59 protein-coding genes and 1 tRNA gene (1 of these 60 running past the window's edge) are annotated in these 56467 nt (G+C 53.1%); 30 read left to right on the top strand and 30 right to left on the bottom strand.

What is annotated here, in order from left to right:
• From KY494_RS20515 to KY494_RS20480, 8 genes are all read right to left on the bottom strand, one after another.
• Nucleotides 1–423, bottom strand: partial view of a TauD/TfdA family dioxygenase gene (locus KY494_RS20515; protein ID WP_219888045.1) — the start only. Its footprint begins 462 nt before the window's first position; the window shows 423 of its 885 coding nt (coding positions 1–423); its start codon is at nt 421–423; its stop codon lies beyond the left edge, outside the window.
• Nucleotides 424–539: 116 nt separating this feature from the next.
• Nucleotides 540–1211, bottom strand: coding sequence for a carbonate dehydratase (gene can / locus KY494_RS20510; RefSeq protein WP_071075293.1), 672 nt, complete (start codon nt 1209–1211; stop codon nt 540–542).
• 136 nt (nt 1212–1347) lie between these two features.
• On the bottom strand, nt 1348–2481 hold the full coding sequence (dnaJ, locus tag KY494_RS20505; RefSeq protein ID WP_034745985.1) for a molecular chaperone DnaJ: 1134 nt from the start codon (nt 2479–2481) through the stop codon (nt 1348–1350).
• Between the two features lie 160 nt (nt 2482–2641).
• Nucleotides 2642–4585, bottom strand: coding sequence for a molecular chaperone DnaK (gene dnaK / locus KY494_RS20500; RefSeq protein ID WP_219132542.1), 1944 nt, complete (start codon nt 4583–4585; stop codon nt 2642–2644).
• Nucleotides 4586–4676: 91 nt separating this feature from the next.
• Nucleotides 4677–5198, bottom strand: coding sequence for a nucleotide exchange factor GrpE (gene grpE, locus KY494_RS20495; RefSeq protein ID WP_071075290.1), 522 nt, complete (start codon nt 5196–5198; stop codon nt 4677–4679).
• 346 nt (nt 5199–5544) lie between these two features.
• A complete protein-coding gene (gene hemH, locus KY494_RS20490) occupies nt 5545–6654 on the bottom strand; it encodes a ferrochelatase (protein ID WP_219888044.1) in 1110 nt (369 codons plus the stop codon).
• A gap of 214 nt (nt 6655–6868) precedes the next feature.
• A complete protein-coding gene (gene recN / locus KY494_RS20485) occupies nt 6869–8536 on the bottom strand; it encodes a DNA repair protein RecN (RefSeq protein ID WP_219888043.1) in 1668 nt (555 codons plus the stop codon).
• Between the two features lie 47 nt (nt 8537–8583).
• Nucleotides 8584–9555, bottom strand: coding sequence for an NAD kinase (locus KY494_RS20480; protein WP_232730743.1), 972 nt, complete (start codon nt 9553–9555; stop codon nt 8584–8586).
• A gap of 256 nt (nt 9556–9811) precedes the next feature.
• Between KY494_RS20480 and KY494_RS20475 the strand changes: the two genes are divergently transcribed.
• From KY494_RS20475 to gloA, 3 genes are all read left to right on the top strand, one after another.
• Nucleotides 9812–10078 (top strand): hypothetical protein, encoded by a 267-nt coding sequence (locus KY494_RS20475; protein WP_219888042.1) that lies wholly within the window; start codon nt 9812–9814, stop codon nt 10076–10078.
• A gap of 145 nt (nt 10079–10223) precedes the next feature.
• Nucleotides 10224–10646 (top strand): OsmC family protein, encoded by a 423-nt coding sequence (locus KY494_RS20470; RefSeq protein ID WP_099761956.1) that lies wholly within the window; start codon nt 10224–10226, stop codon nt 10644–10646.
• Nucleotides 10647–10770: 124 nt separating this feature from the next.
• Nucleotides 10771–11178 (top strand): lactoylglutathione lyase, encoded by a 408-nt coding sequence (gloA, locus tag KY494_RS20465; protein ID WP_010401713.1) that lies wholly within the window; start codon nt 10771–10773, stop codon nt 11176–11178.
• Nucleotides 11179–11182: 4 nt separating this feature from the next.
• Here gloA and KY494_RS20460 read toward each other — a convergent pair whose 3' ends face one another.
• On the bottom strand, nt 11183–12088 hold the full coding sequence (locus tag KY494_RS20460) for a LysR substrate-binding domain-containing protein (protein WP_219888041.1): 906 nt from the start codon (nt 12086–12088) through the stop codon (nt 11183–11185).
• Between the two features lie 93 nt (nt 12089–12181).
• On the opposite strand from KY494_RS20460, the gene KY494_RS20455 reads away from it, so the two are divergent.
• Nucleotides 12182–12649, top strand: coding sequence for a DMT family transporter (locus tag KY494_RS20455; protein WP_219888040.1), 468 nt, complete (start codon nt 12182–12184; stop codon nt 12647–12649).
• Between the two features lie 69 nt (nt 12650–12718).
• Here the strand turns inward: KY494_RS20455 and KY494_RS20450 are convergent, their stop codons facing one another.
• The 4 genes from KY494_RS20450 to KY494_RS20435 all read right to left on the bottom strand — a co-directional run bounded on the left by KY494_RS20450 (nt 12719) and on the right by KY494_RS20435 (nt 15990).
• A complete protein-coding gene (locus KY494_RS20450; protein WP_219888039.1) occupies nt 12719–14041 on the bottom strand; it encodes a TolC family outer membrane protein in 1323 nt (440 codons plus the stop codon).
• Nucleotides 14042–14182: 141 nt separating this feature from the next.
• Nucleotides 14183–14506: a rhodanese-like domain-containing protein gene (locus KY494_RS20445; protein WP_219888038.1), complete on the bottom strand. Its 324-nt coding sequence runs from the start codon at nt 14504–14506 to the stop codon at nt 14183–14185.
• 13 nt (nt 14507–14519) lie between these two features.
• Nucleotides 14520–15170 (bottom strand): protein-L-isoaspartate O-methyltransferase, encoded by a 651-nt coding sequence (locus KY494_RS20440; RefSeq protein WP_219888037.1) that lies wholly within the window; start codon nt 15168–15170, stop codon nt 14520–14522.
• Between the two features lie 169 nt (nt 15171–15339).
• Complete coding sequence (locus KY494_RS20435; protein ID WP_219132533.1) at nt 15340–15990, bottom strand: TetR/AcrR family transcriptional regulator; 651 nt, start codon at nt 15988–15990, stop codon at nt 15340–15342.
• A gap of 337 nt (nt 15991–16327) precedes the next feature.
• Here KY494_RS20435 and KY494_RS20430 point away from each other — a divergent pair, with 337 nt between their 5' ends.
• Both KY494_RS20430 and KY494_RS20425 read left to right on the top strand, forming a co-directional pair.
• Complete coding sequence (locus KY494_RS20430; RefSeq protein WP_219888036.1) at nt 16328–17197, top strand: head GIN domain-containing protein; 870 nt, start codon at nt 16328–16330, stop codon at nt 17195–17197.
• A gap of 71 nt (nt 17198–17268) precedes the next feature.
• On the top strand, nt 17269–17541 hold the full coding sequence (locus tag KY494_RS20425) for a YkgJ family cysteine cluster protein (RefSeq protein ID WP_219888035.1): 273 nt from the start codon (nt 17269–17271) through the stop codon (nt 17539–17541).
• 14 nt (nt 17542–17555) lie between these two features.
• On the opposite strand, the gene KY494_RS20420 is transcribed toward KY494_RS20425, so the two are convergent.
• Nucleotides 17556–17804, bottom strand: coding sequence for a hypothetical protein (locus KY494_RS20420; protein WP_219888034.1), 249 nt, complete (start codon nt 17802–17804; stop codon nt 17556–17558).
• Between the two features lie 146 nt (nt 17805–17950).
• Here KY494_RS20420 and KY494_RS20415 point away from each other — a divergent pair, with 146 nt between their 5' ends.
• The 7 genes from KY494_RS20415 (at nt 17951) to KY494_RS20385 (ending at nt 25675) form a co-directional block, all read left to right on the top strand.
• Nucleotides 17951–18721: a DeoR/GlpR family DNA-binding transcription regulator gene (locus KY494_RS20415; protein ID WP_219888033.1), complete on the top strand. Its 771-nt coding sequence runs from the start codon at nt 17951–17953 to the stop codon at nt 18719–18721.
• A 32-nt stretch (nt 18722–18753) separates the two neighbouring features.
• Nucleotides 18754–19902, top strand: coding sequence for an MFS transporter (locus tag KY494_RS20410; RefSeq protein WP_219888032.1), 1149 nt, complete (start codon nt 18754–18756; stop codon nt 19900–19902).
• A gap of 155 nt (nt 19903–20057) precedes the next feature.
• Complete coding sequence (locus KY494_RS20405) at nt 20058–20903, top strand: undecaprenyl-diphosphate phosphatase (protein ID WP_219888031.1); 846 nt, start codon at nt 20058–20060, stop codon at nt 20901–20903.
• A 6-nt stretch (nt 20904–20909) separates the two neighbouring features.
• The gene (gene recQ, locus KY494_RS20400) at nt 20910–22733 is read left to right on the top strand and encodes a DNA helicase RecQ (RefSeq protein ID WP_219132524.1); all 1824 of its coding nucleotides are present in this window, start codon (nt 20910–20912) and stop codon (nt 22731–22733) included.
• Nucleotides 22730–23215, top strand: a complete 486-nt coding sequence (locus tag KY494_RS20395) for a hypothetical protein (protein WP_219888030.1) — start codon at nt 22730–22732, stop codon at nt 23213–23215. Before recQ ends, KY494_RS20395 begins: the two co-directional genes overlap by 4 nt.
• A 44-nt stretch (nt 23216–23259) precedes the next feature.
• Nucleotides 23260–24240 carry a LysR family transcriptional regulator gene (locus KY494_RS20390; protein WP_219888029.1) on the top strand — a complete coding sequence of 327 codons (981 nt, stop codon included), beginning with the start codon at nt 23260–23262 and terminating at the stop codon, nt 24238–24240.
• Between the two features lie 148 nt (nt 24241–24388).
• Nucleotides 24389–25675 (top strand): Glu/Leu/Phe/Val dehydrogenase, encoded by a 1287-nt coding sequence (locus KY494_RS20385; protein WP_071075270.1) that lies wholly within the window; start codon nt 24389–24391, stop codon nt 25673–25675.
• A 144-nt stretch (nt 25676–25819) separates the two neighbouring features.
• On the opposite strand, the gene galE is transcribed toward KY494_RS20385, so the two are convergent.
• The 4 genes from galE to KY494_RS20365 all read right to left on the bottom strand — a co-directional run bounded on the left by galE (nt 25820) and on the right by KY494_RS20365 (nt 28598).
• Nucleotides 25820–26839 carry a UDP-glucose 4-epimerase GalE gene (gene galE / locus KY494_RS20380; protein WP_219888028.1) on the bottom strand — a complete coding sequence of 340 codons (1020 nt, stop codon included), beginning with the start codon at nt 26837–26839 and terminating at the stop codon, nt 25820–25822.
• Nucleotides 26840–26981: 142 nt separating this feature from the next.
• Nucleotides 26982–27662, bottom strand: a complete 681-nt coding sequence (gene trmB / locus KY494_RS20375) for a tRNA (guanosine(46)-N7)-methyltransferase TrmB (RefSeq protein WP_219891672.1) — start codon at nt 27660–27662, stop codon at nt 26982–26984.
• Between the two features lie 92 nt (nt 27663–27754).
• Nucleotides 27755–27828, bottom strand: a tRNA-Gly gene (locus KY494_RS20370).
• A 266-nt stretch (nt 27829–28094) separates the two neighbouring features.
• Entirely contained in the window at nt 28095–28598 is a 504-nt protein-coding gene (locus KY494_RS20365; RefSeq protein WP_219888027.1) for a hypothetical protein, read from the bottom strand.
• A 203-nt stretch (nt 28599–28801) separates the two neighbouring features.
• Between KY494_RS20365 and KY494_RS20360 the strand changes: the two genes are divergently transcribed.
• The gene (locus tag KY494_RS20360; RefSeq protein WP_219887543.1) at nt 28802–29797 is read left to right on the top strand and encodes an IS481 family transposase; all 996 of its coding nucleotides are present in this window, start codon (nt 28802–28804) and stop codon (nt 29795–29797) included.
• Here KY494_RS20360 and KY494_RS20355 read toward each other — a convergent pair.
• Together KY494_RS20355 and KY494_RS20350 are read right to left on the bottom strand one after the other, a co-directional pair.
• Complete coding sequence (locus KY494_RS20355) at nt 29760–30230, bottom strand: hypothetical protein (RefSeq protein WP_219888026.1); 471 nt, start codon at nt 30228–30230, stop codon at nt 29760–29762. The two genes, KY494_RS20360 and KY494_RS20355, sit on opposite strands and share 38 nt — an antisense overlap.
• 10 nt (nt 30231–30240) lie before the next feature.
• A complete protein-coding gene (locus KY494_RS20350; RefSeq protein ID WP_219888025.1) occupies nt 30241–31236 on the bottom strand; it encodes a DGQHR domain-containing protein in 996 nt (331 codons plus the stop codon).
• Between the two features lie 506 nt (nt 31237–31742).
• On the opposite strand from KY494_RS20350, the gene KY494_RS20345 reads away from it, so the two are divergent.
• The gene (locus KY494_RS20345) at nt 31743–32030 is read left to right on the top strand and encodes an H-NS family nucleoid-associated regulatory protein (RefSeq protein ID WP_219888024.1); all 288 of its coding nucleotides are present in this window, start codon (nt 31743–31745) and stop codon (nt 32028–32030) included.
• Nucleotides 32031–32191: 161 nt separating this feature from the next.
• Here KY494_RS20345 and KY494_RS20340 read toward each other — a convergent pair whose 3' ends face one another.
• From KY494_RS20340 to KY494_RS20325, 4 genes are all read right to left on the bottom strand, one after another.
• A complete protein-coding gene (locus tag KY494_RS20340) occupies nt 32192–32947 on the bottom strand; it encodes a hypothetical protein (RefSeq protein ID WP_219888023.1) in 756 nt (251 codons plus the stop codon).
• Between the two features lie 417 nt (nt 32948–33364).
• A complete protein-coding gene (locus KY494_RS20335; protein ID WP_219888022.1) occupies nt 33365–33658 on the bottom strand; it encodes a hypothetical protein in 294 nt (97 codons plus the stop codon).
• Nucleotides 33659–33769: 111 nt separating this feature from the next.
• Nucleotides 33770–34003, bottom strand: a complete 234-nt coding sequence (locus KY494_RS20330) for a hypothetical protein (RefSeq protein ID WP_219888021.1) — start codon at nt 34001–34003, stop codon at nt 33770–33772.
• A 110-nt stretch (nt 34004–34113) separates the two neighbouring features.
• Nucleotides 34114–34554 carry a hypothetical protein gene (locus KY494_RS20325; protein WP_219888020.1) on the bottom strand — a complete coding sequence of 147 codons (441 nt, stop codon included), beginning with the start codon at nt 34552–34554 and terminating at the stop codon, nt 34114–34116.
• A gap of 150 nt (nt 34555–34704) precedes the next feature.
• Between KY494_RS20325 and KY494_RS20320 the strand changes: the two genes are divergently transcribed.
• Entirely contained in the window at nt 34705–35049 is a 345-nt protein-coding gene (locus KY494_RS20320; protein ID WP_219888019.1) for a hypothetical protein, read from the top strand.
• A 443-nt stretch (nt 35050–35492) separates the two neighbouring features.
• On the top strand, nt 35493–35783 hold the full coding sequence (locus KY494_RS20315) for a hypothetical protein (RefSeq protein ID WP_152615119.1): 291 nt from the start codon (nt 35493–35495) through the stop codon (nt 35781–35783).
• Between the two features lie 111 nt (nt 35784–35894).
• Here the strand turns inward: KY494_RS20315 and KY494_RS29840 are convergent, their stop codons facing one another.
• The 3 genes from KY494_RS29840 to KY494_RS20300 all read right to left on the bottom strand — a co-directional run bounded on the left by KY494_RS29840 (nt 35895) and on the right by KY494_RS20300 (nt 38881).
• Nucleotides 35895–36290, bottom strand: coding sequence for a hypothetical protein (locus tag KY494_RS29840; protein ID WP_258194349.1), 396 nt, complete (start codon nt 36288–36290; stop codon nt 35895–35897).
• 229 nt (nt 36291–36519) lie between these two features.
• Nucleotides 36520–37659, bottom strand: a complete 1140-nt coding sequence (locus tag KY494_RS20305; RefSeq protein WP_219888018.1) for a site-specific integrase — start codon at nt 37657–37659, stop codon at nt 36520–36522.
• A gap of 448 nt (nt 37660–38107) precedes the next feature.
• Nucleotides 38108–38881, bottom strand: coding sequence for a hypothetical protein (locus tag KY494_RS20300; protein WP_219888017.1), 774 nt, complete (start codon nt 38879–38881; stop codon nt 38108–38110).
• 154 nt (nt 38882–39035) lie between these two features.
• On the opposite strand from KY494_RS20300, the gene KY494_RS20295 reads away from it, so the two are divergent.
• From KY494_RS20295 to KY494_RS20275, 5 genes are all read left to right on the top strand, one after another.
• Nucleotides 39036–39740, top strand: a complete 705-nt coding sequence (locus KY494_RS20295; protein WP_219888016.1) for a hypothetical protein — start codon at nt 39036–39038, stop codon at nt 39738–39740.
• Nucleotides 39741–39841: 101 nt separating this feature from the next.
• Nucleotides 39842–40537 (top strand): hypothetical protein, encoded by a 696-nt coding sequence (locus tag KY494_RS20290; protein WP_219888015.1) that lies wholly within the window; start codon nt 39842–39844, stop codon nt 40535–40537.
• A 167-nt stretch (nt 40538–40704) separates the two neighbouring features.
• Nucleotides 40705–41313 (top strand): hypothetical protein, encoded by a 609-nt coding sequence (locus tag KY494_RS20285; RefSeq protein WP_219888014.1) that lies wholly within the window; start codon nt 40705–40707, stop codon nt 41311–41313.
• A 48-nt stretch (nt 41314–41361) separates the two neighbouring features.
• On the top strand, nt 41362–44190 hold the full coding sequence (locus KY494_RS20280) for a plasmid replication protein, CyRepA1 family (protein ID WP_219888013.1): 2829 nt from the start codon (nt 41362–41364) through the stop codon (nt 44188–44190).
• Between the two features lie 825 nt (nt 44191–45015).
• Nucleotides 45016–45360, top strand: coding sequence for a hypothetical protein (locus KY494_RS20275; protein ID WP_375143491.1), 345 nt, complete (start codon nt 45016–45018; stop codon nt 45358–45360).
• Nucleotides 45361–45735: 375 nt separating this feature from the next.
• Here KY494_RS20275 and KY494_RS20270 read toward each other — a convergent pair whose 3' ends face one another.
• On the bottom strand, nt 45736–45948 hold the full coding sequence (locus tag KY494_RS20270) for a hypothetical protein (protein WP_219888012.1): 213 nt from the start codon (nt 45946–45948) through the stop codon (nt 45736–45738).
• 346 nt (nt 45949–46294) lie between these two features.
• Between KY494_RS20270 and KY494_RS20265 the strand changes: the two genes are divergently transcribed.
• From KY494_RS20265 to KY494_RS29835, 6 genes are all read left to right on the top strand, one after another.
• Nucleotides 46295–46660, top strand: a complete 366-nt coding sequence (locus KY494_RS20265; protein ID WP_219888011.1) for a hypothetical protein — start codon at nt 46295–46297, stop codon at nt 46658–46660.
• A gap of 144 nt (nt 46661–46804) precedes the next feature.
• A complete protein-coding gene (locus KY494_RS20260) occupies nt 46805–47785 on the top strand; it encodes a TraB/GumN family protein (RefSeq protein WP_219888010.1) in 981 nt (326 codons plus the stop codon).
• A 146-nt stretch (nt 47786–47931) separates the two neighbouring features.
• The gene (locus KY494_RS20255; protein ID WP_219888009.1) at nt 47932–49266 is read left to right on the top strand and encodes an HlyD family secretion protein; all 1335 of its coding nucleotides are present in this window, start codon (nt 47932–47934) and stop codon (nt 49264–49266) included.
• 176 nt (nt 49267–49442) lie between these two features.
• Nucleotides 49443–51551, top strand: coding sequence for a peptidase domain-containing ABC transporter (locus KY494_RS20250; RefSeq protein ID WP_219888008.1), 2109 nt, complete (start codon nt 49443–49445; stop codon nt 51549–51551).
• A gap of 247 nt (nt 51552–51798) precedes the next feature.
• Nucleotides 51799–52086 (top strand): hypothetical protein, encoded by a 288-nt coding sequence (locus KY494_RS20245; RefSeq protein ID WP_219888007.1) that lies wholly within the window; start codon nt 51799–51801, stop codon nt 52084–52086.
• Nucleotides 52087–53235: 1149 nt separating this feature from the next.
• Nucleotides 53236–53523 carry a hypothetical protein gene (locus tag KY494_RS29835; protein WP_375143490.1) on the top strand — a complete coding sequence of 96 codons (288 nt, stop codon included), beginning with the start codon at nt 53236–53238 and terminating at the stop codon, nt 53521–53523.
• A 26-nt stretch (nt 53524–53549) separates the two neighbouring features.
• Here KY494_RS29835 and KY494_RS20235 read toward each other — a convergent pair whose 3' ends face one another.
• Together KY494_RS20235 and KY494_RS20230 are read right to left on the bottom strand one after the other, a co-directional pair.
• The gene (locus tag KY494_RS20235; RefSeq protein WP_219888006.1) at nt 53550–54464 is read right to left on the bottom strand and encodes a GIY-YIG nuclease family protein; all 915 of its coding nucleotides are present in this window, start codon (nt 54462–54464) and stop codon (nt 53550–53552) included.
• Nucleotides 54465–54573: 109 nt separating this feature from the next.
• Entirely contained in the window at nt 54574–54987 is a 414-nt protein-coding gene (locus tag KY494_RS20230; protein WP_219888005.1) for a DUF1249 domain-containing protein, read from the bottom strand.
• 370 nt (nt 54988–55357) lie between these two features.
• On the opposite strand from KY494_RS20230, the gene KY494_RS20225 reads away from it, so the two are divergent.
• Entirely contained in the window at nt 55358–55564 is a 207-nt protein-coding gene (locus tag KY494_RS20225; RefSeq protein ID WP_219888004.1) for a DUF3892 domain-containing protein, read from the top strand.
• Between the two features lie 208 nt (nt 55565–55772).
• Nucleotides 55773–56231 (top strand): hypothetical protein, encoded by a 459-nt coding sequence (locus KY494_RS20220; protein ID WP_219888003.1) that lies wholly within the window; start codon nt 55773–55775, stop codon nt 56229–56231.
• Nucleotides 56232–56467 lie beyond the last annotated feature (236 nt).

Raw genomic sequence — 56467 nt, 5'->3', positions numbered from 1 at the left:
ATCGCCGCCCTCGTCCGGCAGCTCTTGCGCGTGCAACATGGAACCGAGGCTGGGCACTTCCTTGTACGACAAATCGGAATGCCAGAAATGGCCCGCGTCGCCGAGGCCGATGGGCTGGCCGTTTTCGACGATGTTCGAGATGATCAGCACTTCCGGCTGCGTTGGCAACTGGAACTGGCGCAGCACGTGGATTTGCAACGGGCCGAAACGGCGGCTGAAATCGACCTGCTGTTGCGGCGTGATGTGCTGCTCGCGGAACACCAGCACGTGATGGTCGAGGTGGGCGTGGTGCAAGCGCTGGAAGTCGCCCAGCGACAGCGGCTGGGCCAGGTCCAGTCCCAGCACTTGCGCGCCGAGCGGCGCATCGAACGTCTCGATACGGAAATGGCTGGTGGAGTACTTGGGTTTCAGGACGGCCGACATGGGAATTCGCCAAGAGTCTGGGGAAGTCCACTGTATGCCTGCTGGCCCGTCCCGCCAACGAAGCATTTCTGATATGGATATGCGCGGCGTGTTAGCGCCGCGCCAGCATTGCTTGCTTACGCCGTTGCTTCGTAGCGGGCCAGGCGCGTCGCCATGCGCGGCGCCAGCTCGTGGCCGGCCGTGACCGTCACTTCCAGATCGTTCAGCAAGCCATCCTTCAAGCCATAGACCCAGCCATGGACGCTGAGTTCCTGGCCCCGTTCCCACGCATCTTGCACGATGGTGGTCTGGCATACGTTCAAGACCTGCTCGACCACGTTGAGTTCGCACAGGCGGTCGCCGCGCTGGCGGCTGGTCAGCACGTCGCCCAGGTAGCGTTCGTGCTTCTGGCCCACGTCCTGCACGTGGCGCAACCAGTTGTCGACCAGGCCGATGCGCGTGCCCGTCATGGCCGCATGCACGCCCTTGCAGCCGTAATGGCCGACGATGATGACATGTTTGACTTTCAGCACGTCCACGGCAAATTGCAGGACGGACAGGCAATTCAGGTCGGAATGCACGACCACGTTGGCAATATTGCGGTGCACAAACACGTCGCCAGGCGCCATGCCCAGCAGTTCGTTGGCGGGCACGCGGCTGTCGGAGCAGCCGATCCACAGGTATTCGGGCGACGTTTGCGCTTCCAGGTTCTTGAAGAAGTTCGGGTCTTTCGCCACCATCGAGTCGGCCCAGCGGCGGTTACGCTGCAGCAGTTCCGCCAGGGCCATGCCATTTTTCGGTTCGGTCATATCGCTCCCATTGTGTAAGTACGACTGCATTGGCGGCAGATCGCGCCCATAGGCCGGCGATGTGCGCACATTATTCAGTCGTAGTGAAAAAAACGCCGGGATGTTGAAGCATCCCGGCGCATGGTATTACGTGTGCTTACTCAAAAAAGTCCTTGACCTTGTCTTTCCAGGTCTTGCTTTGCGGACTGTGCTTGGCACCGCCCTCGGTGGTCGACTTTTCAAAGTCGCGCAGCAGGTCTTTCTGTTTTTCCGTCAGTTTGACCGGTGTTTCGATCGCCACGTGGCAGAACAGATCGCCCGCGTAACCGGAGCGCACGCCCTTGATGCCCTTGCCTTTCAGGCGGAAGGTCTTGCCCGACTGGGTGCCTTCCGGGATCGTGAACGACACTTTGCCGTTCAGGGTAGGCACTTCGATTTCACCGCCCAGGGCCGCCTTGGTGAACGAGATCGGCATTTCGCAATGCAGGTCGTCGCCTTCGCGCTGGAACACGGCGTGCGGCTTGATGTGGATTTCCACATACAGGTCGCCCGACGGACCGCCATTCGTGCCCGGTTCGCCGTTGCCGGACGAACGGATACGCATGCCGTTGTCGATACCGACTGGTATCTTGACTTCCAGGGTCTTGTTGCGCTTGATGCGACCGGCGCCGCCGCATGGCGTGCACGGGTCGGTGATGACCTTGCCGCTGCCATGACATTTCGGACACGTTTGCTGGATGCTGAAGAAACCTTGCTGCATGCGCACCTGGCCGTGGCCACCGCAAGTACCGCAAGTGGTCGGCGAGGTACCCGGCTTGGCGCCGCTGCCGTGGCACGTGTCGCACTTGTCCCAGCTCGGCACGCGGATGGTCGTGTCGAAGCCGTGCGCAGCTTGCTCCAGTGTAATTTCCAGGTTGTAGCGCAAGTCGGCGCCACGGTACACCTGTGGCCCCGCATTGCGGCTGCGCCCACCGCCACCGCCAAAGATGTCGCCGAAGATATCGCCGAAGCTGTCGGCAAAGCCGCCAGCACCGCCGCCGAAGCCGCCACCGCCGCCCATGTTCGGGTCCACGCCGGCGTGACCATAACGGTCATACGCATCGCGCTTTTCCGGATTGGTCAGCATCTCGTAGGCTTCTTTGACTTCCTTAAACTTTTCTTCCGATTCCTTGCTATCCGGATTGCGGTCCGGATGGTATTTCATCGCCAGTTTACGGTAAGACTTTTTGATCTCTTCTTCCGAAGCATTTTTTGCGACACCGAGTGTCTCGTAAAAATCACGCTTTGCCATGTTGTCGGCACCTTGCAGTCTATCTACTGATGTAAAAATTACACGAAAAAGCCGAGTCGAGTGCTGCACTGGGCAACGACTCGGCTCGGCCGGTCTTCGCGGCTAATTCCGCGATGTAGCGTTCAGCCCGGCTGCCCCCAGTTCATGGGAGCGCAAGACATTACTTGCTGTCTTTGACTTCTTTGAAGTCAGCGTCAACAACGTCGTCTTGCTTGGCGCCTGCGTCCGATGCGCCAGCAGCTTGCTGTGCACCTTCCGCGCCGCCGGCAGCTTGCTGCGCTTGCATGTCGGCATACATTTTTTCGCCCAGTTTCTGCGATGCGCTCGACAGTGCTTCCACCTTGGTGTCGATCTCAGCCTTGTCGCCCGCCTTGATGCTTGCTTCCAGGTCGGTGATCGCCGCTTCGATCTTATCTTTCTCGCCCGCGTCGAGCTTGTCGCCGTATTCGGTCAAGGATTTCCGGGTCGAGTGTACCAGAGCATCGGCCTGGTTGCGCGACTCGGCCAATTCTTTGACCTTCTTGTCTTCTTCCGCGTTCAACTCGGCGTCTTTCACCATCTTCTGGATTTCAGCCTCGGTCAAGCCGGAATTGGCCTTGATCGTGATCTTGTTTTCCTTGCCGGTGGCCTTGTCTTTCGCGCCGACATGCAAGATGCCGTTGGCGTCGATGTCGAAGGTCACTTCAATCTGCGGCGTACCGCGCGACGATGGTGGAATACCTTCCAGATTGAATTCACCCAGGCCTTTGTTGCCGGCGGCGATTTCGCGCTCACCCTGGAAGACCTTGATGGTCACCGCAGGCTGATTGTCGTCGGCCGTCGAGAATACCTGGCTGAACTTGGTCGGAATCGTCGTGTTTTTGTGGATCATCTTGGTCATCACGCCGCCCAGGGTTTCGATACCCAGGGACAGAGGGGTGACGTCCAGCAACAGCAAATCTTTGCGTTCGCCCGACAGGACCGAACCTTGAATCGCTGCGCCCACTGCCACGGCTTCGTCCGGATTCACGTCTTTGCGTGGATCTTTGCCGAAGAATTCCTTCACTTTTTCCTGTACCTTCGGCATACGCGTCATGCCGCCGACCAGGATGATGTCATCGATGTCCGACACTTTCACGCCAGCATCTTTGATGGCGATGCGGCATGGTTCCATCGTCGCGATGATCAGTTCTTCCACCAGCGACTCCAGCTTGGCGCGGGTCATCTTCAGGTTCAGGTGGACCGGTGCGCCGTTCGCCATGGCGATGTACGGCTCGTTGATCTCGGTTTGTTGCGACGACGACAATTCGATCTTCGCGCGCTCGGCGGAAGCCTTGATGCGCTGCAGAGCGATCGGATCTTTTTTCAGATCGATGCCGTTGATCTTCTTGAACTCGTCGATGATGTAATCGATGATGCGTTGGTCGAAGTCTTCGCCACCCAGGAAGGTGTCGCCGTTGGTCGACAGCACTTCAAATTGTTTCTCGCCATCAACATCTGCGATTTCGATGATCGACACGTCGAACGTACCACCACCCAAGTCATACACGGCGATTTTACGGTCGCCTTTTTCGGTCTTGTCCAGGCCGAACGCCAGCGCTGCCGCGGTTGGCTCGTTGATGATGCGCTTGACGTCCAGACCAGCGATACGGCCGGCATCCTTGGTCGCTTGACGCTGCGAGTCGTTGAAGTACGCAGGCACGGTGATGACGGCTTCGGTGACTTCTTCACCGAGGTAGTCTTCTGCCGTTTTCTTCATCTTGCGCAGCACTTCAGCCGAAATTTGTGGCGGCGCCAGTTTTTTGTCGCGTACGCCGATCCATGCATCGCCGTTGTCGGCTTTCATGATTTGGTACGGCATCAGCGCGATGTCTTTCTGGACTTCTTTTTCGTCAAACTTGCGACCGATCAAACGCTTGACTGCGTACAGCGTGTTTTTCGGATTGGTCACAGCCTGACGTTTCGCCGGCGCGCCGACGAGAATTTCGCCATCTTCTTGATAAGCAATAATCGACGGCGTCGTGCGTGCGCCTTCAGCGTTTTCGATTACCTTTGGTTGACCGTTTTCCATGATGGAAACGCAGGAATTCGTGGTTCCCAGATCGATACCGATAATTCTACCCATGATTTTTTTCCTTTTATTTGCTAGATTTCAGATGGTTCTTATATGTGGCAAAGCGGCATGGTTTCAAGGCTTGCTTGATGCCGCACTCTGATTATTTTGCTTGCGCGGTCGTGACAATGGCTGGACGCAGCAGGCGGTCCGCAATCATATAGCCCTTTTGCAGGACTGACACGATGGTATTGGCTTCCTGCTCCGCTGGCACCACGGCAACGGCCTGGTGTTTCATCGGATCGAGCTTTTCACCCTGCACCGGCAACACTTCCACCAGGCGGTTGCGCTCGAACGCGGCATTCAATTGCTTCAGGGTCATCTCGACGCCTTCTTTCAGCGATTCGATGGTCGGTGCTTCCACCGTCAGCGCCGTTTCCAGGCTGTCTTTCACCGGCACCATGGCTTCGGCAAAGCTTTCCACTGCGAATTTATGCGCTTTAGCAACATCTTCCTGCGCGCGGCGGCGAATATTTTCGCCATCAGCCTTGGCGCGCATGAAGGCATCGTGCATCTCTGCAAGACGCGCTTCGGTACTCGCCAGCTGCTCTTCCAAAGTAGGCTCTGCGGGAGCCGCGGCGTCCGCTTGCGGATTAGGTACAGCTTGGTTTTCCTGATCTTGCATCTGAAAAGCTCCTACAATCAATGACTTAAATGAGTTAGTCTAACTATCTTTACAACACTAACGGGCAGATGGGGCTATATCCTATTGTTTCAAGGGGTATGCATGGCAAAACCAGAATTACAGCGATCCATGTTACAGCTTATTACAAAACACTACCCATTTCGGCCAGCGATCCGTGCGCGCGCCCCCTTGATTTTCCAGGCTTCCCACGGCAAAGCGGGCATTCTACCAGCCCCGCCGCCGCCATCGCCACTGGCGGCGTTGCTATCTGGATAGTACTTTTGTCGCGCCAGACATGACAAAGCCGCGCAAGCGCGGCTCATAACTGTCAAAAAATTAACATTTGTTAATTCGCCGCGCCCAGGGCCAGCGCCGCCTCGCGCGCCCTTTCGCCCGTTTTCTTGTCCGCTTCGCGCTGCGGCGCCGTCTTCATCGTCGGCCAGCCAATCATGTGCTGTTCGGCAATTTCCGCCATGCCCGCGATCCAGGCTGGCGTTTCGTTCAGGCAAGCGATGTAATGAAACTGCTGGCCGCCAGCCGCCTCGAAATCGTGCTTCGCTTCCATGGCGATCTCTTCCAGCGTTTCCAGGCAATCGCTGGTAAAACCCGGACACAGCAGGTCGACGCGCTTGACACCCTGTTGCGCCAGCGCCACCAAGGTGGGCGCCGTGTACGGCTGCAGCCATTCGGCCTTGCCGAAGCGCGACTGGAAGGTCACCAAATATTGATCCTTTGTCAATTTTAACTTTTCCGCCAGCAGCCGCGCCGTTTTCAGGCATTGGCAGTGGTAGGGGTCGCCCAGCAGCAAGGTGCGCTTGGGCACGCCATGAAAACTCATCACCAGTTTTTCCGGACGGCCATGCGCTTCCCATTGGTTCAGCACGGAATCGCGCAGGGCGTCGATATACGTGTCGTGCTCGTGATACTGCTTAATAAAACGCAATTCCGGCACATTGCGCACGGTGGCGTAATGGGCAAACACGGCGTCGTAGATGGAACCCGTCGTCGTGCCCGAGTATTGCGGATACGCAGGCAAGATGGCGATGCGCTCGCAGCCTTCGCTTTTCAGCCTGGCCAGCACTTCGGGCAGGGAAGGCGAACCATAGCGCATGGCCATGGCCACCGTCACGCCGTCGTGGCCCCGCTCGGCCAGCGCGCCGGCCAGCAGTTTCGCCTGCTTTTGCGTATGCACTTTCAGGGGCGAGCCCTCGCGCGTCCAGATCGATGCATATTTCTTGGCCGACTGACCCGAGCGGAACGGCAAGATGATCAGGTTCAAAATGAACCACCAGACCAGGCGGGGAATCTCGACCACGCGCGGGTCGGACAAAAATTGCTTCAGGTAGCGCCGCACGGCCGACGAGGTCGGCGCATCGGGCGTGCCCAGGTTAACCAGCACCACGGCGCTGCGGTCGATGCTGCCATGCGTGTACGGCGGTTCTGTTTGAAATGACATGAAAGCTCTTCGAAGGCGTTGGATGGATTAGGCAGTTATTATAGTTGCATTAACTGCTGGGGTCAGACCCTCAATGCCGCTAACGTCAAGCTCAGCGCGAATACCTCCAAGAGTCAGCCCCCCAAGGAACGATGGCTGTTGACACGATTAGCCCACAAGCAAAGGCTGGGGTCAGACCCAGCGGGTCTGACCCCGGTCTGCCCACAGCCACGAATTAAATCGCCAGCAATTCGCGTGCATGCTTGCGCGTGGTGGCCGTGATTTCCAGGCCGCCCAGCATGCGCGCCACTTCTTCCACGCGGGCCTTGGCATCGAGCATGTCGATGCGCGACGCCGTCTTGCCGTTGTCCAGGGTGCTTTTTGCAACCTGGAAATGCTGGTTCGCCTGGCTGGCCACTTGCGGCAAATGGGTCACGCACAGCACTTGGCGTCCCTGCCCCAGGCGTTTCAGCAGCCGCCCCACCACTTCGGCGACGGCGCCGCCGATGCCGCTGTCGACCTCGTCGAAGATCAGGGTCGGCGTGGTGGTGGCGTGCGAGGTGATGACGGAAATGGCCAGCGCGATGCGCGCCAGTTCGCCGCCGGACGCCACCTTGGCCAAGGAGCGGGGCGCCGTGCCCGCATGGCCGGCGACGAGGAATTCCACCTGCTCGAGGCCGTGCGCGGCCGGTGCGCACGGGTGCAGGGCGATCTCGAAGCTGCCGCCCGTCATGCTCAGTTCCTGCATGGCACGCGTGACGGCGTGCCCCAGTTCCACTGCCGCCGCCTGGCGCGTGGCCGACAGGCGACCCGCCACGACGCGATATTCCGCTTCGATCTTCGCCTCCTGACGCAGCAAGCCTTCGATATCGGAAGCGTCGGCCAGGTGCTGCAGCTTTTCCGACAGCTTGGCGTGTTCCTCGGGTAGCTCTTCGGGCGTGACGCGAAATTTGCGGGCCGTGCTGTGCATCGCTTCCATGCGCGCATCGAGCTGGTGCAGGCGCTCCGGGTCCAGTTCCACGCGGTCCAGATAATTGTTCAGCGCGTACACGGATTCCTGCAGCTGGATGCGCGACGATTCGATCAGGTCGACGATCGGCTGCAATTCCGCATCGACGGACACCAGCTTGCCCAGCTTCTGGTTCAGGGCCGACAGTTGCGACACGATCGGATGGTCTTCCGACTCGGAAATGAGGGACAGCGCTTCCTGCGCCCCTTCCAGCAGGCTGGCCGCATGTGACAGGCGGCTGTGCTCGTTCGTGATCTCCGTCCACTCGCCGGGCTTGGCCGCCAGTTTTTCCAGTTCGCCCACTTGCCATTCCAGGCGTTCGCGCTCGTACAGCACGTTGGCGGCGTTGGTTTCGAATTCTTCGCGCTGGCGCACGAGGGCGCGCCAGCGCTTGTGCAGCGCCGCCACCTGCCGCGCATCGTGCTCCACGCCCGCTTCGCGCGCCGTCGCCTGGCCGTCGAGCAGGGCGCGCTGCGCCTCGCTTTTCAGCAGCGACTGGTGCGCGTGCTGGCCGTGGATATCGACCAGCATGTCGCCCAGTTCGCGCAACTGCGCGGCCGTGGCGGGAATGCCGTTGATATACGCCTTCGAGCGGCCCGCATTGTCGATCACGCGGCGCAGCAGGGCGCCGCCATCGTCGTTGGCGAATTCATTGGCCACCAGCCAGGCCTGCGCCACCTCGCTGACGGAAAAATCGGCCGTGATGTCGGCCTTGGCCGCGCCTTCGCGCACCACGCTGGCGTCGCCGCGCCCGCCCAAGGCCAGGGTCAGCGCATCGATGAGGATAGACTTGCCGGCGCCCGTCTCACCCGTCAGCACGCTGAAGCCGGCGGAAAATTCCAGTTCAATGGTATCGACAATGACAAAATCGCGAATGGACAGTGTATGGAGCATGGCTTCTGTGGTTAGGCGGCGCACCGCGGGTTGACGTGGATAAAATGTTAGCTGAGCTTGCCCTCGCCCGACGGGTACTCATTCCAGTGCAATTTTTCACGCAGGGTGTTGTAGTAACTCCACCCTTCCGGATGCAGGAAGGTAATCGTGTGCGGCGAACGGCGGATGAGGATGCGGTCTTGCTGCACCAGGCTGGCAAAGGTCTGCATGTCGAAATTGACGCTGATATCGCGCCCGCGCACGATTTCCACGACGATCTGGCTGGAATCGGGCAAGACGATGGGGCGGTTCGACAGCGCATGCGGAGCGATCGGCACGAGCACGATGCCGCCCAGGGTCGGATGCAGCAAGGGGCCGCCGGCCGACAGCGAGTACGCGGTCGAGCCCGTGGGCGTGGAAATGATCAGGCCATCCGAACGCTGGTTGTACATGAAGTGGCCGTCGACTTCGACACGCAATTCGGCCATGCCGGCACCGCCCCCGCGCGAGACGACGACATCGTTGACGGCCATGCCCACGTGAATCGACTCGCCGTCGCGCAGCACGCTGCCTTCGAGCAAGGTGCGGCGTTCGGCCTTGAAGCGGCCGCCGAGAATTTGCGCCAGCACGGGCAGCATGCGCTCGAGCGGGATATCGGTCATGAAACCCAGGCGTCCTTGATTGATACCGATCAAGGGAACGTCGAATGGCGCCAGCTGGCGCGCAATGCCCAGCATGGTGCCGTCGCCGCCCATGACGATGGCGCAATCGGCGGCGGCGCCGATCTCGGCCGGCGACATGGCGCGCACGCCGGGAAACGCCAGGTTCAGATGCGCGGCCGTCTCCGCCTCGAAGACCACCGTGTGGCCCAGCACTTGCAGGAAATCGACGATGCTTTTCACGGGCTCGGCAATGCCATCCGTATTCTGGCGCACGACCAGGGCGATGGTCTTGGCGCCCAGGTTAAAGCGCTCGCCCGGGGCTGGCAAGGTCGCGGCTGGCTGTTCGGCGCGTTGTTCGGCGTGTGTATCGACGGGCATATGAGTCTCGGTAGTGAATTCGGTGGCAAACCGCCCCAGGCTGTCGCGTCGCACGCCGGCATCGCATGATACTGTATATATGCACAGTATAGTGCGGCTGCCGTGTGCCCGCAAGGGGCGTTCTTGGTGTTGCACGCAGTGTAGCGCAGAAAAAGAATCGTCCATGCGTGCGCCAGCGCTCCCTGCATGGACAAATTCGCTTGCAGACGGCCTGGCGCGGCAGGACACTGGTTGCACTTTATTGTCAGGAGGCCATATGGTTAGCCAGCATAGCGAACGCAAGATCAATACCGATGCAAAGGTCCAGAATGACGGTGTCGACCGTCTGCCGCATGAGCGCGACGAATCGCCCGATGCGCAGAACGTGCATCCGCGCAAGATCATGCAACAGGCGGCCAGCGACCTGGAACAGGGCCTGGTCGACACGGACCGCCACGCCCAGCCCGGCGTGGAAAAAGTCAAGCCGGCCGCGCCGCAACAGGCCCGCCCCGACGCGCATCTGGAACCAAAGAAGGCGCGCTGAGTCGAACTGTCAGGCACCGCGACTTTGCCGACTCCGCGCCGTGTATGCCTTGGCGCCACGCATTCGCCCCCTGTGTGACGCAACGAACGGAAGCGCAAGGGCATGGCGCGCATGATGGACCTTCGAACCACGCAAGGAGTACATAATGAAAAAAACAGGATCAGCCGTCTGGAGTGGCGGCCTTAAAGATGGCAAAGGTTTCATTTCCACCGAAAGCGGCGCGCTCGACAATGTGGCATATGGTTTCAACACGCGCTTCGAAGACGGTCCCGGCAGCAATCCGGAAGAACTGATCGGCGCCGCCCACGCCGCCTGCTTCACCATGGCCTTGTCCGGCCAGCTGGGCGAGGCGGGCTTGCGCGCCACGGCCCTGAAAACCACGGCCGATGTCAGCCTGGAAAAAATCGATGGCAGCTATGCCATCACGGCCGTGCACCTGACCCTGGTGGCCACCATTCCCGGCGCCACCGACGCAGCGTTCCAGGATGTGGCACTGCGCGCCAAGCTCGGTTGCCCCGTGTCCAAATTGCTGGCCACGGAAATCACCCTGGACGCCCGTCTGGAGTAAATCCAGAGGCACCAAGGTCACCGTCTGCGGCTGTCCTGCACCAGGGCAGCCGGGGCGGTCTCGGCAAGAAAGCCATAAACCGCATAAAATCCTGCCATTCCCCTATCACCATCAAGGATTCACGATGCGTATTTTGCACACCATGTTACGGGTCGGCGACCTGCAGCGCTCCATCGATTTTTACACCAAGGTCCTGGGCATGAAGTTGCTGCGCACCAGCGACAATCCCGAATACCAGTACACGCTGGCCTTCGTCGGCTATGGTTCGAACCCCGACCACGCGGAACTGGAACTGACGTATAACTATGGCACCACCAGCTACGAGCTGGGCACGGCGTATGGCCACATCGCCATCTCGGCCGACGACATCGTCGCCGCCTGCGACGCGGCACGCGCGAATGGCGGCAACGTCACGCGCGAACCGGGCCCCGTCAAGGGCGGCAATACCGTCATCGCCTTCATCACCGATCCGGACGGCTACAAGATCGAATTGATCGAGCGCAAGTTCGACGGCCAGGGCGGCGGCCTGTAAGTCCTCAGCCTGGCCCGGCGGCCGTTGCAACGGCCGCGCGCAGCCAGGCGATGCCCGCATCACCGTCCGTGCGGCGGTGCCGTATCGCTTCAAACGCAAACGGCGCGATGGCAAACGGCGCAGAATGCTGCGCCAGCCCTTGCGCCGCGCTGCCGTGCAAGGCGCGCCGCGCCACCGTCAAAATCATGTCCGTCCCCATCACGACATCGGGTGCGACCGTCCAGTACGGCACGCGCACGGCGATGCGGCGCGCCTGGCCCAGCTGAGCCAGCGCCGCGTCCACTTCGGCCGCCATGCCCCCCTCGCTGGATGCCACCAGCACGTGCGGGCGCGCCAGGTATGCCTCCAGACTCAGCGCTTCGCCCGGCGCCAGGCTGGCCGGGTCCAGCGCGCACACGAATGTTTCCTCGAATAGGGTTTCTCTATGTAAATGCTCGGGCAGTTGCGGGAACACGCCCAGCGCCAGGTCGATCTCGCCATCCTGCACGCCAGCGATCACGGCAGGACGGCTGGCGTAGCTGACGGCCACGTCGATGCCGGGCGCTTCCACGCGCAAGCGGCGCAACAAGCGCGGCAAGAGCAACGCCGCGCCGTAATCCGACATCGCCAGACGAAACACGCGCTGCGCCGTGGCCGCCTCGAAAACGGCGCCACCCAGCACGGAGCGCACGCTTTGCAGCGCTTCGGCCAGCGGCCGCGCCAATTCCAGTGCGCGCGCCGTGGGCTGGAAGCCGCCCTTGCCGCGCAGCAGCAGCGGATCGTCCAGCAAATGGCGCAAGCGCGCCAGCGCATGGCTGACGGCAGGCTGACTCATGTGCAGGCGTTCGGCCGCGCGCGACAAATGGCGCTCGCTGAGCAGCGCTTCCAGGATCACCAGCAAGTTCAGATCGACGGCGCGCAGATTATTCATTTGGTGCATAGTTGGATGACAAATTACGAATTGGATTTAATCATCACAGCATAATACGATGACGCCATCAACTCAACACGCATGGAGTCCTACATGAACGGATGGATCACCCTGTTTGCCCCGCTGGCCATGCTGGCCGGCGCCGTCGTCCCCTTCCAGGCGGGCGCGAATGCCGCACTGGGCCGCAACCTGGGCCACCCGTTGTGGGCCACGCTCGCCTCGCTGGCCGTCAGCGCCATGCTCGCTTCACTGGTGATGCTGCTCTGGAGAGTGCCGGCGCCCGATTTTCACCTCGCCGTGCGCGGGCCCGGCTGGTCCTGGCTGGGCGGCGCGGCCGGCATGTTTTATATTACGGCCGCGCTGATGCTGGCGCCGCGCATGGGCTCCGGCCCCTTCATGGCGGCCGTCATCGGCGGACAAATGCTGGCCGCGCTGGCCATCGACCGCTACGGCTTGCTGGGTTTTGCCGTCAAGCATATTTCTCCGCTGCACTGGGCCGGCGCGGGCCTGGTGGTGGCCGGTGTTGTACTCACACAGATCGCCAACAGCCGCGCCGTGTGACAACACCTCAAGACGAAAAAAAACCAGCGCCGTCACCGGTGCTGGTTTTCATTCAAAGCAAGAGCGCGCTTACTTGTCGAGCAAGGCGTTGACGGGCATCAAATCCGTTTCCTTCAGGGTGCCGGCCGCCGCCTTCAGGCGCAAGCCGTTCATGATGGTGTCGTAGCGCGCTTTCGACAGGTCTTTTTGCGTCGAGAACAATTGTTTCTGTGCATTCAACACGTCGATATTGATGCGCACGCCCACCTGGTAACCGAGCTGGTTCGACTCCAGCGCCGATTTGCTCGACACTTCCGCCGCTTCCAGCGCCTTGACTTGCGCCAGGCCGCTATTGACGCCCAGGAAAGCCTGGCGCGCGCCCTGCGATGCCGTGCGGCGTGCCGTTTCCAGGTCGTTGCGGGCCTTGTTTTCCAGCGCAATCGATTCGCGCACCTTGCTGGTAACGGCAAAGCCGCTGAAAATCGGGATGCTCCACTGCACGCCGATGGCGTTGTTGTTGGAATTGCCGTTACCGCCGCCCGTCGTATAGGTATGGCCCGCGTTGGCGATCAGGTCCAGCGTCGGATAGTGGCCGGCGCGGTTGCGGCCGATGTCGCGCTTGGCCGATTCCACGTTGAACTGGGCCGTGACGACGCCGTAGTTCTGCTCTTCCGCCGAGCTCACCCACGGCTCGATGGCGGCCGGTTCCGGCGCGCTGAGGACGACGCCCGTACGCATCGGCGCCAGCGATGCCGGGGCCTCGCCGATGATGGTTTGCAGCGCGCTGCGCTTGTTGGCCAGGTCATTGATGGCGGCAAATTCCTGCGCCACCACCAGGTCGTAGGCCGCCTGCGCTTCATGCGTGTCGGTAATCGTTTGCGTGCCGACTTCGAAGTTGCGCTTGGCCGATGCCAGCTGCTCCGTCGTGGCGACCTTTTGCGCCTGCGTCGCGCCCAGGTTGTCTTGCGCGCTGAGCACGTCGAAATACGCCTGCGCCACACGCGTGATCAGGTCTTGCTGCACCTGTGCAAATTGCGCTTCGGCTATCGCCTGCGCCAGTTTGCTTTGCTGATACGTTTCCCAGCGGTCCCAGCGGAACAGCGGCTGCGCCAGGGTCAGATTGTAGCTATTCGTGTGCACCTTGACCGTGGGCATGGAGATCGTGCTGGTGATCGGCTCGATGTTATTGCGCGTATTGCTGCCCGAGGCGGACACTTGCGGCAGCAAGCCTGCCAGCCCCTGCGGAACCCGCTCCATCCCGGCCGACAGGGCCGCGCGCGCACTGGCGTACTGCGCGTCATTGGCCAGCGCCTGCTGGTACACCTGGATGAGATCGGCCGCCTGCGCTTGCAGCGAGCATGTCATCGAGACAAAGGCGCTGGTCATCAGCACGGCGATAAGGGGTTTCCGCATTGCATTTCTCCGTTGGAGTCGTCAAAAGTTGATGGAATCAAAAATCTGCTACCGCATGCCTTGCGCCCGCCGGATCAGCGGGGTACAGGCCTCCGCAGGCATGCAGGAAAACATGCCTGGGTGCATCTACTGCGAATTAACTTAGTATTTCGGCATCGCGCTGTCGACTTGCAGCACCCAGGCATGCACACCGCCCGTCAAATTACTGATCTTGCCAAAACCATTGCGCTCCAGGAAGGCCGCCACCTGCATGCTGCGCATGCCGTGATGGCAGATGCAGACGATCTCGGCGTCTTCATCGAGGTCATCGATGCGCGCAGGAATCGAGTTCATCTGCATCAGGGTGGCCCCGTCGAGGTGGCACAGATCGAACTCCCACTGTTCCCGCACGTCCAGCAAAACAGGACGCGGGCGGGAAGGGTCAGCCAGCCAGGCGGCCAGCTGCGGTGCACTCAAATGCTCCATCGAATCGGTCGCCTCAGAACTGGAAATGCGACGGTGCCACCGCTTGCAGCGGCGTGACATTGGTTTCAAACAGCTTGCGCGTGTCATAAGCCTTGTCCGAGCTGCGCGTGATCAGGTGCGCCGACATGATCGGCGCTTCGCCGATGATGGCCAGGATGCGGCCGCCGACTTTGACTTGTTGCAACAGTGCTTCCGGCAACACGGCCAGGGAGCCGGACACGACGATCACGTCGTACGGCGCACCCTTGCTCCAGCCTTGGGCGCCGTCGCCCAGTTCCACGGTGACGTTCGTCACGCCGTTGGCGGCCAGGTTCTGCTCGGCCAGGGTTTTCAATTGGGGAACGATTTCCACGCTCGTCACATGGCGTGCCTTGTGCGCCAGCAAAGCGGCCATATAGCCGCTACCGGCGCCGATCTCCAGCACATTTTCATGCTTCTTGACGGCTACGTCTTGCAAAATGCGCGCTTCCAGCTTTGGCGTCAACATGCATTCGCCGCCGCCCAGTGGAATTTCCGTATCGACGAAGGCCAGGTTTTTATAGGCGGCCGGCACGAAATCTTCACGCTTGACCACGTTCAACAGCTCCAGCACGTCGAGATCCAGTACGTCCCATGGACGGATCTGCTGTTCGATCATATTGAAGCGGGCTTGTTCGATATTCATCTTTGGACTCGGTAAGTGAAGTAATAATCCGCCATTTTATCGTTGAACTGGCTGAAAGCACATGTTAACCATAAAGGCGGGGAATGGAGGAAATTTGCGACGATCTGCAGATTTGGGGGGGCGAACCTTGGAAAAGGGGCAACTGAACGGTGGAAGCAGGCTCAGCGCATCAGCTTTTTCCAGGCGCCTCCACCTGCAGGCTGCGCACGCTCATGTCGATAAACGCATCCATATAGGCGAGCGGATCGATATTCTTGACCTCGCACGGCACAAAGGAGTGCGTCCACATCATGAGCATGGTGACGGGCGCGCTGAGGATGGTGCTGACCAGCACGGGATCGACCTGGCGGAATTCGCCGCGTTGCATGCCCCGTTCCAGCAGGCTGACGATCAGGGCATTGCCGCGCGTGACGACTTCTTCGTTGTAAAACTGCGCCAGTTCCGGGAAATTGTTCGCTTCGGCCAGCATCAGCTTGGTCAAGCCGGCCAGTTTCGTGGCGCCGAACTCTTCCCACCACTGCATCATCACCTTGCGCAACAACTCGGCGCTGCTGCTGTCCGAGGCGGCCATGCTGTCTTCCGCCTCGCCGATCGACTGCACGATATTGTCGCGCACCACGGCCTTGAACAGCTCTTGTTTATTCTCAAAGTACAGGTACAGCGTGCCTTTCGACACGCCGGCCCGCTTGGCCACATCCTCCAGGCGCGTCGATGCGAAGCCCCGTTCGACAAACAGGTCGAGGGCGGCGGCGAGCAATTCCTGTGGGCGGGCATCCTTGCGCCGCTCCCAGCGGGGCTTGGTATCAATCGGGGCTTGCATGTGTCTTTCCAAGTAACTTACTTTTGAGTCATTAATAGTAGACCTGTCTACCGCCAAGGTCAAGCGCAGGCCACTGGCACGACGCGGGGCACCGCCCGGCACGCCGAACACGGGTATTGTACGCTCCGTGCCGGCGTTGGCGACACCTCCTCTGGCGCCGGACCCTGTCGCACCGGGTGAACCGGAATGCGTTTCAGCCCCCGTTTTGCGCAGTTCATCGCATTTCCACTCAGCAAGCGTGTCGGATTTGCTATCTTGCCATCGACAGCACGGCAACCGCGGCGCGGTAGCCGGCTTTTTTCTTGTCCTGAACTACAACAATCATAAAGGAAACACCATGCGTACCTTGCTGGCCCTGTGCTGTGCCGTTGCCCTTGGCGGTTGCGCCATCGTCATCAGCCCCAATGATGGCGAAGTGCGCTATGCCGAATCGGGCGGCAATGCCATCCAGGGCAACGAGCAAGTGAGCCGCGACGTGCGCCAGGTCAGCAATATCAACACGCTCGACATCGACAGCATGAAGCGCATCGACATCAAGATCGACGTGCGCGTCGGCCCGGCAACATCGCTGGTGATCGAAGCGGACAGCAATCTGCAGCCGCACATCCATAGTGAAGTGAGCGGCAACACCCTGCGCATCTGGAGCGATACGAACATTCGCAGCAGCAATGGCATTCACGTCATCTACACGACGCCGCAATTGAAGAAGATCCGCATTTCCGGCTCGGGCCGCCTGGTGGCCAGCGGTTTCAATGGCGATGATTTCAGCCTGGAGCAACGCGGTTCGATGAAAAGCGAATTGTCGGGCACGGTGGGACGCTTCGACGTGGCCAACAATGGCTCGGGCAGCATCAACGCGGCGGCCCTCGCCAGCGGCAACACCGACGCGGTGCAGAACGGTTCGGGCAACATCCAGCTGGGCAGCCTGCGCGGCGAACGCATCAACGTGGCGCTTAACGGCTCGGGCAGCATCAGCGCCAGCGGCGCCGTACAGCGCCTCGACGCCAACGTGAATGGCTCGGGCGATATCAACCTGGCGGCCCTGCGCAGCGACGTTGCCTATCTGGCGAGCAACGGTTCCGGCGACATCGATGTCACCGTCCAGAATGAAGTCAATGCCCGCACCAGCGGTTCCGGCCGCATCACCGTGCACGGCGATCCGGCCCGCCGCACCCTGTCGGGCAAGCGCGTCAGCATCGTGCGCTAAACACCACCCTGGCGAGACACGGGGGCCGGCTTGCTATACTGTCGGCTCCTCCCCCGCTCGCATGAACTCCCATGTCATCTTCCGCCACCTTGGCATGCCGCCCATCCTGCGGCGCCTGCTGCACCGCACCGTCCATCACCAGCCCGATTCCCGGCATGCCGGATGGAAAACCCGCAGGCGTGCGCTGCGTGCAGCTGGCCGACGACAACCGCTGCAAGATCTTTGGTCAGCCGGAGCGGCCCGCCTTTTGCGGCGGCTTGCAGCCGTCCGAAGAGATGTGCGGCAGCAGCCGCGAACACGCGCTGCGCTGGCTGGCCGAGCTGGAACGGCTGACGGCGCCCTGAGCACCAGCAGTGCTTTAGTCTGCGGCGTTTGTCCGCACCAAGGCCCGTTCTTCGTCACGCAGGCGCTTGTATTCCATCAGCATGGAAACCACCAGATAGGCCAGCAGCACGAGCAGGGAAGCGCGTATGTCGCTCCAGTCCAGCGTGCCGTGGCGCTTCCAATGCAGTGCATTAAAAACGATCAGCATGCCCAGGACACCCCACCCACTGCGGCGCATCACGCGGCCCAGCAAGGTTGCCATTAACAATTTACTGGAGAACATGGTTTCCTTTGTTTGTTCCATTTTTCCCAACTGTACGCACTCCATATCCCTACGGCAATACCAGCACGCACACAAAAGTCACCTTGACTCGTTTTGCACGTTTGCGTATATTCATGCACATTCCTGCACGTTTTAGAAATATACCCATGTCCGCCACCCTGCTCCTCAAACAACGCCACGCGCTGATCCAGCAACAATTGCACGCCGACGGCCGCGTGCTGGCGCTGGACCTGGCGCGCCAGCTCGACGTGTCCGAAGATACGATACGGCGCGACCTGCGCGAGATGGCGGCGGCCGGCCTGTGCCAGCGCGTGTATGGCGGCGCCCTGCCGCTGGCGCCCGACGGTGGCACCTTGACGCAGCGCAAGCAGGAAGCGCCAGAACGCAAGGCGCGCCTGGCGCAGGCCGCCGTGTCCCTCGTGCGCGCGGGCCAGGTGCTGTTTCTCGATGCGGGGTCGACTAACCTGGCCATCGCCGGCGCCTTGCCAGAGTTGGCGCTCACTGTCATCACGAATGCCCCCGCGATCGCCATGGCGCTGATGGAGCGCCCGGAAATCGAGCTGATCATGGCTGGCGGCAGGGTCGACCGCCGCGCCGGCGCCAGCCTGGGCCCGCAGGCGCTGCGCACCGTCGAACGCATGCATCCCGACCTGTGTTTCCTCGGTGCTTGCGGCGCCGACGCGGACGCGGGCGTGACAGCGTTCAACTACGACGAGGCCGAATTCAAGCGCAGCATCGCCGGCGCCAGCAAGGCCGTCGTGGTCGCCGTCACCAGCGACAAGCTGGGCACGGCCGCGCCCTTCGGCGTGCTGGCCACGGGCTTGCTGCAGCACCTGGTGCTGGAAGCCGATGCCGACTCGGCCCATGTGGCCGCCTTTCAACGGCTGGGCGTGCAAGTGCTGCGCGCCCGCGCCTGATTTTATCCACCCGACTCTTGAAAAGCTCTCCCATGCATCTCACCGGCACCTTGCAACAACGCGCCACGCGCCTGGTCTTTTTTGCCGCCGGCCTCGGCATGGCCGCCTGGGCACCTTTAGTTCCCTACGCCAAGTCGCGCCTGGGCCTCGATGAAGCCACGCTCGGCATCTTGCTGCTGTGCCTGGGCGCCGGTTCGCTGTGCGCGATGCCGTTTACGGGCATGCTCGCGGCACGCTTCGGCTGCCGCAAGGTCATCGTCGGCGCCGGCTTGCTGCTGACCGCCATCCTGCCCGGCCTGGCGCTGGCCGCCACGCCGCTGCAACTGGGCCTGGTGCTGCTGGTGTTCGGCGCGGCCATGGGCACGTTCGACGTGGCCATCAACATCCAGGCCGTGATCATCGAAAAGGCCAATGGCGGCGCCATGATGTCGGGTTTTCATGCGCTGTTCAGCGTGGGCGGCTTTGCCGGTGCGGCCTGCATGGCCCTGCTGCTGTGGCTGGGCCTGACGCCGGCCTGGTCCTGTGTGGTGGTGATGCTGCTGCTGTGCGGCGTGCTGGGCGCGGCGCAAGGCCATCTGCTGCCGACGGCGTCCGCCTCGGGCGAAAAGACGCCGCTGTTCGTCATGCCGCATGGCGCCGTCATTTTCATCGGCCTGCTGTGCTTTATCGTCTTCCTGGCCGAAGGCGCCATCCTCGACTGGAGCGCCCTGTTCCTCACCACCACGCGCGGCGTGGAAGAAGCCAAGGGTGGCCTCGGCTACGCCGCCTTCGCCATCGCCATGACCTTGGGCCGCTTCACGGGCGACAAGGTGGTCAGCCGCTTTGGCGGCAAGCGGGTGCTTACTTTTGGCGGGCTGTGCGCGGCGGCAGGCTTCTTCCTGGCCGTGCTGGCGCCGCACGCCAGCCTGGCCATGGCCGGCTTCGTGCTGATCGGCCTGGGCGCGGCGAACATCGTGCCCATCCTGTTCACGGCCGCCGGCAACCAGCGTGCCATGCCGGCCAGCCTGGCGGTGGCGGCCATCACCACCATCGGCTATGCGGGCATCCTGGCCGGTCCGGCCGTCATCGGCTTCGTGGCGCACGCCACCAGCCTGAATATCGCCTTCGCCATGCTGGGCGCCGCGCTGCTGCTGGTGGCGGCCAGCGCGCGCCTGGTGGCGCCGTCAAAACAGGTATCCTGACCCTCCCCTTGCCTGGCGGACGGAGCTAAAAAAGCACTGCCCGCCAGCGCCCAAATAAGGTCCGCAAGCCTCTGTCGTGGTAAGCTTCGACCCCGCGCGCATTGCTGGCGCCATGCGCTCCCCCCATCCTGTCACTTATACCCGTTTATATATCTATGGATCTCATTCTTGCGTTAAAAGCCATCATCATGGGGCTGGTCGAAGGTTTTACCGAATTCTTGCCGATTTCGTCCACGGGACATCTGATCCTGGCCGGCAGCCTGCTCGACTTTACCAAGGATGTCTCGAAAGAAGTCATGGATGTCTTCGAGATCGCCATCCAGGCCGGCGCCATCATGGCCGTCTGCTGGGAATACCGCCAGCGCATCGGCAGTGTGCTGTCCACCTTCAGCACCGAGGTCAAATCGCGCAAGTTCGTGCTGAACGTGGCCATCGCCTTCATCCCGCTGGCCGTTATCGGACTGGCGATTGGCAAGATGATCAAGCATGCGCTGTTCAAGCCCGTGCCGGTGGCCATGGCCTTCATCATCGGCGGCATCATCATCTTGCTGGTGGAGCGCCGCGCGCGCACCAATCCCGTCACCGTGCGCGTCAACTCGGTCGATGAAATGACGCCGCTCGACGCCTTGAAAGTGGGCTGCGCGCAGGCGTTTGCGCTGATTCCCGGCACCAGCCGTTCCGGCTCGACCATCATCGGCGGCATGCTGCTGGGACTGTCGCGCAAGACGGCTACCGAATTCTCGTTTTTCCTGGCCATCCCGACGTTGCTGGCCGCCACCGCCTATTCTCTGTACAAAGCGCGCGACATCCTGTCGGCCACCGACGTGCCCCTGTTCGGCCTGGGCACCGTGGCCGCCTTCATCTCCGCCTTCCTGTGCGTGCGCTGGCTGCTGCGTTACATCAGCTCGCACGACTTCACGTTTTTTGCCTGGTACCGCATTGTGTTTGGCTTGCTGGTCCTGGCCAGCGCCCATTACGGCTGGGTTGTTTGGGCAGAATAAGGCACTATGAATCAAGATCTTAACCAGCGCGCGCTGCACCTGCTGCAGACCGTTTTCGGCTATCCGGCCTTCCGCGGCCAGCAAGCCGACATCGTCGACCACGTCAGCCATGGCGGCGATGCGCTGGTGCTGATGCCCACGGGCGGCGGCAAATCTCTGTGTTATCAAATTCCCGCACTGCTGCGCGATGGCGTGGGCGTCGTCGTCTCGCCGCTGATCGCGCTGATGCAGGACCAGGTGGACGCGCTGGAGGAAGTCGGCGTGCGCGCCGCCTTCCTCAATTCCACGCAAACCTACGAAGAGGCGAGCCGCATCGAGCGCCTGGTGCGCACGGGTGGCATCGACGTCGTCTACGTGGCGCCCGAGCGCCTGATGACGCAGCGTTGCCTGGACCTGTTCCAGGCGTCAAAAATCTCCCTGTTCGCCATCGACGAGGCGCATTGCGTGGCCCAGTGGGGCCATGACTTCCGTCCCGAATACATCAAGCTGTCGGTGCTGCATGAGCAGTTCCCGGACGTGCCGCGCATCGCGCTCACCGCCACGGCCGACCCACAGACGCGCGCCGAAATCGCCATGCGCCTGCAGCTGGAAGACGCGCGCCAGTTCGTCTCGTCCTTCGACCGCCCGAACATCCGCTACCAGATCGTGGAAAAGGCGAATGGCCGCAAGCAGCTGCTCGACTTCATCAACACGGAACACACGGGCGACTGCGGCATCGTCTACTGCCTGTCGCGTAAAAAAGTCGAAGAGACGGCGGAGTTTTTAAACCAGAGCGGCATCCGCGCCCTGCCGTATCACGCCGGCATGGAGTACGCCAAGCGCAGCGCCAACCAGGCGCGCTTCCTGCGCGAAGAAAACATCGTCATGGTCGCCACCATCGCCTTCGGCATGGGCATCGACAAGCCCGACGTGCGCTTCGTGGCGCATCTGGATCTGCCGAAAAGCATCGAGGGCTATTACCAGGAAACGGGGCGCGCGGGCCGCGACGGCATGGCCGCCAACGCCTGGATGGCATACGGCTTGCAGGACGTGGTGCTGCAGCGGCGCATGATCGACGAATCGGAAGCGGACGACACCTTCAAGCGCGTGCTGGGCGTGAAACTCGACGCCATGCTGGGCCTGTGCGAAACCCTCAGCTGCCGCCGCATGCGATTGCTCGAATACTTCGGCGAACCGGCTTCGCCGTGCGGCAACTGCGACACCTGCCTGGTGCCGCCCGTGTCGTTCGACGGCACGGTGCCCGTGCAAAAACTGCTGTCGGCCATCTACCGCGTCGACCAGCGCTTCGCCGGCGGCCACGTGATCGACGTGCTGCGCGGCGTGGAGTCCGAACGCATCAAGACCTGGCACCACGATTCCCTGTCCGTCTTCGGCATCGGCTCGGACCTGGGCGAGGCGGAATGGAAATCGATTTTGCGCCAGGCCATCGCGCTGGGCCTCGTCTCGGTCGACCATGAACAATACAGCTCGCTGAAACTGACGGACGCCTCGCGTCCCGTGCTCAAGGGCGGCCAGAAGGTGCAGCTGCGCCAGTACCAGAAACCGGTGAAAACCAGCAAGCGCAGCACCAGCGTGGCGAAGGGTTATGTCGAAACGGATCTGTCGACCAGCGAGCAGGCGATTTTCGACAAGCTGCGCTGGTGGCGCGTGGAGACGGCGCGCACGCACAACGTGCCCGCCTACGTCATCTTCGTCGACGCCACCCTGCGCGAAATCGCCAAGGCCAAACCCACCTCGCTCGAGCAGATGCGCGGCGTGAGCGGCGTGGGCGAGAAAAAACTGGCCTCGTACGGCGACGAAATCGTCGCCATGATCCTGGAGATGATGTGATGGAAGCACTCTCGTCCGACCTGATCTATCAGGCCGTAAACATCCTCGGCGCCCAGCCTGACGCCGACGACGCGGTGGAAGCGCAAGTACGTGCCCTGGTGGGCGACGAACTTACCGTGCGCCGCCTGGCCGACGTGGTACCGGAAGCCTTCGGCCTGGTGCTTGCGTCGCACCTTCCCGGCGCCGAAAACATGACCCTGCCCGACACCTTCCGCGCCCAGGACGAGGACGGCGAATGGGTGGAGTTCCCCCTGCGCCGCGAACCGATCTTTGTCGTCGCTGCGGATATCGCCCAGCATACCTTCCACAACGGTCCGCGCGCGCTGATAAAAAACCTGGCCGACCGCAGCTCCTTGCTGTCGGCCATCAACAAGGCCCTGAACGCGGGCGGCTCGCTCGATGGCACGACCCTGGGCCCGCCGTCCTTCTTCGGCCTGCCCGCCGCGCTGTACCAGCCGGCGGCATTGCCCGATGCGCCCTGACCACTTTACCTTGCCCTTGCCCTTGATAAGAGAACGCTGCCGCGATGGAAACCAAATGGCTGGAAGACTTCATCTCGCTCGCTGAAACGCATAATTTCAGCCGTTCCGCGGCCCTGCGCCACGTCACCCAGCCGGCCTTTTCGCGGCGCATCCAGTCGCTGGAAAACTGGCTCGGCATCGACCTGGTCGACCGCACCTCCTACCCCACGCGCCTGACGCCGGCCGGCGCCGTGTTTTACGAGCAGGCACTGGAAATGCTGGGGCAGATCAACGGCGTGCGCGCCCTGTTGCGCGGCAAGCGGGCGGCCACGCAAACGAGTGTCGATTTCGCCGTGCCGCATACCCTGTCGCTGACCTTCATGCCGAAGTGGCTGACGGCGCTGGAAGAGGGTTTCGCGCCGATCAACAGCCGTTTGATGGCACTGAACGTGCACGACGCGGTGCTGCAGCTGGTCGATGGCGGCTGCGACCTGCTGCTGTGCTATCACCATCCGCGCCAGCCGGTGCAGCTGGACCCGGGCCGCTACGACATGTTGGTGATGGGCCGCGAAACCGTGCGCGCGTATGCGCGCTGCGGCCAGGACAAGGTGCCGGACTTCGTCCTGCCCGGCAGCGCCAAGCAGCCGCTGCCCTTCCTCTCCTACACCAGCAATGCCTACCTGGGACGCATGGTGGAACTGCTGGTGGCCGACGCCAAGGCGCCCCTGTTCCTGGAGACCTGCTACGAAACGGACATGGCCGAAGGCCTCAAAATGATGGCGCTGGAGGGGCGCGGCATCGCCTTCCTGCCCGAATCGGCCGTCATGCGCGACGTCAAGTACAAGCACCTGGCGCGTGCCGACGGCGGCGCGCCAGGCTGGGAAATCGAGCTGGAAATCCGCTTGTACCGCGAACGCCCGTCGGGCCTGCGCCCCGGCAAACCCATCGTCGAAAGCCTGTGGCAGTACCTGCTGCAGGCGCAGGAAAGCGCCGCGCGCGGCGGAAAAAAACGCCGGCGTGCAGCCGTCACCACAATTCCATCCTGACCTCCAAACTATGCAATAAATGCATAACCGGATGCGCACAAAGCATTGGCCGGGGCATGAGGCTATCGCCTACGATGCGGTTCCGCTGCGCGCAGCTGCATCTCGGCTGTGCCTCTAACGTATTCGTATTGTCAGGAGCTTATCAAGCATGACCAGCAAGCACGCACTTCCTTCCTACCTCAATCCTGAAGACCTGGGCCCATGGGGCGTCTACCTCGAGCAGATCGACCGCGTTACGCCGTACCTGGGCAACCTGTCGCGCTGGGTGGAAACGCTGAAGCGTCCAAAGCGCATCCTGACGGTCGACGTGCCCATCGAGCGCGATGACGGCAGCATTGCCCACTACGAAGGCTACCGCGTGCAGCACAACCTGTCGCGCGGCCCAGGCAAGGGCGGCGTGCGCTTCCACCAGGACGTGACCTTGTCGGAAGTGATGGCCCTGTCGGCCTGGATGACGGTCAAGAACGCAGCCGTCAACGTGCCATACGGCGGCGCCAAGGGCGGTATCCGTGTCGATCCGAAGACCCTGTCGCGCAACGAGTTGCAGCGCCTGACGCGCCGCTACACGAGCGAGATCAGCATGATCATCGGACCGAACAAGGATATTCCGGCGCCGGACGTCAACACGAATGAACAAGTCATGGCGTGGATGATGGACAGCTATGCCATGATCGGCGGCAATATGTCGACCGGCGTGGTGACGGGCAAACCGATCTCGCTGGGCGGCAGCCTGGGTCGCCGCGATGCGACGGGCCGCGGCGTGTTCGTCGTCGGTTGCGATGCGGCCGCCAAGGTCGGCATGTCGCTCGAAGGCGCGAAAGTCATCGTGCAAGGTTTCGGCAACGTGGGCGGCGTCGCCGCACGCATGTTCGCGGAAGCCGGTTCGAAAATCGTCGCGGTACAAGACCACAAGACCACCGTGGTGCATGCCGGCGGCTTGAACATCCCGCAATTGCTGGCACACGTGGCCGAAGTGGGCAGCGTCGAAGGCTTCCCGGGCGCCGAGGCATTCGTGCCACGCGAAGATTTCTGGGGCATCGATTGCGACATCCTGATCCCGGCCGCGCTGGAACAGCAGATCACGGCCGAACGCGCACAAGTCATCCGCGCCAAGATCATCCTGGAAGGCGCCAACGGCCCGACCCTGCCGGCAGCGGACGACATCCTGACCGACCGTGGCGTATTGATCGTGCCGGACGTGCTGGCCAACGCCGGCGGCGTGACCGTCAGCTACTTCGAGTGGGCACAGAACTTCTCGAGCTTCTTCTGGACAGAAGAAGAAATCAACAGCCGCCTGACCCGCATCATGCGCGAAGCGTTCGACGCGGTATGGCAAGTGTCGCAAGAGAAGAAAGTGTCGATGCGTACCGCCACCTTCATCCTGGCGTGCACGCGCGTCCTGCAAGCTCGCGAAGTGCGCGGCTTGTACCCATAATGGCTGCCTGAGAAAATGCCTGGGGCGTTGTTGCTTCGCCTCGCCCCAGACATTTTTCAGGCGCCATTGGGTTACTGATGCTCTAAAAAAAATCCCGCCACACTGACGTGTGAGCGGGATTTTTTTATGCGCGCCGGCCTTGCGTCAGGCTGAATAACCTTGCGGATTCTGGTGCTGCCAACGCCAGTGGTCGGTGCACATGTCGTCGATGTTTTTCTGCGCTTGCCAGCCCAGCAATTGCTTCGCCTTGTCGGCCGAGGCATAGCAGCTGGCGATGTCGCCGGGGCGGCGCGGCACGATGTCGTAGGGGACCTTGCGGCCGCTGGCCGCTTCGAAGGCACGCACGGTATCGATCACGCTGTAGCCGTGACCCGTGCCCAGGTTGACGGTAAAGCCGCCGTCCGTGGAAAACAGGCGGTGCAACGCCGCCACATGGCCCAGCGCCAGGTCGACCACGTGGATGTAGTCGCGCACGCCCGTGCCATCGGGCGTAGCGTAGTCGTTGCCGAAGACGGCCAGGCGCTCGCGGCGGCCCACTGCCACCTGGGCGATGAAGGGCATCAGGTTATTCGGAATGCCGGCCGGATCTTCACCGATCAAGCCGCTGGCATGCGCGCCAACCGGATTGAAATAGCGCAGCACACCGACTTGCCACTGGGCGTCGGCATGCACGACATCGGCCAGGATCTGCTCGACCATCAGCTTCGAGCGGCCGTAGGGGTTGGTCACGGACAGGCGTGACGATTCCAGGATCGGCAAGGCTTCCGGGTCGCCGTACACGGTGGCCGACGAGCTGAACACAAAACGCTTCACATTCGCCGCCGCCAGCACTTCCAGCAGCGCCACGGTGCCCGACACATTGTTATCCATATACATCAGTGGCTGCGCCACGGATTCGCCCACCGCCTTCAAGCCCGCAAAATGGATCACCGCATCGATGGCGTGCTCGCGCAATACGGTGGCCATGGCCACGCGGTCGCGCACGTCCGCCTCGTAGAAGGGCACGCTTTTGCCGGCAATGCGCTCCACGCGCGCCATGGCTTCGCGCGCGCTATTGCACAGATTATCCACCGCGACCACATCAAAGCCGGCAGCCAGCAATTCGACGCACGTATGCGAGCCGATGAAACCGGATGCGCCGGTGACGAGTATTTTCTTGGACATAATATCAATCAATACAAAAAGATAAGACTAGCGTAATTCCCCCACCGTGCCTAGCCAGCGCGCATGAATAAAGCCTGCGGCGTCGCCGCGGCAGGCTTGTTCTCGTGCAAACGGCACAGGTGGTGAAACCGCCAAAGAGAATTTATTTCTTGATGAAAACCAGATCCCACACGCCATGACCCAGCTTCAAGCCACGGTTTTCAAACTTGGTCAGCGGACGATATGCTGGCTGCGGCGCATAAGCATCGGCGCTATTGTGCAACTGCGGCTCGGCGCCCAGCACATCGAGCATTTGCACCGCGTAATCTTCCCAATCGGTGGCGCAATGCAGATAGCCGCCCGGCGCCAGGCGATCGGTCAATTGCTTGACGAATGGCGCCTGGATCAGGCGGCGCTTGTTGTGGCGCGCCTTGTGCCATGGATCGGGGAAAAACACGTGGATGCCGGCCAGCGAATTGGCAGGAATCATGTGCGTCAGCACTTCCACGGCATCGTGCTGCAACAGGCGCAGATTCGTCAGCGACTCTTCGCCGATCAGTTTCAACAGACTGCCGACACCGGGCGTATGCACTTCGACGCCGATAAAATCCTTCTCCGGCATGGCCTTGGCGATATGCGCGGTCGTCGCCCCCATGCCAAAACCGATTTCCAGGATGACCGGCGCCTTGCGGCCGAACACCTGTTCGAAGTCCAGCGGTTCCTTGGCGAAAGGCACCAGGAACTGCGGCCCCAGGGTCTCAAGCGCTCGCGCCTGGGCGACCGACAGCCGTCCCGCGCGGGTCACGAAGCTGCGGATGCGGTGTTCGGTCGGATCGTACATCATCGGCCGCGCCGGGCCGTTTGCTGGGGTATCAGAAGACATGGGAATGAAGAAATAAGTGGCCGCGCCGCATAAAACCAGGCGCCAGCGAAAAATGGAGCGGGTGAAGGGAATCGAACCCTCGTCGTAAGCTTGGGAAGCTTCTGCTCTACCATTGAGCTACACCCGCGAAGCCTGCATTTTACGCGGGTTTCACTGCTGTTGGCAACGTTGCAGCATGGTTGCTGTGATCGAAAATGCGATGGCCGATTTCTCCGAGGTGTGATGGCTATACGAACTATCCAAACTAAATTTTATATTGATTACGGCTCTAATTTACTGAATAATGATAAATATTTCCACACTTGCAAATACCACAAAAAAATTAAAACAACCGATAAAATAATTTATTTAAAAACCATAAAACAAAAAATATTTACTATCAATATAGAAAATTTACAGTGGCAATGGTTTCAGCATACTATCTTTAACCAACATTAATCTATTATATTTAACACGCATTCTTCTGGCAGAACAATCTAAATCCCGTATTGCACAGATATTCAACAATGCGTTCTCAGTAAAATTCTCAACAATTATACTTTGAGCAATAAGTAAACTTACTGCCTCATTTGGAAAATCCAAAATATCTCGCACACCACGCAATGAGGTTTTAGCGGCCTCACCTTCGGAAATTACTTCATCCAAGGTCATATATGCAGGCCTAGATGCTTTAGATCTAATTTTAAGAAAATTGTGGTTAAGGACAGAACGATAGCTATAACCGGGTCTATAATTAATGGCATTTCGTAATCTACTCGGCCAAATTAAAGGATCATCAAAAGTAAATCCATTGAAAAGACGTAATGCGCGCAGCGCTAACTCCTCTTCTGAAGTTGCCTTTCTGGAAGCAGATAGATTTTTCACCCATCTTTCAGTGGAAGAAATCTCATTATTCAAAGTTATCCAAGCTGTCTCATGGAAATGGCTAGTGGGAGCCTTCTTAAACTCTACCACCGTGACACCTGTTAACGGATCAGTCGATGCAACCGCCCTAAATGTTTAGAATTGGGTGATCATATTCCTATTCGCAGCTTGCCCTACTTCAAAGCCAGGCGCCTGTTGAGTACACTGTTGATTCCTGTCACCTCACCGCCAGCGCCATGACCCAAGCCCTTCACAGCCGAGCCCGCACCACCCACCTGATCCGGGAAGAAATCCGCAACTCGACACTGCCCCAACGGGAGCTTGCCGAGCGCTATAACGTGAGCCGCCTGACGATCCGTAAATGGCAGAACCGCGACAGCGCCGAGGACCGTTCGCACCGGCCCCACACCATGCATACGACGCTGACGCCAGCGCAGGAACTGGTCGTCATCGCGCTACGCACCACCTTGCTTTTGCCCACCGACGACTTGCTGGCGGTGGCGCGTGAGTTCGTCAACCCGGCGCTTTCGCGTGGCGCCCTGGGCCGCTGCTTGCGGCGCCATGGTGTCTCCAGTTTGCTTAAAATGGCCGCACTCGAAGACGACAAACCGGTTACCAAAAAGTCGTTCAAGGACTACGAGCCGGGCTTTTTACATATGGATATCAAGTACTTACCGCAGATGCTCGATGAAACCGAACGCCGTTACCTGTTCGTCGCCATTGACCGCGCCACACGCTGGGTCTTCATGGAAATCTATGCCAACCAGTCCGACAGCAGCAGTACCGACTTCCTGCTCAAACTGAAAAATGCTTGCCCGATCACCATCGTCAAACTACTCACTGACAACGGCAGCCAGTTCACCGACCGTTTTACCAGCAAGAAAAAAGACCCTGTCAGCGGCGACCGTATCCCGAGCGGCAAGCATGTCTTTGACGTGCTGTGCAAGCAATTGGTGATCGAACATCGATTGATTCCGCCGCGTCACCCGCAAACCAACGGCATGGTCGAACGCTTCAATGGCCGTATCAGCGAGGTCGTCAACCAGACTCGTTTCGGCTCCCGGGCCGAACTGGAATCGACGCTGCGCAATTACCTGAAAATCTACAACCACAACATTCCCCAGCGCGCCTTGGATAACGCAACACCGATTCAGGCGATGAAGAAATGGCAGGAGAAAAAGCCGGAATTATTCGTTAAACGCGTATATAACCAGGCCGGTCTTGACACCTAAAGGCACCACCACCCGGCAGACCTACTACAGTTCCACAAAACTCTTTAATTGCATCCTTGTCCAAATATAACACTGCATTATTGGAGACTCTAGACCATGCCATTGCAATAAATAGAGAAAAATAATAAAGCGAAACAAATGTCCAACTAGGACTTGGCTCCGTCGTTAAACTATTATCCAATACGTGGGCTCGATGCTCACTTGCGTGATTTAGTAGATGCTGTGCATCTGCAAAAATAACAGCAGCATATTCTCTAGAGTTCACTACCAATTTAAATGACTTACTCGTAGCACTATGAAAGGAATAAGCTCCATTCATTCTCCAATTGTTTAAGTTCTTGTCTCTGAATGGTTCCAGTTCGGTAAATTCAGGAATTGCATCAAGTAACTTTTCAGACAAATATCTAACTACCGGTCCAGGATTTTTTGCCATTGGGCGCCCTTTACAACATATTAGGGGCAATACTAATTGAGCCAGCAAGAGCGCTTCTCACTGCTTTTTTTACCTGCCCCACTGATCGAAGTGTGGAATCTCCATAAGAATATTTTGCGATTGGGCTGATAACTTTCTGAATGCTTTCTGTCTTCGCGTTCTTGTAACTCAACAAGCTTTGACGAACAGCCTGCTCAAAAACATCAAAAATTGCCTCAAGGAATGCACTCCGTGTAAGTAATTTTTGGTCATCTAAAACATTTTCGAATGCCTTGATATAATTTATAAGCAAAGTGAGCTTTTTTTTCTTATCAAGGCCTTGCAAGACGGAAGAATCTAAAGCTTGACCAACCGCTCTATTAAAAGTGACCCGAGAAACTTTTCCAACTACAGATTTCGATGGACTTAATAATCCGCTAAAATTCAAATTTGGCGTCTTTTTAACTCCATCAAATAATTCTCTAAGTGTGGTGTCACGCTCTCCTTCAATTTGAGCGAGTTGTTTAATATCAAGCAACAATGCTGCTGGAACACCAACTTGCTTAGTATTAATATCAATAAAAAGACGAGTCTCCTCAGTACGGCTTAGGTTTTCATAAATAGAAAGAGGAACACGATGGTCTTTCTTAAATCTTTCCAGGCAAATTTGATATCCCCACAACCTATGCTGGCCATCCAGCACTAAAAAAGATTTATCTAACCGCTCAAAAGATATGGCTTTATTTCTGGCATTATATTTTAACTTTGCATCTTCTTGCGCAGATAAAACTATATTTGTTGGAATTGAGCCAACTCCTTGATCTAAGTATTTAGCTATATCGTCCGCTCGTGGCTTACTTAATTGCCGCTGAAACCCCTGCAAGTTATCATCATCACGAGTTGATACAAAACAATATTTAAATATATCTGCAACTGGTATAGAAGTTAAATAAAATCTGTGATTATTTTGCGAAATAAGCAAACATGGATAACTTATAGCTGTATCTTTCTTTTTTGCAGTTGCCATAGCAAACACCTTAAAATATAATGGTAAATTTAAAATTAAGTTAAATATGCGAAAATTGAATTATATAAAAATCCATGAATCATTCAGAGCATAAAAATAAGTTTATCTTGGCTTAACTCAATAAGATAAGAATAAATTAACTCTTCATTAAAAATGGCCTCACACTCGCTCGAACTGGCTGCTACGACTTCCTTGACCTATTCCTGTCAAACGTCCTGCCTTCAGTTTCTTAGCTAGCTATAATGCCTAACAATAGTACGCTCCAGTCTACATAAATTACCAACATATGTCGACAATTTTTTATGAATTGAAAATTCACAATAAAGAAATTTTTAATAAATTATTTTTACTTACATTTTTAAGAAAATAAATATATTTTTTATTATTAAATTCATTATTTTAGCTACTTATGTCGCTGATCGCCATAGAAAAAATTCATTAGATTTGGATCATATTACAAAAATCGCGTAAAGTATCATCTGCAACCACACTACAAAGGAAAATACATGACCACGTATCAGGAGTACACCGCGAAGATCGCAGAATTGCAACAGCTCGCGGAAGCAGCACGTAAGAACGAACTCGCAGGTGCAAAAGCACAAATCGCCGGCATCATGAAGGAATATGGTCTGAGCATCGACGACCTCAAGGAGACCAAAACGAAGGCGGTCAAGGCTCACAGCCCAGTCGCAGTGAAGTATCGCGATGATGCTACTGGCGAGACCTGGACAGGTCGTGGTCGTCCGCCAAGATGGCTGGAAGGTAAGGATAAGGATCAGTACTTGATCAAGTAATTACGCACGTTCACAAGAATCGTTAGATGCTGCGGCAAAAGATGCCGTAGTATCCTAACCCTTTATTCAACGGCTACTTACCTAATAGAAAAGCATCTGGCGAGTAGCATACCCTGCTTCTAGCAAACATATAAAGTAGCTAGCGCCATCATATATCTAAATTAGCAACATATATATTTGATCGGATTCTGACTACCGTTTGTAAAAAAGTGTGCAACTGATTTACCAACAAAATATTGATACTCAGCCGCATCCAGCTCTCCTATCATTTGCTTTCGATTGTTATGGCTGACCGTCTCCCAGTCAGACGGTACAAATACGCCGCGCACAATACCACGTGCCACAGCGAGTACACATGCAGCCTCCTTGGCTCGCCGAACGCTTAAGACCAAATTACCCTTAACGGCATTAAAAATATCAGAACGATTAATGGAAATCGGACTATCATTGTTCAGCTCTAGCAGGTCGCTCCACTTACGCTCAATCTTAATAATTAGTAATGGAAGTTCCTCAAGATTATCCAGCTTTGGTGCACTCAATGCCGACTTTAAGTCGCGAGCGTCAATAATACCCTCAGCCACTCCATGACCTGATATTTCATTTTTCAATGTTCCAGGTTCGATATGATTGATCATATCGATAAGAGAGGCTTCAACTTTGATTGCTTCCTCATGTGACATGCCGTAGCGAACAATTTTATGAATCACCTCTTTGCCAGCCTTAAGTATCTGCAAGATAACTTCCTGTTTGGCTGACATAAATTCATCTGATTCAAGTCGTGTCAACTGACCACGAGCGTGTGCGAAAACCCGATTTCCAACACCCTTACCGACGTAAAACGGCTGATTCGGTTTGTTTGGATCGAACAACGCATATACATAATGTCCGAGAATTGGCCAGGCATCCTGATGAAACATAAAAACTCCTAAATCAAATATAGTGCGAATGGTGTTTTGATTTTTTACGCCGACCATAGTTGAATATACTATTCTTTATACGACTGAATTTTAACAGTACTGTTTTCAGTACCCTACAAAAATAGGTGTGGGCGGCAGATAGGCGAACATAGCCATCAAAATTTGATGCCTATAAAAGTGCCTACTATTAGAGCAAATTTGAGGCACCATATTTTATTTGTTAGGGTGCTTGACTAACTATTATGTCAGGATAATCTTGATCTTGACCTTGCTAGAAATCGATTTTAAGACGCCTAGAAACGATTTCATTTCGATTCGGCGCGTCGATGCATCTCTATCTCACTCCACGCCTTAGAAACGTTTCTAGTCGTTCTAAAGCCGTGGTCTGTGATAGCTCTCTAAATGTCTACGATCAGTTCACGCGAGGCGAATCGACTTACATAAGCGCCCGCTGTCCGGGCAGATATCATTCGTTGCAGTGAACTTTCCTGTCTTAAGCAGTGCATCGATCACATAATTGTCAGCAAGCTTGGTATCCTGCTTTTTCGGGAAACGCTTACGCAACCATACGTCGAACGAATTTTTCTTGGGATGATTTCCCAATGTCACGACACGTTGGCCCTGCACCATATAGGTCCTCTTTGACGCTTTGATGGTGTCAATCAGTTCTTGCTCATCAAATGCCATGCCAGTGTAGTTCAGTTCAATCATAGAATTCGTCCGCTTGTCGTGTTGGCATGAAAATAAAAGTGCCAACGATGATAGCAGAACGGTGGACAGCTGGGGCTGCTAGTGCAGCCCCAGCAATTCAACTATAAGACCTTATTTCTCAGACGTCTGCTGATCAAAAATCACACGGATGATGTTAGTGACCAGATCCACGTTGGATGGGGATAGCTTCGCGACCATATCGGCGATACGCTGAAGCGCATCATCATGCGGCACGATGCATGACGATTTCGGCTGGTGGGCCATATTGCTTAGCGTGGCAGCGTCTAACTTCGCAGGTTGTTGTGCAGGCACACTCTTGCTGGTGATGGTTTTTTTGTTCGTCATGCTGGGCTTTCGGTCATTGATGGTGCTGATACCGTCAATGCGAACGCCGAATACCTCAACGCAACCTGTTGCTAATCGATCTACAGGGCAAACAAATCAGATCATCCCCGCTACGAGCCATTTTCCTGGCTGGTGAGAACGCAGCGCACAATGCTTTCTACCAGGCGAATGTTCTTCGGCGATAGTTTCGCAAGAAGTTCAACGACCGGCACGATGGCAGCTTGATTCTTGCCGACCACCACAACGCCCACTTCACTTTCCGCAGATTTGCTGCTGGCCTTCGCAGCTCGGCGCTTGCCTGTTCCAAAACGCAGCCACTCAGCTGACACCTCTAGCCATTCCGCCAGACTCATCAACTTCGCCTGGGTAGGTATTGCATCGGCCAGGAGCCACTTGCGCACCGTTTGCGCAGCAATCTTGTTCTCGGGGTAAAGCTCACTAAATTGCCTGGCAATCTCTGTGGGACTGGAGATAGGTAAGCCAGCACGGGTGAACTCTTTTTTCAGCCGTTCGCTGAACTCTAAGCGAAGGTTTTCGTTGGTGTTTTGCATGTGGTAGTACGCTACCGACTACTATAGTAACTATGTAGAAATATTGACGTTGTGCAATAACGCATAGTTACTATAAAATGATCTCATCGGCATCGCTGCCGTCCAATTCCAGCAATTCAATGCCTATCTTCACGGCGGAAGTGAGACCACATGAATCAGAATAATCAGGGAATGACAGTGCTGCCGGAGCATGTCCGGGCGAACTTAGCCAAGTACAGTGAGCATGAGCAATTGACGTGCTTGGAATGCGGCTATGTAGGAATGATGGGCGTAGCGCAGAAAACAGATCGTGTCTCATCAAAAAAATCTTTGACTTACCTCGTTATTGCTCTCGCCATCTTGGTATTTGTCGACATCGTTCTGTCAATGAAGGGTGCATCAATTCTGCCGTGGTGGCTGCACGCAATCGTCGGCCTCGGCGTCGCTATCTTCACGACAGGTTCAGTGAAGACGTATGAATGCCCTAACTGCACCGCAGCGCTAGCGAAAAAGTAAATCCGACTCGTACCCGCCTTGTCAGCCAGGCTATTGATGAGCATTGCGCATACAGGCGACGACCTGCCATCTTGACCAAAAAGGATACCTGCACATGCGCGTCAGATTTGCGTTAGTCGCTTTTTCACTGACGATGTCCACCAGCGCGGCCCAGCAGTCGCGTCTTCGATTCGTAGAAGTAATCGAAGTAAGTCCTCAGTACGTAGAGGTTCCCTGTGATCGCTGTGGCCCACTGCCTGATTTGCGATTTACAGGAACCAAGTTTAAGTATCGCTGCGATGGTGATCTATACGAAAACTGGTCAGCAGGACCTTTGCATATTGGCGCACGCATACAAGTACTCGATTGCTCAAACGTGGTCGTCACGAAAGATCGAAAACCCGTTATAGCTCGGTAGAAAAATCTACCAGAATTTTCGTATAAAAATTTGAAGGAACAAAAATATGAAATGTCCACATTGTCGCGGCGAAATTTCAATGATCGCTGAAATATGCCCACATTGCCGCTCAGACCTTAGTGCATACTTTGCAGAGCATGGCGCAGATATTTCTGAAATACAGCCTTTATTGACGTTTATGGTTAAGTGGGTTTTTCACACATTTATGTTATACATACCATTTTTAATACTTGTTGCAGTTACCATAGGAGATATGCCGGAGTTTTTATGGTGGTCAGCATTTTTTGTTTGCGTTGTCGTCGCTCTGATTTATCGAGAAAAACTGCCTATTTTCTGAAACGAATTTACAGAAATTAATGGCATTAGATACTGTATTATTTACAGTGAATTGTTTCATCCACAACAATGACGTTATCATTTTCTTTGCAATGATAACGTCATACCTGCATTAAAATCCTTCTGCCCAACGTTCCCAAAAGCCAGGCTCATCATGGTGAGCATTTTTCATGCAATAGCCCAGTGTGTAAAGTGTGAACCTCACCCCATCCCACCGCATCGTGCCATCTGCATCTTCCAGGTACGCTTCCAGCTCTAAGTAAGCCGGGTCCGCAACATCGTATGACAAGTCGATGTAAATCTGCCCTCGATACGATTCCATTCGCATCTCACTGGTGTAGCCTCCGCATTCCATGTATGCGATGCCTTTGTGCTCAAGCCACGCCAGGATCTTTTCACGCATGGGGTTTGCTGCGTAGTGACCTGAAAATCCGGAAAATTCTAAACCCAGCACATCACGTTGCTGGGCACGACCGATCTGGTCGATGTTCTGTAAAAATTGTGGCATAGGCCGCTCCTGCGTAAGTTGGTGAGGTATTTATCAGGAAAAACTGACGGGCAAAGTATCGTCACGGGGCAAAAAACGTTTTACCCCCGTGCAGTCACTGCCTGCTGATTCGCTGATAGATTGTGAAAAATAGATGATCGTGTTTGCGGGGTTCACACCTGCAAATATGCGGTGTATATGCGAAAAGGCAACGCGGCAGAAATTGAGGCTTCCTGCCGCGCAAACTCATCTAGCCTTGCAGCGCATTGATGATGCCCACGGCCTTCCTGCTGGCGTCGTTCGGCGCCAAGTGAGCATAGCGTTGTGTCATCTTTGGATCGCTGTGGCCAAGCAGAACAGATACTTCAAAGAGGCTGACGCCATTCTTGACCAGCTTGCTGGCGTAGGAGTGCCGCAGTGTATGCATCGTCACCTTCCCGCCCTTCTCCCTCACCACATCAGGATCGTTCATACCTGCGCGGTCCATTGCCTTCTTGATCGCCTGCGCCGCATAGCCGCGTGCTGTACCTAACTTGTTTTCAAAGAGGTAGCGTGCATCTGGCCGGCGATCTGCATGACGACGCTGTACCACCTCGCGCAGCCGATCCGTCATGTACAGCACATCTTCATTGTTGACCTTGCTACGGTAGATATTCAACGTTCCGGCTTCTAAATTAACAGCCGTCCACGGCAGGTTCGCAGCTTCGGAATATCGGCAGCCAGTATCAAGTTGCATGATCACAAGGTCGTAGTTATCTTGAATGTTGCGCTGCATCTCTGGCGTGCGCGCTTCCAGCGTTTTAACGCCGCTTCTCACCGTGTTCGGATCGAGTTCACGCAGCAATGCAGCTTCATCGTTGGAATCCAGATAGCGCAGGCGATACGAGGTTTTCAACTGCGGAAACACGACGTCACGATTGGTTTTGTATCCAAGCCGTTGCATCTCGTGCAGCGTCGAGCTGATCAACCCGATCTCATGCTTGATCGTCGCAGGCTTATCACCTTCGGCCTTCCGCTTGGCAACCAAGCGTTCGATGTGCTTGGTCTGGATCTCATGCAAAAACAGGGTTGCTGGAAGCCCGTAGCAAGGATTTTCTTTTTTCGTTTTCGGATCGCGTTTGCTGCCGAACATCTTGCGCGAGATCGATTCCATGCCTCGATAGTAAGAATACTGCTTGCGTGGCTCCAGGTACTTGCTCACGGCATCGCGCAGCGAGATTTCTTCAGCTTCACCAAGATAAACCTCACTATGGATTTTATTACGCATCTCACGCTCTACCTGCAACGCTTTGGTTTTATTCGCTGTGCCTGTACTACCTACGTATTTCTTATTCTTCGCTTGAAATGCGTAATACCAATTACTACTGTTTTCTCTTTTGTGCAATCCCAAAATACTCTCCGCTGAATTAATATAGACAACTACATCATCAGCTATTTATGCAAACAGCTCAACGGAGGTATTTCACCCTTATAGATTAAAAGAAATTTTTCTGCATAGGAGACATAGCACAGATAATATTTCAATAAACGCAACACACCGAAAAGCCTTGTATGGCGTTACAAACCACGACCTTATGCATGAACACCTACAGACCTTGTAATACGATGGCGAGGCTATAAAAGAATACCCCCCAAAACTTACCAGAATCGCCTGTAGCTAATTACAAAATTACATCACGGATTTTTGACATATTTTTTGTAACCCCAGAGACCGCTTCAAAATCATTTTTATGCAATTAAAACAACTTTCCGTCATAAAATATAGGCAGTATCGGCGGTCAACGGATACGTATATTGCCCTGTTCAATCCCTTTACCCCCGTTCCAATATCTTCTGCTTCACACGTCATCGGCTGGTTTTACTGGAAAAAATTGACCAGTGGAGCTCTTAATATATGCTTCAGCTTTTTTCAAATGCCGGCTAATAGTAGCAGTCATTACATTACGCGCATTTTCCCCAAACGACTGCGGCAAAGAAGGATCGGTGACGGCATTTTTTGCAATTGTCAGTTTTCCTTCCTTAAGTAAACGCTCACCAATTCTCCAAAGTGTCAACTTCGGCTCGGCCTTATGGAGGTCATAGACGTGAAGCATTTCCTTCAGTGCCTTCAGTTTCGGATAACCCACAATTCGATATTTTGCGCCACTTTCATAAGCCGGTCTCCCCGCCTTCTTTGTTGCAAATTTCGCGTCGACCATCATCGAAAACTGACGCTTGATATCTCGCTTCGATAGCACTTTGCTACCTATGCGAATCGGATTGACGACGACCATAACAGCACTCCAGTCAATTCCATCCAACTCGGATGCGCTCTGGATCTCGGTCAATTTATCTGGAACATGCGGCTCGCGAAACAGCATGTCTCCATGCATATAGAACCACTTATCGAAATCATCGGTGCGTACATCTCCCCAATCAAGATATAGGTCAGCGTGCTCACCTTCACCACCGCGCTCACAACACGCAAGGTAGTCGTCATTCCGCTTCAGGTACTGGAACCACCAATAGTAAGGGCTAGGCTCGGGGCAATCATCGTCCGGGTAGCCAAAAAGGTAAGGCGACTCTCCCTCGTTGAGTTCTCGATCAACATTATTGAACAATTTTCCTAACACTTTAATTATCTCCAATTTCAATGCTAGTGGTTATACCACAGAAACCACCTTATCGTAGAGGTCGTGGCAAGTACTGCTGCGAACACAAGGAGGTGCCCAGGATGCTCTGCAAACAGGTGCCCTGCAACTTGATAATTTAACCATAGAAAGATGTATGCAAAAAGAATATCCATTTAATCAACCGTCACTCATTGAACAATTACCATTGAAATCAAAATCAAAACGCAAAATAATGCCGACGAATGTTCCACACTACCTCATCCTTGACAATCAAGACACGTTGAAAGTGTTACCTATCCCCGCATACAAGTACATTACTGGTGATAAGCGCACGCAAGACGATCTCGTCAGCATCGCTACAAAATTTCGTTATGCAGTAAAAAATGCGCTTGAAAATGGACTGGGCCAAAAATTTATTAAATTTTCTGGAGTTATGCGCATCGATTTTAAGAAAGTAACTAATCCGAATATCAGCATGATTACTTTCATTAAGGACTTGCGCGTAATTTTCATTCCCGACTGGATCAGTGATGATATTAACGATGACAATGACCCGTTCCAGCCTTATAAAAATGGTCTGATTGTGATCGATCAATATGGCGACTCTGTAGAAACAAAAGGTGGAATCGCATATGTGGATGAACCGTTCGCTACCTGCTTGAAAAATATCGCAGATATGATCTATGAAATTACCTTGACCATCTGCGATCAGTATAAACAGTGGATTAAATCAGAACATAAAATTTCCAATGTTAACGAGATTCTGTCAACTGACCAAATGTATCAAACGCTGGAATATCTGCTGCTGCAAGTTACAAAAATTGCACCTCGCATTAAACAATTGATCGAGGACGAATAAATCGTCGCTCAACGTAACCTTATTAATCTGTAAAACTACTCCACGCCCTGCTAAGGGGTGAGGTTCTTAGCATCGCAAAAACACCAAAGAAAGATACAAAAATGAACGCCGAACAGATCCAAGCTGAAGCAACTAACCTGACACAGCACGCCATGAACATTACCTTGCCAGACACTAATAGCACCACAGCGGTGCACAGCAGCGCAACGCCACCAACTGCACGCGCACCAGAAATGTCTGGCCCTATCAGTAAGCAGACACTGCGTTACCAGCTCGCCAGCAAATTCACTTCGGCACGCTGCGAAATCGAATCGCAGGTAAGTGCAGTAGTCAATGCGAAGTGCGGTCAGCGCTACAAAGGCACATTCGAGGTCCGCTTTGACAGCCCGAATGAGGTGACGCAAAAAACGCTCAGTGCCTTTTGCGGCGCTGGAACTGTGTTTTTCACGCCTGATGACCTCGACCAGCACCCGACGCTTAAGAAGGTTCGCAAGGCAGAAGATGGCATCAACTTGTCAGCTCTCATGACCCGTGCGAAGCGCCCAGCCAGCATCGATGACAAATCGTGGCAAGAGCTGGAAGACATGTGGAATGACGTGTCGAAAACGCTCTATAGCCAGGGCCTGGCACCGATGCACATTCTCATCGCCGGGGTGTTGGCCGCGAACGGCATGGGTGGACCGAAGATCAACAAAAAGCTCGGCGGTAGCATTAATGTCAGTATCGACAACAAAATCGAAGTTATGTGCAAAGTTCTCGATGAACTGAACGAATTGCTCGTACAACAACAAGCCTAAGAGGAATTGCATCGATATTGGTAAAAATGAGCCAGAATATTTGTACTCTGATTCGTGCAAAGTCACGAAAACGATGGACTTACTTTATAGGTGTACAGCCATTATCGATGCAATAAATTAAAACGGCATCGCTTGTAGAAGCAATGCCGTCCCAAAAAATATAAATCATGAAAAAAAATATTACTCATTCCAATAAATTGAATATCTGCAAAGAGTACTTGAAAAATTCCATAGAGAATTTTCTGTCTTCTGTAATTAATACCATATTCGCAGATTCCCTATCTGCTGAATTTGTTGTGAAAATTGACATTTTCGAGTTAAGTCACCATGGCATCAGCAATGCTGCATCACACTCAACGTTGCTTATGTATCCCATGGTTACTGAAAAATATAGCCTGCCGCTACACTATATTAAGTATGGTGGTGGTATTTGTATGGCAAGTGTACGCCATGCAAGTATCTTGAAGTTGAATAAAAACAACAAACGTTTCGATGACGTAAACTTGGCTGGTTTCGATACTGACATCTTAATACTAATGTTTGAAGTACTCGAAGAAGATGGGGCCAAAGTAATAAACGAAAAAATATGTCACATCCAAGAATTTTTACTCACTAAGACCGAGAAAAAAAGACTTCCGGGGTATATTGATGCCAATTATTCAAATGATGGCTTGCTACTAAAATACATGTTAAAAATAATTGAAGTTATTGATCCTGAAGTATTTTTTTCAAAACATTTTCAAAGCGTTAAATCGTGGATACTTAACGAAGAATGATTTTCAAAAATCACTACAATTAATTATCCAGATATTCATAGGTAATACATGAAAATTTCTATCAATGAAAAAATCGACTACAAGCCAGAAAGTGGTGACAAAACTGCTTTTTGGTCATTGACCAACGAGTTTAATAATGTAGACATTAGCATCGAAGAGTTTGCTCAGCATGTCAAAGTGGGGCACTCCTTTTGTGCGCCGCATGAAGGTAGCAGAAAATCGGAAAATTTCATTTGTGCAGAACATCTTGCCGTCGATATTGATAGTGGCATGACACTTTCTGATGCATTAGCACATGAATGGGTGACGAAATATGCTGCATTAGTTTATACAACTTGGAGTCATACTGAGACACATAACCGATTTCGCATAGTTTTTCAATTGAATCGTTTAATCACTGATGTTGAAGAAATGCGAGCTGCATTCATCGGTTTAATAAGGAAATTTGGTGGCGACCGAGCTTGCAAGGATGTGTGTCGAATATTTTTCGGCAACAAAGACGGTGAGCAATTTATGCTAGGCAACATTTTGCCTAACGAAATTTTGGACGATTTAATCGAAATCGGAAAAATTAAAAAAGTAAGTGCGGAATCAGGGGATGAGACAAACACTGGAACGAGCGCGACTCGGTCTAGTCGTCAGCTCGACGTTGATCACATGGTAAAAACTGCTGAGGGTAGTTTGGAGCAGGTAAGAACGTTGCTGCGGACTACGCGAGTACATTGCCCATTTCATATCGACAAACATCCGAGTGCATTCGTCACTGAATCTAGAAATAATATCAAAGGTGTACATTGTACAGTCTGCAACGAAACATTTTGGGAAAAAGAAATCTCACGGCGTCACTTACAAAACTTTGACTTCTATCAGTTAGATGCAGAACTGAATTCGATCGAGTATCACGAAGATCCTTCCAATATGTACGGGGACGATGCACCTGACGAATTTTTATCAAACGATGACCGCTCAATAAGATCAGGAAATGAAAAACGTTTGACCAATATTGAATTAACAGACGGAATTATTTTAGTGCGTAGCCCCAAGGGATCAGGCAAGTCGTTTCAGTTATCAAAAATCGTACAGCGATGTAAATTGCAAAAAAAATCAGTATTATTGATAGGCCATCGTCAATCATTAATCGCAGCACTCGCTGCTGATCTGGGACTGACATGCTACCTTGATAAGGAAGATGAATATGGTGAGCGAATTACTGTTTCAAAATATTATGCAATCTGTTTAGACAGCATTCCGAGAAAGCTTAATCTCAATTTACATAAATTTGACGTTATCATTATTGATGAATCCGAACAAGTATTTTCACACTTGACTGCCGATACGCTTAAGAGACAACGTCGTGAGTGTTTTCTTAAAACCGAAAGATACTTAAAAAACGCCACTACAGTGATAGCATGTGACGCTGATTTGAGCTACTTAACATTGTCAGTGATTGCTGCTGCACGAAACGGTGAAATGCCAAAAAGATTTTATGTTAACCGTCATAAACAAAGTGGTCGAGATATTGAGATTTACAATAGTGAAAACCAATTACTATCCGTATTGATTTCTTCAGTTAACACGGGTGGAAAATACTACGTGACATGCAACTCAAAAAAGAAGGCAGATCAGATTGCAAAAGCTATTGAAGACGCAGCGACGCGTGAAGTTAAAATTCAGTTGATAACAAAAGATAATTCTCAGAGCGAAGAAATAAGACACTTTGTTGCCAACATTAAAACTGAAATTACAAAATTTGATGTGGTGATTTCCTCACCATCTCTCGGCACAGGAATTGATATTACATTTCCTAATGATGAAGTTTTAATCGATGGAGTCTTTGGATTTTTCATGCCGCGTATCAATACACATTTCGATATCGATCAGCAACTCTGCCGTGTAAGACATCCCGGATTCGTAAAAATCTGGATTTCGCATGAACAGTTTTCGTTTGAAATTGAATCGGAGGTAATAAAAAGAAATATTGTCGAAAATGGATCATTTACAGATTTTTTAATTGGTTACGACGAAAACAATAATAAGATATATGATATGGATGACTCTTTGTTGTCACTACATGCAGAGGTACTCGCTTTAAGCCGTGCATCTAAAAATAGTATCAGAAAGCATTTTATCGATCTAAAGATTTATAACGGATGGAATGTCACGGAGGTGAAAACCGATACAAGAGAGACTCAAATAGGACTCGATGCTTTCAAAAAATCAAAAGAAGAAATTGCACGACTACGATGTGAAATGATATGCAATGCCGAAAAAATTACTGATAAAGAGGAAAAACGTTTAAAAAATTTGAGCAGTAGAACGGCACTCATGGAAGCGAAGATTGCTCGTTACTGGATTGAAAAATTTTACGGTGAAGATATCTCGCCAGCGCTAGTTGAATTGGACGATGAAACAAGATATCAATCAAAAGTAAGAATGATGGCCGCATACTTGAGCAATGATGACCAATCAATAAATCATGACAAATCTCAGCAGCAAAAATTCTCTGCAGACAGAAATCTTAATTTTACAAAGAAAATACTGTTGAAGGAATTATTTATTGCTGCCAAACTGTGCGACGTTGAAGGAAACTTCATTAAAGACAAACTTATTTGTAATGACGATTTAATCGAATTCAAGAAAATTTGTAACGCGAAGCGGGGAGATATCGAGACCATACTCGGGATCGATGTGCGAGCTGATTTGAATGAAAAGCCCATGACACAACTTGGTGTACTGTTAAATCTCCTTGGAATTTCGCGAAATAAACCAAAAAATCACGATGTAAATGGAAAACGTGTACGGTATCATAAAATTAATCAGTCTACACTTGAGGCAGTAATGAAATATGCTAAGAAGCAGTTACGTAAGCTCGAATAGATACTGATAATAAACTACGAAGCATTGTTCGTTGCCTCCTTACAGGAGGCAACGAACACCCTTTCACCCTGATTTGTGTGCCACACATCAGGGTGAAAGGGTGTTATTGGTATTAACCAATATTATTCCCGAAACATACTTCTATTAACCAATAAAATTTATCCTATGCTGGGTCAAGCGTATAACATATATTATTTTTTGTTAGTGATTGAATTAATCTGTTGTACGTAAATTTACGTGGTAGAGTTTCAAGTAGCCCAGTTACCATGCATGCGTATAACATATATAATTTTTTGTTAGTGATAGTATTAATCTGTTGTACATAGACTGCATCGTTTACTACCAAACTCTGTACCGGCCAATGTTCGGGACAACAGGTATTGATTTTTGTTAGTGACAGGAATGATGTGTTGTCCGGGCAACAGCCAGTTGTGGTAGGACAGGCACAATCAAAACATGGATTTTTGGAAGTTGCATATTTTACATCAATGGGTATGAGGCTATGAGGGCGGTTGCATCCGTTATAAGCCAGCAAAGCTTCTGACGTAGCTCTCGCAGCCCTGTATTCATGCGGGTCTTAAGCGGATAACCCAGCGGGTGTGATGGGAAATGAGGTGGCTGCCCACCGAAAATTGCTGTCACAGCGGATGTTGGCATCAATGGATCGTGACGAGGTGAACAGGTTTTGGCCTGCAAGCTGGTCGTTGCCTAGCCGGTGAAAATTGTTGATGGTAAAGGCTCCTTAAACAAGTGAGAACCTACATCATGAATGCAAAGATTACTTCAACCGAGCTGCCGAAGACAACGAACAGCCAGCAACCGGCAATGCCATCGAACGCTGCCATTACGGTGCAAACAACAACGGCTAGTTCGTCGCCCAGCGTGACTGGACCGATTAAAAACGCCGCTACGCCGATTTCAGCGACCCCGACGGCGGATACGACGGGAAGCGAAGGAAAACCCGATACCGGCGTGTCAACTACGCCCAAGGCCGAGAAGAAGCCGAAGGCGCCGACGAAGATGGAAATCGCATCCGTCATCTACGCGCGCATGTCGAAGCAAAAAGATATGACCCGCAAGCAGATCGTTGAACAGTTCGTAGCCGAAGCGAAGTTGAGCGCAGCGGGTGCCAGCACCTATTACCAACTGATCAAGGCGAAGTTAGGTTAAATGTTGAGCAGATGGCTAGCCTGCATGAACAGGCTAGTTTTTTCAAGATGAACAGGCACTCCTCGTGCTAAGAAATTTTAGTCGGCTGACGATACTACCTCCACCAGCAGCACATCATGCAGCAGCCTATCTGGCTGCTTGTTTTTTTTCTTCCAGCGAATTACTTGCTGCCAAACGATCCATAGCAATGACCATGCGGCAGATCGCATAGGCAGGCTGGTTGCCCATGAACCTACGTTTCCACATACATGTCCCGCCTTCCAGACACTGACTCACAGATTGGCTGAGCTTTTGTCGGCCAAATTCCGTGACCTTGATCTTATAGATTTTCGGAACGGAAGGTTTCAGAAATTACGCGATGCGCACCCTGTCCTGTCATGTCCGATGATCGTGCTGCTTTGCCCTTGACGGGCCGCGGCCATCAGCAATCATCTTCGTCAACCACTGCCCCAGGAAATTATTCAGCTCGGCTTTCGCAAGCGGGCTGAAAGCCATCACTTCAGGACAGAACACTTTTCGAGAACCGAAGCAATCGCAGTACGTCAGCACTCCAACGGTCCCGGCCATCAAATACACTTCGGTGGTCATATCCGGGTCAGGTAGGCTTATCTAAATACAAGTCAATCTGAATCGACATTTATCAGTGTTTCCATCGCATTGATCCACAACAGCATTTTACTCAGCCAGCATCAAACTAGTCGAGGTTTTTCGAGGCGCCCGTGAAGACGCCACAATAAATAGGATGGCGTGGAAAAACTCAATGCACTAGCATATTTTCCAGTAACAGACATTACGTTGATAGTGGTTTCATTTGAGAAACATGGACAATTTGTAATGTAGATTAAATATTTGACAGACAATACAAATTTTCGCAAAATAATAATGCCATTTAAATAATGGCAAGTTCATTTAATTTTTCGAAACGGAGTTAAAGATGCGCGTACTTAATTCGTCTGAAATGTTTGCTGTATCAGGTGGTACTCTCGAAATGGATGAGGAGTTCTGGGACAGTGGTGAAAGTTCCGGCGGCAGCGGTGACATGCAAGTGGTAACAATTACAGCAACTCAGGCGGATGTTCAAGCTGCGCGAGACGAATACGCAGCCGGAAATAACTTGGGGAACGCAATCGGAGCTATCGTCGGAGGCGCTGCTGGTATGGTTGTTCTCGCAGGTTGCGAGGCTGCAACGGCTGGTGTTGGGACGCCAGGTTGCGTCTATGTGGCAGGCGTAGCCGGAACCTATGTGGCGAGCACGGTCTCAGATGGTGCGAAAGCAACGTTTACATCTAACCCGCGCTAAAAAAATATTTCTCAGCCGCGCGGTTTATTCACATGGCCGCTCGGCTTCTATTTTTTCCGAAGTTGCTACATATTTGATCCGTAATTTATTTCATTATATTGAATAATAAGTCTAGTGATGCTTCAAAAAATATCATATTCCCTTATGAAAATCTGCATCACCATCAGAATCAAGTCAATTAAAAACATTCTCTGGGTAGTTATTTTGAAAAAAATCGCCAATTTTTGCATTGTTCTAGCATTACTAACTTTATACAATCTAAGTCAGGCACAACCAATTCCAAATTTCCCTATATTGAAAATTAGTAATGAAAATAGAAGTATCCTATTGGTCGGAAGTAATCATACAGCCCCATTGAACATATACGATCATTCAGCCGCGCAGACCCTAGCAGCTGCAAATTCATTGTGTTTAGAAGTATTACCAAGTGAACGCGAAGCTGCTATAAAAACTATGCGCGCCACCATGCTGAATAACACTGGTCGAACTCTAGTTCAACGGCACGGCCAGTCCGTCGCAGATGAAGTAACTGTTGCTTTATCATGGAACTCACTGCTCACTAACAGACTAAACAATCTTTCGGATCAGGCTTTGGGTACCCTTCTTTGGATAGTCCCCACGGTCGATCAGGATCATCCGCCAGCAACCATGCGCCCAGATTATTCTATCGATGCGAGCCTTCTTAATTTTGCCATGCAACACAATCTCAAATTGGGATCCATCGAGGATCTGGACGCAATAGAAAAATCCTCCTTAAACATAACGCAAGAAAAATGGTCAGATTATTTAAAAAAAAGTTTAGAACTATCAAAATGCAAAGAATGCCAACGTGAATTAGCAAAACACATGGCTCAACAGTATGTCCCTTCCGCAAACTATGAGGACGCATATAAAGAAGTACATGCAGCATTCGGATCAAATGAATCGCTTTTTAATTACTATGACGAGATTAACATACGTTCTCGGAATGTTGGCCTCGCTCAAAACATTTACACCCGGGCACTAAATCTCGGCGAGTGCGATGTCGTTGCTGTAGGCGCTACCCATCTTGGCGGACCGCACGGCATCGTAGCGCTACTAAAAAAAATTGGAGTAAAGGTATCATCACGGTATGTTGATAATTAACCGCAACCCTCGCCTCGTTAAATTATTTCGAAAACATAATAAATATTGGCTACGGAACATACTGGCAAAAAAAATAGTTCTATTTTTAAAGTTTTAAAATCACATATATCATCAAAAATAAAATACGGATAATTTCCTAAACTCTAATGAAATCAGCGTATAAGAACTCCAACCTGGAGCCGGAGAAGCCCTTATTTCGAAGCGAAATCATCGCGGCGCAGGGCAGCCGAGGACTTGGAGCGATACGGGTGGCGCAACCAATATCAGGATGGTTCATCGCTTGCATTGCGTTAGTTTTGACAGCAATACTCCTTTCATTCGTGACGTTAGGTAGTGTGACAAAAAAGGCCCGCGTCGCAGGCCTTACTGTGCCGAGTAGTGGAAGTTTAAGTATTCTCGCCCCGAATGCGGGCGTTCTAACGCGTAGTTTTGTCAAGGAAGGCGATCCGGTCAAGGCGGGGCAACCTCTCTTTGAGCTATCAACAGAACGTCAAGGCGGTGGAGGAGAAATCACAGAGTTGGTATCACAACAACTCGCGATTCGCCAACAGACTATAGAATCGGAGCGACGTGTTCGGATTTCTCAAACTGAGGAAAAACGCCACGCTATTGATGAACGAATTCAAAATCTTCGTGCCGAAACCATCCAACTTGAACAAGAAATCGGTTTGGCAAATCGACGAAAAAGCTTGGCACAAAAAACCGTCGACAATTATCAAACTTTGCAAAACAACGGCTTTGTTTCCTCGGCACAAATACAGCAGCGACAAGAGGAACTGATAGACATCGACTCCCACCTTTCCACACTGGTGAGAACTAGGGTGCAGCTGGAAGCCTCCCGTTTAAGTATGGAGGCTGATCGGAAAGCTTTGTCTAATTCTTTGAGCGCGGATTTAGCACAGTTTGAATCTTCGGCGGCGAACCTGAAACAAGAGATTGCGGAGAACCAAAATCGGAAAAAAAATCTGATCGTAGCCTCCTACGCAGGCACAGTCACAACGTTAGTTTATGAACAAGGACAGGCAGTTAATACCGGGCAAGCGTTGGCAACCCTCATACGCAATCCTAACAAAAGAAACCTCGGCGACGATTTGGAAGTGCACCTTTATACACCGAGTCGAACAGCTGGTTTTGTTGCCCCAGGTCAGATTGTCTTGCTGCGTTACCAGTCCTATCCTTATCAAAAGTTCGGGTTGCAGCGCGGCATGGTGACCGCAGTAAGTAAGACTCCATTCGCACCAAGCGAACTTCCGAACAATCTAGCAAGCACAATCCTTAGCAACGTGCAACAAAGCGCCATAGGAACGAATACCAGTGAGGCGCTTTATCGGGTCAAGGTGAAAATTGATAAACAGAGTATTACCGCCTATGGTCACGAGCAATTATTAAAACCTGGCATGACATTGGATGCGGATATTATTCAAGAGAACCGTAAGATATGGGAGTGGATTTTTGATCCTATTCTCGCCATCGTTAGATAAAAATCGTAAATTTGAGTGCGTTTAATAACTCAAAAATAGAATATTGCTCTGGAATTCTGTATCACTGTTCTGCCAAGAACGATAGGCGATTGCTTTTATCTACCATCTACAGTGCCGGTGTTTCATCAATTTTGATTTTTAAAAAATTATCTCAATAAAGTTTAGGCAAATAACACATGAAATTGGTTCTACAAAGCGAGTCGAGCGAATGCGGGTTGGCGTGCCTAGCTATGATCGCCAACCATTTCGGTCATTTCATAGAACTCTCGGAACTTAGGAGTCGATTTTCGATTAGCCTCAAGGGAGCCACGCTGCCCCAGATCATGCGTCATGCTGCTTCGATAAATATGACTGCACGACCATTGCGACTGGAAATTGAAGAGCTGCATAAGTTGCAACTACCTTGTATCCTACATTGGAATCTTAATCACTTTGTCGTACTGAAGGATATCAAGACCCGTCTCAATGGCAAGACCATAGTACGTTTGTTCGACCCAGCAGTCGGCGAGCGCAATTTGACGCTTGAGGAGGTATCGAAATATTTCACTGGAGTAGCCCTGGAATTGGCACCCAATACGGACTTCATAAGAAAACAAGAAAGCAAACGCATCGCCATTCAAGATCTTACTGGCAATATCATAGGATTGCGCCGGGCACTTGTTCAGATATTTTTGCTGGCGCTGACGCTGGAGATCTTTGCGATAGTCTCACCGCTATTCAATCAGTTTGTCGTGGATGAAGTAATCGTCAGTGGCGACACTGATTTGCTTAATGTTCTTGTGTTTGGATTCGGACTCCTACTGGTAACCCAGACGGCAATCGGACTGGCACGAAGTTGGTTCCTGATGCGGTGGAGCATAGATATTGGTTTTCAGTGGTCAACGCGGGTTTTTTCGCATTTGATCCGCCTTCCGGTTTCATTTTTTGAGAAGCGGCATTTAGGTGATATCGTTTCGCGTTTTGGTAGTATTTCAACGATTCAAAGTACGTTGACGAGCTTATTCGTCGAGAGTGTACTGGATGGTTTAATGGCGCTACTTGCGCTAGCAATGATGTTTGTTTATAGCTCTAAGCTCAGTTGGTTCGTACTGGTGGCAGTAACTTTATATGCTATGTTGCGATGGATATTCTATCAACCAATGCGCGAGGCATCTAGAGAACGGCTGATACTTTCATCGAAAGAAAATAGTTATTTTTTGGAAACAATACGTGCTATTACTCCCCTCAAGCTTTTCGGTCGAGAAGTAGAGCGTATATCGCGCTGGCAAAATCTAAAGCAGGATGTTATCAATCGCGATGTGAAGACTCAAAAATTAGGTATTGTTTTTAAAATCAGCAATATCGCAATTTCTGGAGTACAGAGCCTCACGATGTTCTACATCGGTGCAGGTCTAGTTATGAACCGATCCCTGTCAGTTGGCATGCTGATGGCTTTCACCAGCTATGCAGGCACGTTCTCTGGGCGCATATTTAGCTTGATAGATCTTTTCGTAAGCGTCAAGATGCTAGGCCTCCACATGGAAAGACTGTCCGATATCGTTCTCGAATCACCCGAAAAAGAGATTTATGCTGAGACGGATATAGACCGGGTTCAACCTAACATCACGCTCAAGAATATAAAATTTCGCTATGCCGAAGGCGAATCATGGGTGCTAAACGACATTAATCTACATATTCCAGCTGGACAGAGCATCGCCCTAGTGGGACCCAGCGGTTGTGGGAAAACAACGCTTTGTAAGATTATATTAGGACTGCTTAGTCCGACAGAGGGCGAGGTCTACATTGATGACATCCCCATTAATCAGCTTGGTCTACGTCGCTATCGTGAAATGATCGGCACCGTGATGCAAGACGATGTACTAATCTCGGGTTCGCTCTTCGATAATATCAGCTTTTTTGATTCTTCTAACAACATTCACAGAGTTGAACAAAGTGCTAAAATATCAGCAATCCACGATGAAATTATCAAGATGCCTATGGGATATCAGTCTTTGGTGGGCGATATGGGTAGCAGTTTATCCGGGGGGCAGAAACAGCGAGTCCTGCTTGCGAGAGCACTTTATAAACAGCCAAAGGTGCTTGCGCTAGATGAGGCGACAAGTCACCTCGATGCACAGAACGAATCGATAGTTAGTAATGCACTATCAAAGCTCAGCTTAACTCGTATCATCATTGCACATCGAGAGGAAACCATTCGCACGGCACAACGAGTAGTTGAGTTATCACACGGGAAAATTGTAGAGTTACAATCATTTGGTTCGCCATCGATAGAGGTAGCTGCGTAATCAGCTATCATTTACCATGCGAGTAGATCTCTTAAATTGGTTAAAATTAGTCAATCGAATATCCAATGTGACTCACTGCCCCATAAATAAAACTTGTTTTATTTAAATCTCTTATAAATTAATAGTTAAATAATTTAAACAACAACTCCAACTCATCCCATAAGATTAGTAAATTCATCATCCATTAGAAAATTTTCTCAAATCTTCTAAAAAGTAAATTTAATTATAAATTAATAGGAATATAATTTTGAAAAAACCTAAATATCACGATATTTCCTCAGATTTGTCAATAGTGACAAAAATAGATGACGCAAGAGAAAATATGCTTGGAAGCCAGAGCCGTGTACGTGCAGCGATCATTGCCATAGTCGCAGCAACATTGATATGTATGTTGATGGATATGCCACGTGGCACTGTTACGATATTAGGAGGGCTAACTGCTCTCACTTTATTCAACGCATACGAATGCTATGAACTCAGACGTCGAATAGATAAGGTAATTAATCTAATTGAGACAACAAGTCTTGAAAATTAAATCATCGATCTTTACTGCAGGATTAATCAAGCTTAGACACGCGCTGATCATATCGGAGCACAGGCGCGTCCATCGGATCTATCGCGAGTTCGAATTGAACTTGCGGATCACGCTGCGTCATCGTTTTGTGCGAGAAAAGCCGCTGACGGTGATCGTTTTGACATGTTCTACCATCAGCTCTACCAGCATGCGTACAGGCGCGCTCAAGCTCGCTTGATAGCAGTATACTAGTCCGATATCTCGATGAAAGGTGTGTGCCTCTAGGTCGACAACACGCACGGACGCCGGCCAGCGCCGGTGAGCCGCTTGTTGATTTGCCGCGATATCTGACCCACTTTGCCGCATAATTTGCACACGAAACTGATCCACGTTTAAGACACAATCCTACTCGCGACACTGAGTGGGGAATTGGAGTGATCGACGTGGCATTACTAGGCTTTATTCGACGCAGGCACATTCGCGACCAGATCCCATTGAGATAGGTAGCCAGGCGTTTGGGTATCTTCAGAAACATCGTCCGGCGCTACCTGCGCTCGGAAACCATAGAGCCCGCCTACGCTGAACGACGCTCCAGCCGCGCCATCGATAAATAACCGTTCCAACTTTCAGCGTTCCTCAAGACTGAGGCGGCCAAGTCACGCAAGCAGCGGCGCACACTGAAGCAGATCCATGAGAACTTGAAGGAATTGGGGTTCAAGGGGTCTTACGACAGGGTCGCGGCGTTCGCGAGGGTGTGGCGGGAGGGTCAAACTGAGAGGGTCAATCCTGCCAGCAAACGAACACATAGCACATAAGCGTTCAAAGCTTCTAACGTAGCTCTCGCAGCCCTGCATTCATGCGGGTTTTAAGCGGATACCCCAGCGGGTGTGATGGGAAATGAGGTGGCTGCCCACCGAAAATTGCTATCACGCGTATGTTGGCATCAGTGGATTGCGACAAGGTGAACAGGTTTTGACCTGCAAGTTGATCGTTGCCTAGCCGGTGAAAACTGTTGATGGTAAAGGCTCCTTAAAACACGCGAAAGCCTACATCATGAATGCGAAGATTACTTCAACCGAGCTGCCGAAGACAACGAACGACCACAAACCGGCAATTCCATCTAACGCGACAACTACGCCGCAAACCGCTGTGGCCGGTGCATCGCCCAACGTGACTGGACCGATTAAAAACGCCGCTACGCCGATTTCATCGACGCCGACGGCGGATACGACGGGGAGCGAAGGAAAACCCGATACAGGCGTGTCAACTACGCCCAAGGCCGAGAAGAAGCCGAAGGCGCCGACGAAGATGGAAATCGCATCCGCCATCTACGTGCGCATGTCGAAGCAAAAAGATATGACCCGTAAGCAGATCGTTGAACAGTTCGTAGCCGAAGCGAAGTTGAGCGCAGCGGGTGCCAGTACCTACTACCAACTGATCAAGGCGAAGCTGGGTTGATCAAACGATTCTCGACGAGACACAGGTTAGATAAGGTCAAGGCCGCTTTCGAAATATTGCTTGAAGGTCGTGCCGTCATCCAGCTTCCAGTTGTCTCGTCCGTTGATCGAGTATCCGGTGACGATTCCCGCCGCTTGCGATGGAGTCTTGAACATATGGTCGCGTCTAAAGATCAACTTCTCGTTTAAGCTCTCCAGCACTCCAGATGCAATCATCATCTGTCTCAGTGCGACAGCCCCGCCGGTTAGACTCGAAGCTGGCTTCAGGGCCGCATCTGAGCCTTCCAAGACGACCATGCCCTCTTCCGTCCAAACAGCTTTGGCGTGTAGGCCGCTAACCCTAAGATGAAAAACGGAAGACGGCTCAAGAACCTTGGCTGCTGGCGTAGGGGTATGCTTATCCAGAGCAGTGTTTTGTGGGTCTATAACGTTTCTGCGGATGACAAGGGGATCTAGCAGGCGATGCCCCAGGACTCCAAGAAGCGTCTTTGCAAAAGCCAAAAACTCCTCCATCGCATCCCGATCAGCTCTTGGTAAAGCTGGAAGCGCTGGTGTCTGATTATTCTCCAGCTGATAGCGGTTTGCTTCACCTGCCATCACGACCAGGCGCGCTTCCAAATAGCGTACATGAGCTTTCGTAAGGTTTTCGTCTTTGCTGCTGAAACTCACCAGCTCCGACCAAAACTCTTTCCCTGACAGGTGGCTGTGCAAGCGATCAGCGAGCACTTCAGCTTCGCCGATATATGCGATTTCGGCCCCAGTCTCGTCATTCACACCGAACAAAATATAAACCCCGGGACGTTGGACCTCGGGCCACTCGCGTAATTCGCTAAAAAGCGAGCGAGGACATGCAAGAGCCTGCCCGGTCCAGTTTGCTATTTCGGCGTGACGAATGCCAGCTACCGTGTCGTTTGGAAGATAGATCCTTATGCTTTTTCCCATTTATCTGCCCTAGCTTGAAGTGCTAGAACAATAGCAGAACACGGGGCTGCGGTTCCATGGAAAACGCATCCGTAGGTCATCGATAAACATCACACTACAGCAACGATCGCTACGTAGCGTTTTCCCTTCGTTCAGATTTCGGCTGGCTTCGCCCTTCAGCAATCATCTTCGTCAGCCACTGATCAAGGAAATTGTTCAGCTCTGCTTTTGCCATTGGGCTGAAGGCCATCAATTCTGGGCAAAACACTTTGCGAGAGCCGAAGCAATCAATGTACGTCAGCGCGCCAACGGTCTCCGCCAGCGGAAACACTTCGATGGTCATATCAGGGTCAGGTATCGCTGCACCATGCAGTCGCTGGAGGTAGTGGCTCATACGGAGCACCAAACGATGCTTGTGGTGTTCGATCACGTCCACATGCACATCGGTGTGACCGAACGCGATGAGTTTGGCTGGCCCATTCATCTCATGCAGGCTGGGGAGAAGTTGCAACAACTTGATGTAATTTTTCTGGTAGAGGTCCATGTTGGTTCCGTGTCATTTTCGATACGGGAACCATCCATGCAAAACGGTAACCGGGCAACGCAGTCGTACAATAAAAATAAAATTTAATGCAATGCATACAAACCAAAAGATGCAATATTAACAATAATCTGTGCGTCATCAATCTAGCTAGTTGAATCGAAAGTCAGAAGCGGCCATTTCGTGTGGCTAACGCTCCAACGCAGCGATTAGCACTGTCGTGACAATGTGTGGATATTCGAATCCGTAAATTCGATATTGTTACTACCTGCGGCGGCACTGGCCACCGGCTCGCTTAGCACAGCTAAAATTCGTCATGGCAGCCATCCTGTATGCGTTCTCTGCAAAATGAACTTCACCAATGGAGAAAAATATGTCAAAAATCAAAGGGAACAACGACGGCCCAAACGGCCGGAACGAGACCTATCAAATCGGTTCACGTAAAGAGGTCACCAGAGCAGAGGCTGTGAAGGAGGTGAAAGCAGGAAAGCACCCCGATAGTCATGTTGTCAAAATAAACGGTAGTGAATACGTCCGAGACAACCCAGATGATTCGAAAAAAGACAATGTAAACCGGTGAGTAGCTGCACTGATTAGGGCGTTTTCGGACGATACTGTGCCAGCTGGCTGCCCCTGTCCAGAGGCGGACGCTCAGACAGATGTTTCTATTGCGGATCGCATCTCGAACTTGAGCACGCCATCATCCCTTACATTCGAAGCAACTACAATCAGGAGTTCACCATGTCTGCATACATAGGCGTCCTCATTACTTCAGCACAAGGCCAAGTATGACTTTCGATCTTGCTTCAGCGCTTCCTCTCATCACTCCCAAGGCAATTGCATGGGCGGAGCAGCGCGCATCGGAAATACTTGACGCTGGTGAGCCACTTACAGAGCAAGGCATGACGCTTGCGCGGCGGGTTGGAGTAGCTACCCCCGAGAAGATTCGACTGTTGTTCGTTACACACCTACCGTTGCCAATTGATCCAATTCTTAGCCAAGCCGCGTTGCAAACTGGACTACTCGGCCCAAATATGATCGGCCTTACGCTGGGCTATGGCATCTACATTTGCAATGGTCACAACTCTCCGCGACTGCTTTCACACGAATGCCGCCACGTCCACCAGTACGAGCAAGCCGGATCAATCGCTGCATACCTGCCACGATATCTTCAACAAATCGCTCAATTCGGCTATACACACGCCCCATACGAAGTAGATGCCCGCGCACACGAAGCAGCCGCCTAGACATTTTTTCACGCCGGTTCGCTTGGGGAGCAAGCCTAGCATCATACCGAGTCATTCTCGGTGAGGTTAGCTCCCTTAACGCGCCAACCTGGCATTTATTGCAACTTCGTCAGGATTCGTTGCAACAAAGACACATCAGCAGCTTTTTCGACTCGATGTGGGGTCGAAAATGTGATGGCGCGTAACTTGTTGATTAAGGTGGTGTTTTGGTGTGATCGCAGACTCATGCGCTTCAG

This window comes from Janthinobacterium sp. PAMC25594 (assembly GCF_019443505.1).
Lineage (GTDB): Bacteria > Pseudomonadota > Gammaproteobacteria > Burkholderiales > Burkholderiaceae_D > Janthinobacterium.
This window is presented reverse-complemented; position numbering and strand designations above follow the sequence as displayed.

What these genes read in the sequence shown, in the direction of transcription:
- KY494_RS20330 (WP_219888021.1), bottom strand. Translation starts at nt 34,003, where the DNA reads ATGACGAACAAAAAAACCATCACCAGCAAGAGTGTGCCTGCACAACAA.
- dnaJ (WP_034745985.1), bottom strand. Translation starts at nt 2,481, where the DNA reads ATGGCAAAGCGTGATTTTTACGAGACACTCGGTGTCGCAAAAAATGCT.
- KY494_RS20280 (WP_219888013.1), top strand. Translation starts at nt 41,362, where the DNA reads ATGAAAATTTCTATCAATGAAAAAATCGACTACAAGCCAGAAAGTGGT.
- trmB (WP_219891672.1), bottom strand. Translation starts at nt 27,662, where the DNA reads ATGATGTACGATCCGACCGAACACCGCATCCGCAGCTTCGTGACCCGC.
- KY494_RS20250 (WP_219888008.1), top strand. Translation starts at nt 49,443, where the DNA reads ATGAAATTGGTTCTACAAAGCGAGTCGAGCGAATGCGGGTTGGCGTGC.
- can (WP_071075293.1), bottom strand. Translation starts at nt 1,211, where the DNA reads ATGACCGAACCGAAAAATGGCATGGCCCTGGCGGAACTGCTGCAGCGT.
- KY494_RS20410 (WP_219888032.1), top strand. Translation starts at nt 18,754, where the DNA reads ATGCATCTCACCGGCACCTTGCAACAACGCGCCACGCGCCTGGTCTTT.
- KY494_RS20335 (WP_219888022.1), bottom strand. Translation starts at nt 33,658, where the DNA reads ATGATTGAACTGAACTACACTGGCATGGCATTTGATGAGCAAGAACTG.
- KY494_RS20315 (WP_152615119.1), top strand. Translation starts at nt 35,493, where the DNA reads ATGAAATGTCCACATTGTCGCGGCGAAATTTCAATGATCGCTGAAATA.
- KY494_RS20320 (WP_219888019.1), top strand. Translation starts at nt 34,705, where the DNA reads ATGAATCAGAATAATCAGGGAATGACAGTGCTGCCGGAGCATGTCCGG.
- KY494_RS20450 (WP_219888039.1), bottom strand. Translation starts at nt 14,041, where the DNA reads ATGCGGAAACCCCTTATCGCCGTGCTGATGACCAGCGCCTTTGTCTCG.
- KY494_RS20425 (WP_219888035.1), top strand. Translation starts at nt 17,269, where the DNA reads ATGTCATCTTCCGCCACCTTGGCATGCCGCCCATCCTGCGGCGCCTGC.
- KY494_RS20415 (WP_219888033.1), top strand. Translation starts at nt 17,951, where the DNA reads ATGTCCGCCACCCTGCTCCTCAAACAACGCCACGCGCTGATCCAGCAA.
- KY494_RS20390 (WP_219888029.1), top strand. Translation starts at nt 23,260, where the DNA reads ATGGAAACCAAATGGCTGGAAGACTTCATCTCGCTCGCTGAAACGCAT.
- gloA (WP_010401713.1), top strand. Translation starts at nt 10,771, where the DNA reads ATGCGTATTTTGCACACCATGTTACGGGTCGGCGACCTGCAGCGCTCC.
- KY494_RS20265 (WP_219888011.1), top strand. Translation starts at nt 46,295, where the DNA reads ATGCGCGTACTTAATTCGTCTGAAATGTTTGCTGTATCAGGTGGTACT.
- KY494_RS20440 (WP_219888037.1), bottom strand. Translation starts at nt 15,170, where the DNA reads ATGAATATCGAACAAGCCCGCTTCAATATGATCGAACAGCAGATCCGT.
- KY494_RS20445 (WP_219888038.1), bottom strand. Translation starts at nt 14,506, where the DNA reads ATGGAGCATTTGAGTGCACCGCAGCTGGCCGCCTGGCTGGCTGACCCT.
- KY494_RS20360 (WP_219887543.1), top strand. Translation starts at nt 28,802, where the DNA reads ATGACCCAAGCCCTTCACAGCCGAGCCCGCACCACCCACCTGATCCGG.
- KY494_RS20475 (WP_219888042.1), top strand. Translation starts at nt 9,812, where the DNA reads ATGGTTAGCCAGCATAGCGAACGCAAGATCAATACCGATGCAAAGGTC.
- KY494_RS20275 (WP_375143491.1), top strand. Translation starts at nt 45,016, where the DNA reads ATGCCATCGAACGCTGCCATTACGGTGCAAACAACAACGGCTAGTTCG.
- KY494_RS20480 (WP_232730743.1), bottom strand. Translation starts at nt 9,555, where the DNA reads ATGCCCGTCGATACACACGCCGAACAACGCGCCGAACAGCCAGCCGCG.
- KY494_RS20430 (WP_219888036.1), top strand. Translation starts at nt 16,328, where the DNA reads ATGCGTACCTTGCTGGCCCTGTGCTGTGCCGTTGCCCTTGGCGGTTGC.
- KY494_RS20270 (WP_219888012.1), bottom strand. Translation starts at nt 45,948, where the DNA reads ATGACCACCGAAGTGTATTTGATGGCCGGGACCGTTGGAGTGCTGACG.
- recQ (WP_219132524.1), top strand. Translation starts at nt 20,910, where the DNA reads ATGAATCAAGATCTTAACCAGCGCGCGCTGCACCTGCTGCAGACCGTT.
- hemH (WP_219888044.1), bottom strand. Translation starts at nt 6,654, where the DNA reads ATGTCATTTCAAACAGAACCGCCGTACACGCATGGCAGCATCGACCGC.
- KY494_RS20230 (WP_219888005.1), bottom strand. Translation starts at nt 54,987, where the DNA reads ATGGACCTCTACCAGAAAAATTACATCAAGTTGTTGCAACTTCTCCCC.
- KY494_RS20255 (WP_219888009.1), top strand. Translation starts at nt 47,932, where the DNA reads ATGAAATCAGCGTATAAGAACTCCAACCTGGAGCCGGAGAAGCCCTTA.
- KY494_RS20260 (WP_219888010.1), top strand. Translation starts at nt 46,805, where the DNA reads ATGAAAATCTGCATCACCATCAGAATCAAGTCAATTAAAAACATTCTC.
- recN (WP_219888043.1), bottom strand. Translation starts at nt 8,536, where the DNA reads ATGCTCCATACACTGTCCATTCGCGATTTTGTCATTGTCGATACCATT.
- KY494_RS20285 (WP_219888014.1), top strand. Translation starts at nt 40,705, where the DNA reads ATGAAAAAAAATATTACTCATTCCAATAAATTGAATATCTGCAAAGAG.
- KY494_RS20225 (WP_219888004.1), top strand. Translation starts at nt 55,358, where the DNA reads ATGTCAAAAATCAAAGGGAACAACGACGGCCCAAACGGCCGGAACGAG.
- KY494_RS20385 (WP_071075270.1), top strand. Translation starts at nt 24,389, where the DNA reads ATGACCAGCAAGCACGCACTTCCTTCCTACCTCAATCCTGAAGACCTG.
- dnaK (WP_219132542.1), bottom strand. Translation starts at nt 4,585, where the DNA reads ATGGGTAGAATTATCGGTATCGATCTGGGAACCACGAATTCCTGCGTT.
- KY494_RS20460 (WP_219888041.1), bottom strand. Translation starts at nt 12,088, where the DNA reads ATGAATAATCTGCGCGCCGTCGATCTGAACTTGCTGGTGATCCTGGAA.
- KY494_RS20350 (WP_219888025.1), bottom strand. Translation starts at nt 31,236, where the DNA reads ATGGCAACTGCAAAAAAGAAAGATACAGCTATAAGTTATCCATGTTTG.
- KY494_RS20295 (WP_219888016.1), top strand. Translation starts at nt 39,036, where the DNA reads ATGCAAAAAGAATATCCATTTAATCAACCGTCACTCATTGAACAATTA.
- KY494_RS20290 (WP_219888015.1), top strand. Translation starts at nt 39,842, where the DNA reads ATGAACGCCGAACAGATCCAAGCTGAAGCAACTAACCTGACACAGCAC.
- KY494_RS20435 (WP_219132533.1), bottom strand. Translation starts at nt 15,990, where the DNA reads ATGCAAGCCCCGATTGATACCAAGCCCCGCTGGGAGCGGCGCAAGGAT.
- KY494_RS29840 (WP_258194349.1), bottom strand. Translation starts at nt 36,290, where the DNA reads ATGCCACAATTTTTACAGAACATCGACCAGATCGGTCGTGCCCAGCAA.
- KY494_RS20470 (WP_099761956.1), top strand. Translation starts at nt 10,224, where the DNA reads ATGAAAAAAACAGGATCAGCCGTCTGGAGTGGCGGCCTTAAAGATGGC.
- grpE (WP_071075290.1), bottom strand. Translation starts at nt 5,198, where the DNA reads ATGCAAGATCAGGAAAACCAAGCTGTACCTAATCCGCAAGCGGACGCC.
- KY494_RS20420 (WP_219888034.1), bottom strand. Translation starts at nt 17,804, where the DNA reads ATGTTCTCCAGTAAATTGTTAATGGCAACCTTGCTGGGCCGCGTGATG.
- KY494_RS20345 (WP_219888024.1), top strand. Translation starts at nt 31,743, where the DNA reads ATGACCACGTATCAGGAGTACACCGCGAAGATCGCAGAATTGCAACAG.
- KY494_RS20340 (WP_219888023.1), bottom strand. Translation starts at nt 32,947, where the DNA reads ATGTTTCATCAGGATGCCTGGCCAATTCTCGGACATTATGTATATGCG.
- KY494_RS20455 (WP_219888040.1), top strand. Translation starts at nt 12,182, where the DNA reads ATGAACGGATGGATCACCCTGTTTGCCCCGCTGGCCATGCTGGCCGGC.
- KY494_RS20405 (WP_219888031.1), top strand. Translation starts at nt 20,058, where the DNA reads ATGGATCTCATTCTTGCGTTAAAAGCCATCATCATGGGGCTGGTCGAA.
- KY494_RS20235 (WP_219888006.1), bottom strand. Translation starts at nt 54,464, where the DNA reads ATGGGAAAAAGCATAAGGATCTATCTTCCAAACGACACGGTAGCTGGC.
- KY494_RS20325 (WP_219888020.1), bottom strand. Translation starts at nt 34,554, where the DNA reads ATGCAAAACACCAACGAAAACCTTCGCTTAGAGTTCAGCGAACGGCTG.
- KY494_RS20220 (WP_219888003.1), top strand. Translation starts at nt 55,773, where the DNA reads ATGACTTTCGATCTTGCTTCAGCGCTTCCTCTCATCACTCCCAAGGCA.
- galE (WP_219888028.1), bottom strand. Translation starts at nt 26,839, where the DNA reads ATGTCCAAGAAAATACTCGTCACCGGCGCATCCGGTTTCATCGGCTCG.
- KY494_RS20355 (WP_219888026.1), bottom strand. Translation starts at nt 30,230, where the DNA reads ATGGCAAAAAATCCTGGACCGGTAGTTAGATATTTGTCTGAAAAGTTA.